Consider the following 56,387-nt stretch of genomic DNA (forward strand, 5'->3'; position numbering starts at 1 on the left):
GTCAGGGGCGGCCGCCCGTTCGCCGGCCTGTGCCGACTCTGGCTCGTCGTGGACGCGTCGGATCAGCGCTCTTCTTCCAGGGCGGACGCCGGAACGGTAGTCAGTCGCTCCGTCTCGTCCTGTATCTCAGCGGCGATCTTCTTGAGTTCCGGCTCGAACTTGCGGCCGTGGTGGGCGCAGAAGAGCAGTTCTCCGCCGCTGAGCAGCACGACGCGTACGTACGCCTGGGCGCCGCAGCGGTCGCAGCGGTCAGCGGCCGTCATCGGGCTCGCGGGGGTCAGAACAGTAGTCACGTCGCCTCTTCTCTAGCTCGACGAGCTGTCGTACCAGGGTCAACATCCAACCAGCCCCAAAACGTTCCCGCTCGTGGCTTGTCCTCGAAAAAATCTTTCCGAGGTGGCCGTCTGCTGCCGGTTTGGCGGCGAATGTGCCGTATTGCGTGGTCTGTAATGCTTACGGTTTCGCACTGTCGGTCGTGGTTCGATCCTCCCGGCTGGCTTGCCGGTTTGTTCATGAGGACGTGCCCGGAGCCTAAATGGTTCATGCCCCGAAGGGAACGTGATATGTACTTCACTCCAACGAGGGATCGAACACGCATGCGACGCTGGACTAGTCTGAGTTTCGGGCGAGGGTGGCGTTACAACGGCTCTACCAGGCCTCGGTACCCTCTTGGCGGCTACCCGAGCCGCGCCCTTACCCAGAAGGGCCCCAAGTGAAATTCAGCGAGGAGCGAACCGCGTGACCGCCGAAACGTCCGTGCCGTCCACAGCGCTGCTGGCAGGAGCAGACCGGGACGGTTCCAACTACACCGCGCGGCACCTGCTCGTCCTCGAGGGCCTCGAGGCCGTGCGGAAGCGCCCGGGCATGTACATCGGCTCGACCGACAGTCGCGGCCTGATGCACTGCCTGTGGGAGATCATCGACAACTCCGTCGATGAGGCCCTGGGCGGGTACTGCGACCACATCGAGGTGATCCTCCACGACGACGCCTCGGTGGAGGTCCGTGACAACGGCCGGGGCATCCCCGTCGACGTCGAGCCCAAGACCGGTCTGTCCGGCGTCGAGGTCGTCATGACCAAGCTGCACGCCGGCGGCAAGTTCGGCGGCGGTTCCTACGCCGCCTCCGGCGGTCTGCACGGCGTCGGCGCCTCCGTCGTCAACGCCCTGTCCGCCCGGCTCGACGTCGAGGTGGACCGAGGGGGCCACACGCACGCGATCGGCTTCCGGCGCGGAGTCCCCGGCGCCTTCGCCGCGGACGGCCCCGACGCCAAGTTCGAACCGGGAGGCCTGCGCAAGGTCAAGCGGGTCGCCAAGAACCGCACCGGCACGCGCGTGCGGTACTGGGCCGACCGGCAGATCTTCCTCAAGGACGCGAAGCTCTCCCTGGAGCACCTGCACGGCCGCGCCCGCCAGACCGCCTTCCTGGTCCCCGGCCTGACCATCGTCGTCCGCGACGAGTACGGTCTCGGCGACGGCGGCAGCAAGGGTGAGGAGTCCTTCCGCTTCGACGGCGGCATCAGCGAGTTCTGCGAGTACCTGGCCACCGACAAGCCGGTCTGCGACGTCCTCCGCTTCACCGGGCAGGGCACCTTCAAGGAGACGGTGCCGGTCCTGGACGAGCACGGGCAGATGACGCCGACCGAGGTCACCCGCGAGCTCGGGGTCGACGTGGCGCTGCGCTGGGGCACCGGCTATGACACGAACCTCAGGTCGTTCGTCAACATCATCGCCACGCCCAAGGGCGGCACGCATGTGGCCGGATTCGAGCAAGCCGTCGCCAAGACGATGAACGAGGTGCTGCGCGCCAAGAAACTGCTGCGCGTCGCCGAGGACGACATCGTCAAGGACGACGCCCTGGAGGGCCTGACCGCCGTCGTCACGGTACGTCTGGCCGAACCCCAGTTCGAGGGTCAGACGAAGGAGGTCCTCGGCACCTCGGCCGCGCGGCGCATCGTGAACACCGTGATCTCCCGCGAACTCAAGGCGTTCCTGACCTCGACCAAGCGCGACGCCGCGGCACAGGCCAGGGTCGTGATGGAGAAGGCGGTGGCCGCCGCGCGGACGCGCATCGCGGCCCGGCAGCACAAGGACGCGCAGCGTCGCAAGACGGCGCTGGAGTCCTCGTCGCTGCCCGCGAAGCTGGCCGACTGCCGCAGCGACGACGTCGAGCGCAGCGAACTGTTCATCGTCGAGGGGGACTCGGCGCTCGGCACCGCGAAGCTCGCCCGGAACTCCGAGTTCCAGGCGCTGCTGCCGATCCGGGGCAAGATCCTCAACGTCCAGAAGTCGTCCGTGACGGACATGCTCAAGAACGCCGAGTGCGGCGCGATCATCCAGGTCATAGGGGCCGGTTCCGGGCGGACGTTCGACATCGACGCGGCCCGTTACGGCAAGATCATCATGATGACGGACGCCGATGTGGACGGTTCCCACATCCGCACCCTGCTCCTGACGCTGTTCCACCGCTACATGCGGCCCATGGTCGAGGCCGGCCGGGTGTTCGCCGCGGTTCCGCCGCTGCACCGCATCGAGCTCGTCCAGCCCAGGAAGGGCCAGGACAAGTACGTGTACACGTACTCGGACCGTGAGCTGCGCGACAAGCTGATGGAGTTCCAGAGCAAGGGCGTCCGGTACAAGGACTCCATCCAGCGCTACAAGGGTCTCGGCGAGATGGACGCCGACCAGCTGGCCGAGACCACGATGGATCCGCGTCACCGCACCCTGCGGCGTATCAACCTCTCCGACCTCGACTCGGCCGAGCAGGTGTTCGATCTGCTCATGGGCAACGACGTGGCCCCGCGCAAGGAGTTCATCTCCAGCTCGGCCGCGACGCTGGACCGGTCGCGCATCGACGCGTGACCCCCGCGTCCGCGAGGACGCACCCGGTTCGAGCAGCGCCAACACGGGGCTGACCCGGGCTTCTCCACCCTCAGGTGGAGAAGCCCGGCCCGCAGGGTTCCACCCATGATCCACCCTGGCTCCGATCTGCGGGCCGGCGTGTTTCCGTAGCGTCGAAGGCGTCGGCAGCGCTGGCTGCCGGCCTCCCCTTTCCGCTCACGGAGGCTGTGATGTCCGGACTCCTCAACGCGATGGCGATCGCGGCAGTGATCGTTCTCGTGATCGTTCGGCAGTTCCGGGCCGGCCGTGTGGAAGCGGATCGGCGATGGTGGCTCCTGCCCGGCATCCTGGCGATCGCCGCGCTGCGCGAGCCCGACCTTCTCGACGCTCGCCACTCCACCACGTCCGTCCTGGTCCTCGGCGCCGAACTGATCGTCGGCCTGGCCATGGGGGCCGCCTGGGCCCGGACCACCCGCATGTGGGTCGAGGCGGACGGCTCGGTGTGGAGCAAGAGCACGAAGGCGAGCGCGGCCGTGTGGCTCGCCGGCATCGCCCTGCGGTTCGGCCTCTTCGGACTCGGCGCGCTGACGGGCGTCCACCAGCACGGTTCGGCCCTGATACTGGGGCTCGCGGCCACCCTGCTGGTGCGCTCCGGGCTCCTGGCCCGGCGGGCGCAGACCCTGTTCAGGCCCGCCCCGGCGCAGGTCACGGCTTACGGTGACCGCGTGCCCCGGTCCGCGAGGAAGGAGCGCGTGTGACGGAGAACGTCTGGACCCGCTGGCCGTCGCGAGAGGCGCTGAGCCCCCAGGCGATCACCCGGCCCAGGCGGCTGCTCGCCTGGGGAGTGCGGCTGCTGGTGCTCGTCGCGCTGGTGTGGGGCGCCCTCCACGACAGCCGCGTCCACGGGTGGGCCGGGGTCGCCGGGGCGGTCGGGCTGCTCGTGGCCGGGGGGCTCGCGTGGGCACTGTTCCGGACCACGCTGGAGCACCGGCTGTGGCCCTCCCTCGCCCTCCTCCTCGCGCTGCTGCTCCTGGCCGCCGGGGCCGAGGCCGCCGGACTGCGATCTCCGGCCGTGGTCCTGTGCTGTGGCGGCGCCGTCGTGGCTCTGGAGCGGCTGCCCCTGGCCGCCGCCGTGCCCGTCGCCTCGGTCGGTTTCGCCGCCTTCGCCGTGTTCGACGACGACCGGGGGACGGTCTCCGCCTCCGTCATCGCGGGCATGGCCCTCGCCGGCTACGCGCTGCGGCTCGACGCCGAGGCCAGAGGCGCAGCACAGCGCCTGCTCGCCCAGGAGCGGGCGGCCCGCGCGGCCGAGGCCGAGTCCGCCGCGCTCGCGGAGCGGGCCCGCATCGCCCGGGAGATCCACGACGTGCTCGCCCACAGTCTCTCGGCGCAGCTGGTGCACCTGGAGGCGGCCCGGCTGCTGATCGAGCGGGGCGCGGACCGCGAACAGATCCTCGAACGGGTGGTGGCGGCACGCGGCATGGCCCGCGACGGTCTCGAGGAGACCCGGCATTCGCTCTCCGCGCTGCGCGGTGAGACGACACCGCTGGAGGAGTTCCTCACCGGCCTCGTCGGCGCGTCCGACGGCGCCGAGGTCACGGTCGCCGGCGAACGCGTACCACTGCCGGTCGAGGCCTCCCAGGCCGTGCGCAGGGTCGCCCAGGAAGCGCTGACGAACGTGCGCAAGCACGCACCGGGCGCGAAGGTGAGCGTGCGGCTCGAATACCGTCCGCACGAAGTCACTCTGGACGTGCGGGACTCGGGCGGCTCGCCGGGCGAACTCGCCGAGGCCGGAGGCGGGTACGGTCTGCTGGGTATGCGTGAGCGCGCCGAGCTGCTGGGCGGCTCGCTCACCGCAGGGCCGCACGAGGAAGGGTTCGTGGTGACGCTGAGGGTGCCCGTATGACCGGGGAGCCGGAGAAGCCCGCCAGGGTGGTGGTCGCGGACGATCAGACCGTCGTCAGAGAAGGCATCGTGATGCTGCTCGGGCTGCTGCCGGGAGTCGAGGTCGTGGGCGCCGCGGGAGACGGCGACGAAGCGGTGCGGCTCGTCGCCGAACTCGCCCCCGACGTGGTGCTGATGGACCTGCGCATGCCCCGCTGTGACGGTGTGGAGGCGACTCGGCGCATCACGGAGAGGTATCCCGGCACCCAGGTCGTGGTACTCACCACGTACGCGGACGACGACTCCCTGTTCCCGGCGCTCAGGGCCGGAGCGCGGGGATACCTCACGAAGGACGCCGGCGGGGACGAGATCGTGCGGGCCGTGCGCAGTGTGCTGTCCGGGGACGCCGGCCTGTCGCCGAGTGTCCAGCGCAGGCTGCTGGAGCGGCTGTCGGCGCCCGAACCCGAGCCGACGGGGCCCGCCGTCGCGCCCGACGGGCTCACCAGCCGGGAGGCGGAGGTTCTGGTGCTGATCGCCGAAGGCCTCAGCAACCCGCAGATCGCCCGCAGGCTGAGCGTGTCCATCGCCACGGTGAAGACGCACATCAACAACATGTTCTCCAAGACGGGACTCAAGGACCGTGCTCAGGCGGTCAGTTATGCGTACCGGAAAGGGCTGGTGCGGCCGCCCGCAGCTGGATCGGCCTGATGGTCACCTGATGGAGTGAAGTGTGCGGGGAAGAAGAGTCACGGATCTTCCCGTTCTGTCCATCCTTGGGCATGCAGTCAAGCAACGGTTGCGTCCGCACCGGCGGGGACGATCCCGAGACCGGCGGCGCCACGCCCCATGCGCGCGAGCCCCATCGAAGCCAGGAGCAGGCGTACCCGGAAGCGACGGGAGAGGTGCGCTACGACGACCCGTGGTACGAGGCGCTCGCCTCGGGCTGGGGCGAGTCGGCCGCGGTGAGCGTGCCCCCGACCCAGATTCCGGCGGCGCGCGCGACCGGTGCCGCGGCGACAGCCGAGATCTACCTCCAGGTGCAGCGCAGTCCGGCATTCCAGGAGGTGCGCAGCCGGTATCGGAGGTTCGTCGCGCCCGCCGCCGTCGGGTTCTTCGTCTGGTACGTGGCGTACGTCGTGACGGCGACGACCGCGCCCGAACTCATGGCGCGACCGGTGGTGGGAGCGGTGAACGTGGCGCTGCTCGCCGGGCTGGGACAGTTCCTGAGCACGTTCCTGCTCACCTGGGCCTACGCGCGGCACGCACGGCTGCGCCGCGACCGTGCGGCGCTCGAACTGCGCTGGGACACCCAGGAACTGACCCGCGGAGCCCGCGGCGGTGCGTCGTGACCGGCAACCACCAGACGCTCGCGTTGATGCTGTTCAGCGTCTTCGTCGCGGTGACCTTGGGGATCACCACCTGGGTGAGCCGCAACCGGCATGGTTCTGCGGAGGAGTTCTACGCCGGCGGGCGGCTGTTCTCCCCCATGGAGAATGGTTTTGCCATCGCCGGCGACTACATGTCGGCCGCTTCTTTCCTCGGAATCTCCGGACTGATCGCGCTCTTCGGCTACGACGGCCTGCTGTACTCGGTGGGCTTCCTCGTGGCCTGGCTGGTGGTGCTGTTCCTGGTGGCCGAACTGGTGCGCAACTGCGGCCGGTTCACCCTGGCCGACGTGGTCGCGGCGCGGATGAGGGAGCGGCCGGTCCGGATCGCGGCGGGAACCTCCTCGGTCACCGTGTCCGTTCTCTATCTGGTGGCGCAGATGGTCGGCGCGGGCAGCCTGGTCGCGCTGCTCCTCGGAGACACGGGGGAGGCGGCCCGGTCCTGGGCCGTCATCGGAGTGGGTGCGCTCATGGTCGTCTACGTGTCGCTGGGAGGGATGCGGGCCACGACGTGGATCCAGATCGTCAAGGCGGTTCTGCTGCTGGGCGGCACCGTCACACTCACCGTGCTCGTCCTCGTGCGCTTCCACGGCGACTTCGACCAGCTGCTGCGCACGGCCGCCGAGCGCAGCGGGCACGGCGACGCCTTCCTGGCGCCCGGGCTGAAGTACGGCGGGGACTGGACGGCGCGCTTCGACTTCATGAGCCTCGGTCTCGCGCTGGTGCTGGGCACGGCGGGGCTGCCGCACATCCTGTCCCGCTTCTACACCGTGCCGACCGCGCAGGCCGCCCGGCGGTCGGTCGTCTGGTCGATCGGGCTCATCGGCGGCTTCTATCTGATGACGATCGTGCTGGGCTTCGGCGCGGCGGCGATCGTCGGCCCGGACGCGGTCCGCGGCTCGAATGCGTCCGGGAACACGGCGGTGCCCCTGCTGGCCCTCGATCTGGGCGGCGGCCCCGACTCAACCGGCGGCACCGTCCTGTTCGCCGTGGTGGCGGCCGTCGCCTTCGCCACGATCCTCGCGGTCGTCGCCGGGATCACGCTGGCCTCCTCGGCGTCGGTGGCGCACGACCTCTACGCCTCCCTGCGTCGCCGGCGCTCCCGGCCCCGCAGCGAGGTGGCCGTGGCGCGGGTCGCCGCCGTCGGAGTCGGAGCGGTCGCGATCGCCCTCGGCCTCTTGGCCCGTGACCTCAACGTCGCCTTCCTGGTCGGACTCGCGTTCGCCGTCGCGGCCTCCGCGAACCTGCCCGTCCTGCTGTACTCGCTGTTCTGGCGGGGCTTCACCACGCGGGGCGCCGTGTGGGCGGTGTACGGCGGGCTGATTCCGGCCCTGGCGCTCGTGGTGTTGTCGCCGGTGGTGTCGGGCAGCCCGGGGGCCCTCTTCCCGGCGGTGGACTTCCAGTACTTCCCGCTGGAGAACCCCGGCCTGGTCTCGATTCCGCTGGGCTTCCTGGCGGGCTGGCTGGGCACGGTCACGTCGGCCGAGGTCGCGGACGAGGCCAAGCACGCGGAGGCCGAGGTGCGGTCGCTGACCGGGGCGGGCGCGGCGTAACGACCGGGCGTGGGGAGCGAGGCGGCCGGAGCTGTGCCGTGCGCCGTCGTACCGCAGCACAAGGGCCCGGGCCGGTCTACGGAGCGACCCACGCGTACCGGTGCTCGGGGCGGCCGGTGTCGCCGTACTTGAGGGAGAGGTGCAGCCGGCCGGCCTGCTCGAGGTGGCGCAGGTAGCGCTGGGCGGTGGAGCGGCTCAGGCCGGTCTCGGCGGCGACCTCGTGGGCCGAGAGCGGATGGTCGGCGCGGTGCAGCACTGCGCAGATCAGGTCGGTGGTGGGTTCCGAGTGCCCGCTGGGCAGGCCGGGGGACGGGGGCGCGGGCGTGGTGCGCAGCGCACTGAAGATCCGGTCCACCTGGTCCTGACCGGCGACCCCCTGGCCACCGACCCGGTCCACCGTGCGGCGCAGGGCGGCGTACGAGTCGAGGCGGGTGCGCAGCGCCGCGAAGGTGAACGGTTTGACCAGGTAGTGCAGGGCGCCCAGCCGCATCGCGGTCTGCACCGTCGCGACGTCGCCGGCCGCTGTGATCATGATGACGTCCGTGCCGTGGCCCTGCTCCCTCATGCGGTGGACGAGTTCCAGCCCGGTTCCGTCGGGAAGGTAGTGGTCGAGCAGGACAAGGTCGATCCCTCCGCGCTGCACCGAGGCGAGCCCCTGGGCGGCGCTGTGCGCGCGGGCGGCGACCCGGAAGCCGGGAACCTTCCCCACGTATTTGGCGTTGATCTCGGCGACACGGAAGTCGTCGTCCACCACCAGGACGTCAATCATCGGGCCTCTCTCCGTCAAGGCCAGGCGGGCGATGTGCCCGTGTTTCGGCTTCGTTGTTCTAGCGTGCTCTAAACGAGCACAACAGGTCCTTGCAAGCAAAAGAAGCGCATGCGCCCAGAAGGCTGCTCCAGCTCCGCCGCTCGCCTCTACCGTCCCCGGCCATGAGCGCACACACCAGCCCCGCCATCGAGCTGCGGGGTGCGAGCAAGGTCTTCAGGACCCCGTCGGGGGTCCCGCACACCGCGGTGCGGGACCTCGACCTCACCGTCGCACGCGGTGAGTTCGTGGCCGTCGTCGGACCGACGGGCTGCGGTAAATCGACCACATTGACCCTGGTCAGCGGGCTGGAAGAGCCCACCCGGGGCGAGGTGCTGGTCACCGGTCGGTCCGTGAGCGGCGTCGGCGACAAGGTCGGCTTCGTCTTCCAGCAGGACGCGACCTTCCCGTGGCGTACGGTCCTGTCCAACGTCATGGCCGGGCCCCGTTTCCGCGGTGTGCCCAAGGCGGAGGCGAAACGCAGGGCCCGTGAGTGGCTGGACCGGGTGGGACTCGCCGCCTTCGAGGACCGCTATCCGCATCAGCTCTCCGGTGGCCAGCGCAAACGCGTCGCCCTTGCCGCGACCTTCGTCAACGACCCCGAGATCCTGCTCATGGACGAGCCGTTCTCGGCGCTCGACGTGCAGACCAGGGCCCTGATGTCGGACGAGCTCCTCGAACTGTGGGAGGGCACCGGCGCGTCCGTCGTGTTCGTCACCCACGACCTGGAGGAGTCCATCGCGCTGGCCGACAGGGTCGTCGTGATGACCGCCGGTCCCGCCACCGTGAAGCAGGTCTTCGACATCGACCTGCCGCGGCCGCGCAAGGTCGAGTCGGTGCGCCTGGAGCCGCGGTTCATCGAGATCTACCGCGAGATCTGGGAGTCCCTCGGCGAAGAGGTCCGCATCACCCGCGAAAGAGGTGCCGCACATGTCGCCTGACGTTCTCAGCACGCCGGTCGTCGACACGGCGAAGGTGCCGCCGGACCGCGCCCACTCTCGCGCGCGCGCCGCACGCAGGCGCAAGGTCGTCGTGATGGCCTCGAGAGCACTGCTCCTGGTGGCGGTGCTCGGTCTGTGGGAGGCGCTCTCCCGGGCCGAGGTCATCGATCCGTTCAACTTTTCGATGCCCACGAAGATCTGGGACCAGATCTACACCTGGGTAACGCACGGAACCGCTCTCGGTTCACTGGGCGAGCAGATCTGGTACACGCTCCACGAGGCACTGCTGGGCTGGGTCTTCGGTGTGGCCGCGGGCGTGGTGTGCGGGATCGCACTCGGGCGGATCGCCTTCCTCGCCGACGTCCTCGGTCCGTACATCAAGGTGCTCAACTCCATACCGAGGATCGTGCTGGCCCCGATCTTCGTGATCTGGTTCGGCCTCGGCCCGGCCTCCAAGGTCGCCTCGGCCGTCGTCCTGGTGTTCTTCCCGGTCTTCTTCAACGCCTTCCAGGGCGCTCGCGAGGTCGACCGCAACCTCGTCGCCAACGCCCGCATCCTCGGCGCGAGCGACCGCAGGGTGACCCTTCAGGTGGTCATCCCGTCCGCCACCTCCTGGATCTTCACCAGCCTGCATGTCAGCTTCGGCTTCGCCCTCATCGGCGCCATCGTCGGCGAGTACATCGGCGCGACCAAGGGCATCGGCCTCCTTGTCGCGCAGTCGCAGGGCACGTTCAACGCGGCCGGCGTGTACGCCGCCATGGTCATCCTCGCCGCCGTCGCCCTGGTCGCCGAAGGGTTGCTGACCTTCGCAGAGAGCCGCATCTTCCGCTGGAAGCCGGCCGGCTCCGACAGCTGACCCCTCGTTGAACGATCCCTCCGAGAGCTTGGTCCTGCAGCCGGCCTCTCGTTGAACGATCCTCCGAGACTTTCGTCCCATCGCCGCACCCTCGGCACCGCCTTCTCACAAGGACGTGAACCCGCCATGCGCACTACCGTCAGATACTCGGCCCTGGCCGCCGCCGGCCTGCTCGCCCTCACCTCACTCACCGCCTGTGCCAACGACGCGGCGAGCACCGCGTCGACCGGCTCCGGCAGCAAGGGGGACGGCAAGGGGACGAACGTCAAGATCATGGTCGGCGGCCTGGACAAGGTCATCTACCTGCCGGCCATGCTCACCCAGCGGCTGGGTTACTTCGACGCCGAAGGGCTCGATGTCGAGCTGCTGAGCGAGCCGGCCGGGGTGCAGGCCGAGACCGCGCTCGTCTCGGGCCAGGTCCAGGGCGCCGTCGGCTTCTACGACCACACCCTCGACCTCCAGGTGAAGGGGAAGGACGTGGAGTCCGTCGTGCAGTTCTCGCATGCACCGGGCGAGGTGGAGATCGTCTCCGCCAAGGCGCAGGGCGACATCGACTCGCCCAAGGACTTCAAGGGCAGGAAGCTCGGCGTCACGGGCCTCGGCTCCTCCACCGACTTCCTCACCAAGTACCTCGCCGTCAAGAACGGCGTGAAGGTCAGCGACTTCACCCCGGTCGCCGTCGGCGCGGGACCGACCTTCATCGCGGCGCTCCAGCAGGGCTCCATCGACGCCGGGATGACCACCGACCCGACCGTGGCGACCGTCCTCGACAAGAAGGCCGGCAAGATCCTCGTCGACATGCGCACTCCGAAGGGCTCCGAGGAGGCGCTCGGCGGACCGTACCCGTCGTCGAGCCTGTACATGCAGACGGACTGGGTCAACGACCACAAGGACACCGTCCAGAAGCTGGCCAATGCATTCGTCAAGACGCTCAAGTGGATGTCCACCCACAGTGCGTCCGAGATCGCCGAGAAGATGCCGGCCGACTACTCGCAGGGCAACAAGCTGCTCTACTCGGTGGCCATAAAGAACACGCTGCCCATGTTCACCGTGGACGGTGTGATGCCCCAGAACGGGCCCGAGACCGTCGAGAAGGTCCTCAAGGCGTTCAACCCGACCATCAAGAACGCCGAGGTCGACCTGGACAAGACCTACACGACCGAGTTCGTCGCCAAGGCGACGGGCTGACGGCACAGCAGCCGACGGGCCTCGTCCGGAGGACCCTGCCCGTCAGGCGCGGGTCGCCCACACGTAACGGTGTTCCGGGCGGCCCGCGTCGCCGTACTTCAGGGTCAGCCGGGCCCTCCCCGTGCGCTCCAGGAGCTTCAGATAGCGCTGGGCGGTCTGCCGGCTCACCCCCGTCCGGTCGGCGATCTCCTGGGCTGACAGCGGCCCTTCGGCGTTCATCAGGGACTGCCGCACGAGTTCGGCGGTGGTGGGGGAGTGCCCCTTGGGCAGACCGGGCTCCGAGGGGGCGGACAGCGCGCCGAAGATGCGGTCGACGTCGGCCTGCTCGGCCTCGCCGCCGCCGTCGAGCGTGCGGCGCAGGTCGGCGTACGCCTCCAGCTTGCCGCGCAGACCGGCGAAGGCGAACGGCTTCACCAGGTACTGCAGTGCGCCCTGGCGCATCGCGGCCTGCACGGTCGAGACGTCCCGCGCGGCGGTCACCATGATCACGTCTGTCTGGTGGCCGCGCCGGCGCATCTCCTGGACGACCTCCAGCCCCGTGTCGTCCGGCAGATAGTGATCCAGCAGGACGAGATCCAGGTGCGGCAGCAGCTCCATCTGGCGCAGCGCGTCTGCGGCGCTGTGTGCCTCGCCGGCGACGTGGAAGCCCGGGACCTTCTCGACGTAGGCGGCGTTGACCCGGGCCACCCTGGTGTCGTCGTCCACGACCAGTACCTCGATCATCGTGTCTCCTCCTCGACGGCGCCGAGCGCCTGTGCGGCGGGCACGGGTTCCGGATGCCGCAGAGGTTCGGGAGGCCGCACGGGTTCGGGATCCGGCTCGGTCAGCGCCTCCGGCAGGACGATGGTGAACTCGGCGCCCCCGCCGGCCGCCTCGCCGACCGTGGCGCTGCCGCCCTGTCGTTCGGCGAGCCTGCGCACCAGCGAGAGCCCGATGCCGCGCTTGCCGTGCGCAGGCGGTTTCTTCGTCGACCAGCCCTCGGTGAAGATCGACTCACGATGTGCGTCGGGGATGCCGGGCCCGGTGTCCCGCACCCGCAGGACCGCAGTACGGCCCTCCGTCCGCAGCTCGACCTCCACGCGCGCGTGCGGAGTGCCCGCCACGGCGTCGAGCGCGTTGTCGACGAGGTTGCCGACGACCGTGACCAGCCCGCGCGGATCGATCAGCCGGTCCGGCAGCCGGGTCCGGTCGGAGACCCACAGGGCGACGCCCCGCTCGGCCGCGACGGTCGCCTTGCCGACCAGCAGGGCGGCGAGCAGAGCGTCCCCGATCTTCTCCGTCACCTGTTCAGCGGTGGCCCGGTGGTCGCCGACCACCTCCCCCACGAAGTCGACGGCGTCTTCGAACATCTCGAGTTCGAGCAGCCCGAGCAGGGTGTGCATGCGGTTGGCGTGCTCGTGGTCCTGGGCGCGCAGCGCGTCGATGAGACCGCGGGTCGAGTCGAGCTCCCGGCCGAGTTGTTCCAGCTCGGTGCGGTCGCGCAGGGTCGCCACGGCGCCGCCGTCGTCGGTGGGCATCCGGTTCACGACCAGGACGCGCTGGCCGCGTACGGCGATCAGGTCCGTGCCGGTCACCCGGCCGGCCAGGACGTCGGCTGTACGTCCCTCGCCGAGCGCCTCGTCGGGCGGCATGCCCACCGTCTCGTCCCCGATGCCGAGGAGACGCTGGGCCTCGTCGTTGAGCAGCCGGACGCGGCCGGCGCGGTCCAGGGCCACCACACCCTCCCGGATGCCGTGCAGCATCGCCTCGCGCTCGGAGAGCAGCGCGGAGATGTCCGAGAAGGCCAGGTCGCGGGTCTGCCGGTGGAGCCGCCGGGAGATGAGCCAGGCGGCCAGCGCCCCGACGGCGAGAGCACCTCCGGCGTAGGCGAACAGACCGGGGATGGCGTGGATGAGCCGGGCGCGCACGCTGTCGTACTCGATGCCGACCGAGACCGCGCCGATGATGGCGCCGTCGGCGTCGCGCAGGGGGACCTTGCCGCGGGCCGAGCGCCCCAGGGTGCCGCTGTCGATCTCCATGACGTCCTTGCCCGCCAGGGCCTGGCTCGGGTCCGTCGAGACATGGCCGCCGATCTGATCGAGGTCGGTGTGCGACCAGCGCGTGCCGTGGCGGTCCATCACCACGACGTACTCGGCGCCGCTGGCCTTGCGGATCTGTTCGGCCTCCCGCTGTACGGGGCCGTCGACCGACGGCCGCGTGCTCTGCAGATCCTCGGCGATCTGGGGCATCGCAGCGGTCGTCTGCGCGATGGCGAGGGCGCGGCGCATCGCCTGGTCGTCCAGCTGATTGCTGAGCGGAGCGAGGAAGAGTCCGGTCGCGAGCACCACGACACCCGCGGCGATCGCCAGCTGCATGAGCAGGACCTGCGAGAACATGCGCCGCGGCATTCCGAGGCGCAGCCGCCGGGCGGGGGGAGTGGGGCTCATACCCAAGACGGTACGTGGGCGGACCCGTGCAGCCGAAGGGGCGGGTGAGGTGGATCTCTTGACCGGCTCAAGAGGAAACGGTTCGGCCGAGCGCCTGCGGGGCGGCCCATGCCGCCCCGCCCCGTGCCGGGCTGAGCCGCCCCGCCCCGCCCCGTCCCGTGCCGGGCCGTCCCGTAAGGCAGGTCAACGTGCCGAGGCCGTGCCCGCCAGTTCGTGTACCGCCACCACGTCCATCCGCGCGGGCGCACCGAGGACCGCCGTGCCGCAGCTCTCCGGCCTCGGCGGCAGGGAGGCGCCCTGGGCCACGACGACCAGCCAGTGCCGTCCGTCCGTGTGCGCGACCGTCACCTCCCAGCGGGGTGCGTCACCGGTCGTGTGCACGACGCTCAGCACCTCGGCGGCGTCCTCGCCGGTCTCCGCGCGCACCGCAAGCTCCGCCGCCTGGCCGGGCCGCTCCCAGGCCGAGCTGCCCCGGCAGCCCTCCATGACGATCCGGTCCTCCCGGACGCCTCGCAGGACCTCCTTGACCGTGTGCGCCGCGGCCCGGCCGTACGCGTAGCCGTGCGGCAGGACGAGCAGGGTGGGGGAGAAGCGATGACCGCCCAGATGAGTGACCTCCCAGGCTCCGCGCACCCCTGATCCGGCGAGCTCCGCGGCCAGCGGACGGCCGAGCAGCGCACAGCAGCGGTCCCGTTTGCCGTTGGTGCAGACGAGGGCGAGCGGGTCGCCCGTGTGGGATGCGCCGCCCAGCACACTGTCGAACGTGTCGTGGTCGCCCCGGCCGAGCGCGGCGAAGTCGAGGTCCAGCAACCGGCGCGGGTCGTGGGTCGTGGCGCCGTGCAGCCACACCCGTCCGGGAACGGTGTGGGCCGCGTACACCTGTCGCCGGGCCGGTGCGCCGAAGTCCGCGTGGCGACCGGGCCGCCGGATGAGCGCGACACGCACGCCCGTGTTCCGCGCGGCGGCTTCCAGGGCGCGCCCCAGAACGGGGTCCAGGTGGCTCGAGACCAGTGCTCGGGCGCCCCAGGGACCGGGCTGTTCCAGGAGCAGCCAGGTGGTTGCCGTGGCCGCGGTTCCGGCGATGGGCTCGTCGAGGTCCCGCGAGACGGTTGCACACGTACTCACAGAGGTGAGCCTAACCTGAGTTGGCGCGAGACGACTGCCGGACGGGCTGGACGGCCGGACGGGCGGGACGCGCGGACGGGCCGGCGCCCGGACCCGCGCCCGGGCGACCGCGGGTCCGGTGGGGGCTGTCGGAGTGCGCGGCGCGACACCGCGCGGGTTGCCGGGGCGCCGACCCCGGACCGACGGAGCGGCATGGCGGCACGACGCACGGGCCGTCGTCGCGGCCCGGGGCGGGCGCGCCCGGCCTACTCCGCCGGCAGTGGCTGAGGCGGTTCGGGTCCCACGTAGTGGCCGCTCGGGCGCATCCTCAGGGGGCGTTCGCCGTACTCCTCCAGGGCATGGGCGATCCAGCCCGCCGTACGGGCCACGGCGAAGACCGTCTCGCCGGCCGAGGGCTCCATGCCGCAGGACACGGTGAACACGGCGAGGGCCAGGTCCACATTGGCGTGCAGCGGCGCGTGCCGGGCGGCAGTGGTGACGATGTCCCGGGCCGCGTCGAGGGCGGGCGCCGCCTCGGGGATGTCCTCCAGGAGCGCGAACAGGGCACGCGCGCGCGGGTCCTCGCGGCTGTACAGCGGGTGGCCGAGGCCGGGGATGCGGCGGCCGGCCCGCAGTTCCTCCGCGATCACGGGTCCGGCGCTGCCGAGGTCGAGCACCTCCAGCAGCATGCGATGGGCGAGCCCGCCGGCGGCGCCGTGCAGCGGTCCTTCGAGCACCCCCAGCCCCGCGGAGACGGCCGCGTAGGGGTGCGCCCGGGCGGAGGCGGCGACCCGCACCGCGAGCGTCGAGGCGGCCAGGTCGTGGTCGGCCAGCAGGCCGAGCGCCGTGTCGAGGACGTGCAGCCGCGCCTCTTCGGCGGGGCGTCCGCTGAGCCGTCCCCACAGGCGGCGGGCGAGCGAACCCTCGACGCGGCGGTCGTGCCGCCGCGGAGGCAGGGCGGCGACGAACGTGGGGATCAGGGTCCGCGCGGTGCCGAGAACGGCCTCCTCGGACAGGTCGTACCGCAGCGGGTCCACGGCTGCCGCCGCCACCGCGGCGACCCGCAGACGGTCGGTCGTGCCGGTGTGCTCCGGCAGCGCGTCGACGGCGCGGACGGCGGCCTCGACGGACTCCGCCGGCGCCGTGAAGGCGGCTCCCGGGCGCAGCCGCCCGGTCCACAGCCATTCGGCGACCTCCTCGTAGGAGTGCCGGAGGGCGAGCTCGACCGCGTCGACGCCGCGGTAGTAGTAGCGGTCGGCGTCGATCGACGTGAGGCGGGTGCGTACGGACAGCTCCGTCCCGGGCCTCGGGGCGCCGTCGGCCTCGCGCCTGCTGCGCCGGGCGAGAGCCTCGACCTCCCCGGCGTCGAAGGTGCTGCCCCGGCCCCCGGGGGCGCGCCGGCTGCCCAGCCGGCCGCGGCTGACGTACGCGTACACCGTCTCGGGCTTCACCCCGAGCAGTTCGGCGGCCTCTTTGGTGCTCAGCCGTCGTTCGGGGCGGCCGGGCCCGGGTTCCTGATCACGCATGGGGGCACCGTATCCACATCTCCTCGGGTTGATTCGATCAACGTTGACGGTGGTGGGACGGCGCGGGGCGGGAGTCCAGCACTGCGGCCCGAAGACGCGGAAGGTCCGGCACCGAGAGGTGCCGGACCGCAGGGCGCTCCTCAACCGGACCCGCCGTTCCGACGAGGCGCGTCGAGGACGAGGATCAGCTCCAGGGCGTTGTCACGCGTCGGGGATGTCGGACTTGGCGCGCACCAGCGTCTCCCGGGTGATGACGACGATGCGCTCGTAGTCGGCGCGGGACGCGTCGGACGGCAGTTCTCCGTCGAGCTTGTCGGTCATGTCCCGGCCGATCACGGCGAAGCTCCCGTCGGCCAACTCGAAGATGTCGGGGCAGTTCCCGCCTCCCGTGCTCCCCCGCTCGCAGGGGGGCACACCGATCCGACGGATGATCTGACTCACTGTTGGTTCCTCTGGCTTTCACGGGTGAACTTCGCTGAAGAGTGCGCGCACGGCGACTGCGGGGCGCGAAGGCCGCCCTGTGGGGCGCGTTCGTCATCCGGCGGCGTGAACGACGGACTTATGGGGTCGCCCTACGCGATCACGTGTGAGTCAACCCCAGCCGCGCCTGGGACAACGCACTACTTCATCCGTTTGTTATCGCCCGTCGGCGTGAAGCTCCCGGCGCGCGCCCTCAGTCGAGGGGTGGCTCGCCCACCACCCACCACTCGTCGATGTCCGCTTCCTCGAGCCGACGCAGGAGTTCGTCGACCATGCGCCCCAGACCCGCCTCGTCCGAATCGTCCGGAAGGGTGGCCCGCTGGCCTTGCGTCGCGTACCAGTACCCGCGCACGACCGGGTTCTGGAGCAGTCCCCGCATACGGCCGTGGAACTCCTCACGGCTGAGGTTTCCGATGCGGTAGTAGAACAGCAGGTTCGTGTAGAGCGCGTTCGCGAAGAGGTACTGCCGTCGTTGTTGCGCAGACGCCGGGGCCTCGAAGATGTCCAGCACCTCCGCCAGTTCGGGACTGTCGATGGCCTTGCTCAGAAGCTCCCAGTGCAACCGCTGCTGATGGGCGAGGTTGGTGTGGCGCTGGTCCCGGGCCGCCGTCTCGAGATGCTCGAGCCGTACACGCAGCGCGTCGAGGGTGTGCCGCTGAGCGGCCAGTGCGGCGAGGGCGCCCGCGGCCAGGCCGAGGCCCGCCGCGGCGACGGGGACGAGTCCCCGCGCCCGTGACTTCTGTGTGGCCATGTCAACCCCCGGATCAGGCGGCCGTGCGCCGGTCGTCGGGGTGCAGGTGGCGTGACGGGGACCGGCGAGCGGTGGGCGGCGCTTGCCGTCTCCCAGAGTGCCGAGCGGCTCTGATCGGCGGGGGAGGCGGAGGGGAGGCGCACGGAGGGAAGCGAGGGTCGCACGCCAGAGCGCCTTGTCTGACGTCTGCCCCGCGCGTGCTGCCGACAATCGTTCACTTCGCGGGCATTCACCCGGCTCGTATCCTGGGCGCGCAGTCAGTCCGCGTGTGTGCGCCGGAGCCGTGAGCCGGTGCACGCGCAGGTGTCAGAAAGGTCGCACGGTGGCACACAGTCCCGGTCCGCAGCAGATCCCGGTCGTCGTCCTCGCCGGATTCCTGGGGTCGGGGAAGACGACGCTGCTCAACCATCTCCTGCACCACAGCGGAGGCAGCCGGATCGGTGCGATCGTCAACGACTTCGGCGCCATCGAGATCGACGCCATGGCCGTGGCCGGCGCACTCGGCGACTCCACCGTCTCGCTCGGCAACGGCTGCCTGTGCTGTGCCGTCGACGCCGGCGAACTGGACGCCTACCTCGAGCGGCTGGCCCGGCCCGGCACCGGGATCGACGTCGTCGTGATCGAGGCCAGCGGCCTCGCCGAACCGCAGGAACTCGTCCGCATGGTGCTCGCCAGCGATCACCCGGGCATCGTTTACGGCGGGCTCGTCGAGGTCGTCGACGCGGCCGAGTTCGACGACACCCGGGCCAAGCACCCCGAGATCGACCGGCATGTCGCCCTCGCCGACCTCGTCGTCGTGAACAAGCTCGACCGCGCACCCGACCCCGAGCGCGTCCTCGGGCTCGTCCGCGGCCTCACCGACCGGGCCGCCGTCGTCCCGGCCACCCACGGCCGAGTGGACCCGGAGCTCCTCTTCGACTGCCGGCCGAGCGAGGAGCGCATCGGGCAGCTGTCCTTCGACGACCTGCACCGGCACGCCCGGCCGTACAACGCCGAGCCGGACGACGCCGAGCCGGACGACGCCGACGCCCACGGCACCGAGCCGCACGAGACCGGCGCGGGCGCGCACGGCGGGCACCTGCACGCCGGCTACGACAGTGTGTCCTTCGCCTCCGAGGTCCCCCTCGACCCGCGCCGGCTGATGCGGTTCCTCGACAGCAGGCCGGAAGGTCTCTACCGGATCAAGGGGTACGTCGACTTCGGCCCCCACGACCCGGTCAACCGTTACGCCGTGCACGCGGTCGGGCCGTTCCTGCGCTTCTATCCGGAACCCTGGCCCACCGCCGGCGCCCGCCTCACCCAGCTCGTGCTCATCGGCGCCGGCATCGACACCGCAGTCCTCGGCAAGGAACTCGAGGGCTGCCGCAGCGACGCCCCCCACGCCGACGAACACGGGATGTGGGGCGTCCTGCGCTTCGTCCAGAACCCCGACGACGACCTCTCCGAGGCGCTCTAGATCGGTCCCGCCACCACGCTCACCGTCTTCGCCAGCGACACGCCGGAGCCGTCGCGGCGCGGGTCGATCTCCGGCAGCTCGGCCGGCAGACCGTTCTTCTGGGCCGCCTTGGCCGGGACGGGGCCCGCCCAGGCCAGCGACAGGCAGTCCTCGCCCTTCAGGAACCGCTGGCAGCGCACACCGCCGGTGGCGCGGCCCTTGCGCGGATACTGGTCGAAGGGGGTCAGCTTGGCGGTCGTCTGGACGGAGTCGTCCAGCGTTCCCCGGGAGCCGGCGATGGTGAACACCACGGCCTCCACCGCCGGGTCCACGGCCGTGAACGAGATCACCTTCGCGCCCTCGGTGAGCTTGACGCCCGCCATACCGCCCGCCGGACGGCCCTGCGGACGCACCTGGGAAGCCTGGAAACGCAGCAGCTGGGCGTCGTCCGTGATGAAGACCAGGTCCTCGTCGCCGGTGCGCAGTTCGACGGCGCCGACGATCCGGTCCCCGTCCCTGAGGGCGATGACCTCCAGCTCGTCCTTGTTCGTCGGGTAGTCGGGCACGACCCGCTTGACGACGCCCTGCGCCGTGCCGATGGCCAGCCCGGGGGACGACTCGTCGAGCGTGGTCAGGCAGACCACCGTCTCGTCGCCCTCGAGGGACACGAACTCCGTCAGCGGGGCCCCGCCGGACAGGTTCGGCGCGGACGCCGTGTCCGGAAGCTGGGGCAGGTCGACGACGTTGATCCGCAGCAGACGGCCCGAGGACGTCACCGCGCCGATCTCTCCGCGCGCGGTGGCCGGCGCCGCCGAGACGATCACGTCGTGCTTGGTGCGCTTGCCGTCCCCGTCGTCCCCGTCCTCGGCGTTCGCCGTGAAGGGATCGCCGTTCGCCGTGCGGGCCAACAGGCCCGTGGAAGAGAGCAGGACGCGGCACGGGTCGTCCGCCACCTGGAGGGGCACGGCGGTGGCCGTGGCGCCCGACGACTCCAGCAGGACCGTACGCCGTTCGGTGCCGAACTTCTTGGCCACATTGGCGAGTTCCGCGGAGACCAGCTTGCGCAGCTCCGCGTCCGAGTCCAGGATCCGGGTCAGCTCGGCGATCTCCCCGTTGAGCCGCTCCTTCTCCGACTCCAGCTCGATGCGGTCGTACTTGGTGAGGCGCCGCAGCGGAGTGTCCAGGATGTACTGGGTCTGGATCTCCGACAGGCCGAAGCGCTCCATCAGGCGCTCCTTCGCCTGCGCGCTGTTGTCGCTGGAGCGGATCAGCCGGATGACCTCGTCGATGTCGACGAGGGCTGTCAGCAGGCCCTCCACCAGGTGCAGCCGGTCACGGCGCTTGGTGCGGCGGAACTCGCTGCGGCGGCGCACGACGTTGAACCGGTGGTCGAGGTAGACCTCCAGCAGCTCCTTCAGGCCCAGCGTGAGCGGCTGGCCGTCCACCAGCGCCACGTTGTTGATGCCGAAGGACTCCTCCATCGGCGTCAGCTTGTAGAGCTGCTCCAGGACCGCCTCCGGCACGAAGCCGTTCTTGATCTCGATGACCAGGCGCAGACCGTGCGCCCGGTCGGTGAGGTCCTTGACGTCGGCGATGCCCTGGATCTTCTTCGAGCCGACCAGGTCCTTGATCTTGGCGATGACCTTCTCGGGGCCGACCGTGAAGGGCAGTTCGGTGACGACCAGGCCCTTGCGGCGGGCCGTGACCGTCTCCACCGCGACCGTGGCGCGGATCTTGAACGTGCCGCGGCCGCTCTCGTAGGCGTCCCGGATGCCGGAGAGGCCGACGATCCGGCCGCCGGTCGGCAGATCGGGACCCGGGACGAACTTCATCAGGGCGTCCAGATCCGCGCCGGGGTAGCGGATCAGATGGCGGGCGGCCGCGACGACCTCGCCCAGATTGTGCGGCGGCATGTTCGTGGCCATGCCGACCGCGATCCCGGATGCGCCGTTGACCAGCAGGTTCGGGAAGGCGGCGGGCAGCGCGACGGGTTCCTGCTCCTGCCCGTCGTAGTTCGGCGCGAAGTCGACCGTGTCCTCGTCGATCGACTCCGTCATCAGGCTCGTCGCCGCGGCCTGGCGGCACTCCGTGTACCGCATGGCGGCCGGCGGGTCGTCATTGCCGAGGGAGCCGAAGTTGCCGTGGCCGTCGATGAGCGGCACGCGCATGGAGAAGGGCTGGGCCATGCGCACCAGGGCGTCGTAGATCGAGGAGTCGCCGTGCGGGTGCAGCTTGCCCATGACCTCGCCGACGACACGGGCGCACTTCACATAGCCGCGCTCCGGGCGCAGGCCCATCTCGTTCATCTGGTAGACGATGCGGCGGTGCACCGGCTTCAGGCCGTCACGGGCGTCCGGCAGGGCGCGGGAGTAGATGACCGAGTACGCGTACTCGAGGAAGGAGCCCTGCATCTCGTCGACGACGTCGATGTCGAGGATCCGCTCCTCGTACGAGTCGTCGGGCGGCGGGGTCTTCGTGCTGCGGCGGGCCATCGCTGCCGGCTCCTTGCTGGGGCGTGGTACGGGATCTGACGCGGACCATTGTGGACCGTGGCACTGACAGGGCGGGCGAGGACCCGGCGTCGGCCCTTCGGCCCCGCCCGCGAAGTCGCCTCGTCCACGGCTGCCCGCAGGCTACGCGATCTCGCTCTCGGCGTATGTCGTCCGGGAACTTCGCCTCCTGTCCGCACGCTTGCATACAGTGACAGGACCGGCAGGAAAACCGCGGTTTCGACGACCGCGTCCGCGATCGGAAGGGACGTACATGCCCATGGGTCACACGGCCACAGCCCAGGCAGGCTCCGGGGGCCTGACAGCGACCGAGCACCGCCTGGCCAACGGCCTGCGCGTGGTGCTCTCGGAGGACCACCTGACCCCGGTGGCGGCGGTGTGCCTCTGGTACGACGTCGGCTCACGCCATGAAGTCAAGGGCCGTACCGGCCTTGCTCACCTTTTCGAGCACCTGATGTTCCAGGGGTCCGGCCAGGTCAAGGGCAACGGTCACTTCGAGCTCGTCCAGGGCGCGGGCGGTTCGCTGAACGGCACCACCAGTTTCGAGCGCACCAACTACTTCGAGACCATGCCCGCCCACCAGCTGGAGCTCGCCCTCTGGCTGGAGGCGGACCGCATGGGGTCCCTGCTCACGGCGCTCGACGACGAGTCGATGGAGAACCAGCGCGACGTCGTCAAGAACGAGCGCCGCCAGCGCTACGACAACGTCCCCTACGGCACCGCCTTCGAGAAGCTCACCGCTCTCGCCTACCCCGACGGCCACCCCTACCACCACACGCCGATCGGCTCGATGGCCGACCTCGACGCGGCGACGCTGGAGGACGCGCGTGCGTTCTTCCGCACGTACTACGCGCCCAACAACGCGGTCCTGTCCGTGGTCGGCGACATCGACCCGGAGCAGACGCTCGCCTGGATCGAGAAGTACTTCGGCTCCATCGCCGGGCACGACGGCAAGCCCGAGCCGCGCGACGGCTCCCTGCCCGACGTGATCGGCGGGCAGCTGCGGGAGGTCGTCGAGGAGGAGGTGCCGGCCCGCGCCCTGATGGCCGCCTACCGTCTGCCCGAGGACGGCACGCGCGCGTGCGACGCCGTCGACCTGGCGCTCACCGTCCTCGGCGGCGGCGAGTCCTCCCGCCTCTACAACCGGCTCGTGCGCCGCGACCGCACAGCGGTGGCGGCCGGCTTCGGCCTGCTGCGGCTCGCCGGGGCGCCGTCCCTGGGCTGGCTGGACGTGAAGACGTCCGGCGACGTCGAGGTGCCCGTCATCGAGGAGGCCATCGACGAGGAGCTCGCCCGGTTCGCCGAGGAGGGCCCCACGGCCGAGGAAATGGAGCGCGCCCAGGCCCAGTTGGAGCGCGAGTGGCTCGACCGGCTCGGCACGGTCGCCGGCCGCGCCGACGAACTGTGCCGGTTCGCCGTCCTGTTCGGCGACCCGCAGCTCGCCCTGACCGCGGTCCAGCGTGTGCTGGACGTGACGGCCGAGGAGGTGCGGGAGATCGCCGAGGCCCGCCTGCGTCCCGACAACCGCGCGGTGCTCGTCTACGAGCCCACCGCCCCCGAAGCCCCCGCCGACCAGGACGAGAACGAGGAGGCGGCCCGGTGACCGAGCTCGCCACGATGGACTTCCACCCCCAGCCCCTGGCGGGCGAGGCCAAGCCGTGGGCGTTCCCGGCGCCCGAGCGCACCGCCCTGGCCAACGGCCTGACGGTGCTGCACTGCCACCGCCCCGGCCAGCAGGTCGTCGCCGTCGAGATCCTGCTCGACGCCCCGCTGGACGCCGAACCGGCCGGTCTCGACGGCCTCGCCACGATCATGGCGCGCGCCTTCACCGAGGGCACCGACAAGCACTCCGCCGAGGAGTTCGCCGCCGAACTGGAGCGCTGCGGCGCCACCCTGGACGCGCACGCCGACCACCCCGGCCTGCGCATCAGCCTCGAGGTCCCGGCCTCGCGCCTGACCAAGGGCCTCGGTCTGCTCGCCGACGCCCTCAGGGCGCCCGCGTTCGCCGACAGCGAGATCGAGCGCCTCGTGCGCAACCGCCTGGACGAGATCCCGCACGAGCTGGCCAACCCCTCCCGGCGCGCCGCCAAGGAGCTCTCCAAGGAGCTGTTCCCGGCCGCCGCCCGCATGTCGCGTCCGCGGCAGGGCACCGCCGAGACGGTCGAGAAGATCGACTCCGCGGCCGTCCGCGCCTTCTACGAGAGGCACGTCCGCCCGGCGACGGCCACCGCCGTGGTCGTCGGCGACCTCACGGGCGTCGACCTGGACGCCCTCCTGGGCGACACCCTGGGCGCCTGGACGGGCTCTGCCGCCGAGCCCCGGCCCGTGCCGCCGGTGATCGCCGACGACACCGGCCGCGTCGTCATCGTGGACCGCCCGGGGGCCGTCCAGACGCAGTTGCTGATCGGCCGGATCGGCGCCGACCGGCACGACAGCGTGTGGCCCGCCCAGGTGCTCGGCACCTACTGCCTCGGCGGCACCCTCACCTCCCGCCTGGACCGCGTCCTGCGTGAGGAGAAGGGCTACACCTACGGCGTTCGCGCCTTCGGGCAGGTCCTCCGGTCCGCGCCGGACGGGTCGGGCGCTGCGATGCTCGCCATCAGCGGTTCCGTGGACACCCCGAACACCGGTCCCGCCCTGGACGACCTGTGGCAGGTGCTGCGCACCCTCGCCGCCGAGGGGCTGACCGACGCCGAGCGCGACGTCGCCGTGCAGAACCTGGTCGGGGTGGCGCCGCTCAAGTACGAGACCGCGGCAGCCGTCGCGGGCACGCTGGCCGACCAGGTGGAGCAGCACCTGCCCGACGACTACCAGGCGACGCTGTACCGCCGGCTCGCCGCCACCGGCACGGTGGAGGCCACCGCGGCGGCCGTGAACGCCTTCCCGGTGGACCGTCTCGTGACGGTCCTCGTGGGCGACGCGGCCCAGATCAAGGCGCCGGTCGAGGCCCTCGGCATCGGCGAGGTGAAGGTCGTGTCCGCCGAGTAGCCGTCGGCGCCGCGGGTAACGGCACGCACGCGCAGGGGCCCTGGTCGACCGAGCGTCACCAGGGCTTCTGTATGTCCGAATTGGGGCGGACGTTGCCTGTCTGCCCTGTGGGATGCGCTACAAAATCCGTGATCCGTTTGAGGATCGGTCCCCCTGCCGCTTAGCTTCATCCGGGCTGTCCGTCAGGCACTGCGCCGCAGCCGCGGCACCGGACAGTCATCGCCGAGTCCCCGTACGGCGCGAGCCAGGGGAGCCGGGGACCCACTTGTGAAGTCCCTGGGGTGAATCGGACGCCCGCGTGTACACGAGGGGGTCCGTAGGAGACCTTCCTGCTCCGAACCCGTCAGCTAACCCGGTAGGCGAGAGGGAAGGAAAGGACACCCCTGACTTCATGGCGTTCACCTGCGCCACCGGGAAGCACCGCCGGCCCAGCCGGATGCAGCGTTCCACCGCTCGCGCGGTCGGCGTGGCGGCGCTCACCACCACCGGTGTGATGGCCACCGTCGCCTCCACCCCGGCCTTCGCGGCCGAGCCCAGCCCCGAGCAGACCGGCCTGATCCCCGTCGTCACGGTGGGCGAGTCCGTCGCCGAGTCGGTCGCCGACCAGGTCGACGAGCAGGTCGCGGCGCAGAAGCAGGCCGCCTTCGAGGAGGCCGCCCGCCAGGCCGCCGCGAAGAAGGCCGTGGAGGAGCGCGAGGCACGCGTGCGTGCCGCCCGTGAGGCCGAGCGCAAGCGCCTCAACACCTTCGTGTCGCCGATCACCGGCTCCTACGTCTCCACCGGCTACCAGGCCAGCAGCTCGCTGTGGTCCTCCGGCAGCCACACCGGCATCGACTTCCACGCGGCCAGCGGCACCACCGTGCACGCGGTCGGCTCCGGCACCGTGGTCGAGGCCGGCTGGGGCGGCGCCTACGGCAACCAGATCGTCATCAAGATGCACGACGGGACCTACACGCAGTACGGCCACCTGTCGTCCATCGAGGTGTCGGTGGGCCAGACGGTCACCCCGGGCCAGCGCATCGCGCTGTCCGGCGCGACCGGCAACGTCACCGGTGCGCACCTGCACTTCGAGGCCCGCACGAGCCCCGAGTACGGCTCGGACATCGACCCGGTCGCCTATCTCCGCAACCACGGCGTCAACGTCTGACGACGATCGGCGACGAATCGTTCGGCCCCGGCCCCTCGGCCGGGGCTTTCGCCGTTTTCGGGGCCCCGCTGTCCAAAAAATATCCCTGGATTCCGGCTCCCCGTCGGAAATTCCCGCTCATTGCAATAGAGTCACGGAACACACGTCAACCGTCGACGTTTCACGGGGATTAAGGCGGAGGTCCGTCATGCGAATTCCGGCGCACTCGGTGTGCACGGCCATCCGGGACGACATCGTCGCGGGTGTCTACGAACGCGGCAGCCGCCTCACCGAGGAACTCCTCGCCCGCCGCTACGGCGTCTCGCGTGTCCCCGTCCGTGAGGCGCTGCGCACACTGGAGGCCGAGGGGTTCGTCGTCACCCGGCGGCACGCGGGCGCGTGCGTGGCGGAGCCCACCGAGCAGGAGGCCGCGGACCTGCTGGAGATGCGGCTGCTGCTGGAGCCGCTCGGCGCCGCCCGGGCCGCACAGCGGCGCACGGACGCCCATCTGAAGGTGCTGCGCGGGCTCGTCCGGCTGGGTCAGGAGCGGGCCAGGAGGGGCAACAGCGAGGACCTGCGCTCCCTGGGGAGCTGGTTCCACGAGACGCTCGCCCAGGCCGCCGGGAGCCCCGCCCTCACGTCGATGCTCACCCAGCTCCGGCATAAGATCGCCTGGATGTACGCGGTGGAGGCGCCGGCCGACCCCGTGGAGTCCTGGGCGGAGCACGGCGCCATCGTCGACGCGGTGACGCGCGGCGACGGGGAGCGCGCGCGGGCGGTCACGGCGCTGCACACCGAGCGCGCGACGCTCGCGCACCGGCTGCGCTTTTCGAGAGGTCCGGAGCGCGCCGAGCGTGTGAGGACTTCGCAACCTCCCGTAAACATGGGCGGTCTGCGGCATTAACACGGGAGCCGTATACAAAGAAGAAGTAATTCGCGGGGGATTACTTCTGCTGCCCGTGAACCGGAAATGCGAAGGGCTCGCCCGATAATTCGGACGAGCCCTTCACCGCGTAATGCGGGGGTGCTCAGACGGTCTCGGGGAGTTCCTCGAGACCTTCGGCGACCAGCTTCGCCAGCCGGTCGAGCGAGGCGTCCGCGCCCTCGGCGTCGGAGGCGAGGACGATCTCCTCGCCACCCTGGGCGCCCAGACCGAGAACGGCCAGCATGGAGGCCGCGTTGACGGGGTTGCCGTCGGCCTTGGCGATCGTCACGGGGATGCCTGCGGCCGTGGCGGCCCGGACGAAGATGGAAGCGGGGCGGGCGTGGAGGCCCTCGGCCCAGCCGACGTTGACGCGGCGCTCAGCCATGTGATGCTGCCCTTCGGTGTCTCAGGTTGTCTAGACCAGTGTTCCACACGTGAAGCGTGTGAGGGACGGTCCCGGGTGTCCCGTCACCGTGTGGCCGTCGGATCGCGGCCTCGACCCGACGTGCGTCCTCAAGACTGCCTGGCGCTGTCGTCGGAAGCGAGCCGTAGTGTGGGCCCCATGCAGAGCGCGTCGGACCGGCACGAGTACCCCGCCCACTGGGAGGCCGACGTGGTGCTGCGCGACGGCGGCACCGCGCGCGTCCGTCCCATCACCGTCGACGACGCGGAGCGCCTGGTCAGCTTCTACGAGCAGGTCTCGGACGAGTCGAAGTACTACCGCTTCTTCGCGCCCTACCCGCGCCTGTCCGCGAAGGACGTCCACCGCTTCACGCACCATGACTTCGTGGACCGCGTGGGACTCGCGGCCACGGTCGGCGGCGAGTTCATCGCCACCGTGCGGTACGACCGCATCGGCGCCGACGGCATGGCCGCCTCGGCGCCGGCCGACGAGGCCGAGGTGGCCTTCCTCGTGCAGGACGCCCACCAGGGGCGCGGCGTCGCCTCCGCCCTCCTCGAACACATCGCGGCCGTCGCACGCGAGCGCGGCATCCGCCGCTTCGCCGCCGAGGTGCTCCCCGCCAACAACAAGATGATCAAGGTGTTCACGGACGCCGGCTACACCCAGAAACGCAGCTTCGAGGACGGCGTCGTCCGCCTGGAGTTCGACCTCGAGCCCACCGAGCGCTCCCTCGCCGTGCAGCGCGCGCGGGAACAGCGTGCCGAGGCGCACTCCGTGCGGCGGCTCCTGACACCCGGCTCGGTCGCCGTCGTCGGCGTCGGGCGCGCCCCGGGCGGGGTCGGCCGGAGCGTCCTCGGCAATCTCCGCGAGGCCGGGTTCACCGGCCGCCTCTACGCCGTGAACCAGGCCTTTCCCGAGGACCTGAAGGAACTGGACGGCGTGCCCGCCCACCGTTCGATCCGGGACATCGCCGAGCCCGTGGACCTCGCGGTCGTCGCCGTCCGGGCCGAGCAGGTGCCCGCGGCCGTCGCCGAGTGCGGCGAACACGGTGTGCAGGGGCTCGTCGTCCTCTCCGCCGGCTATGCCGAGAGCGGTCCCGACGGGCGCGAGCGGCAGCGTGAACTCGTCCGCCACGCGCGCGCGTACGGCATGCGGATCATCGGCCCCAACGCCTTCGGGGTCATCAACACCTCGCCCGACGTGCGGCTCAACGCCTCCCTCGCCCCCGAGATGCCGAGGCCGGGCCGGATCGGCCTGTTCGCCCAGTCGGGCGCCATCGGCATCGCCCTGCTCTCCCGGCTGCACCGGCGCGGCGGCGGCGTCACCGGCGTCACCGGCGTGTCGACCTTCGTCTCCTCGGGCAACCGTGCGGACGTGTCCGGCAACGACGTCCTCCAGTACTGGTACGACGACCCCGACACCGACGTCGCCCTCATGTACCTGGAATCCATCGGCAACCCGCGCAAGTTCACCCGCCTCGCCCGGCGCACCGCGGCCGCGAAGCCCCTGGTCGTCGTCCAGGGCGCCGGTTCCGCCCCGCAGGGGCACGCCGTACGGGCCACACGCCTGCCGCACGCGACGGTGTCGGCGCTGCTGCGGCAGGCCGGCGTGATCCGCGTGGACACCATCACCGAGCTGGTCGACGCGGGCCTGCTCCTCGCCCGTCAGCCGCTGCCGACGGGGCCGCGCGTCGCGATCCTCGGCAACTCCGAGTCTCTCGGACTGCTCACGTACGACGCCTGCCTCTCCGAGGGGCTGCGGCCCCTGCCCCCGCTGGACCTGACCACCGAGGCCGCGGCGGAGGACTTCCACGCCGCGCTGGCGCGCGCGCTGGCCGACGAGACGTGCGACGCGGTGGTCGTGACTGCCATCCCGGCGATCGGGGAGACCTCGCCCGGCGACGCGGAACTCGCACAGGCCCTGCGCTCGGCGGCGGCCGCGGCTCCGGCAAAACCGGTGCTCGTGGTGCACGTGGAGCTCGGCGGCCTCGCGGCGGCGCTGTCCGCCGCCGCGAGCACCGCACCGCGCGCGGAGGCGACCCCACGCGTGCGTGCCGCGGCACAGGACGCAGGGCCGCAGCAGGCCCCCGTCGTCGAGGCGCCGGAGGGCGCACACCTCATCCCCGCCTACCCGGCCGCCGAACGCGCCGTCCGCGCCCTCGCCGAGGCCGTGAAGTACGCCCAGTGGCGGCGCGAGGCGGCGGACCCGGGCCGGGTGCCCGAGTACGAGGACATCGACGAGCGGGGTGCCGCCGCACTGATCGACGGGCTCCTCACGCGCGGACAGGGACTCACCCTGGGCGCCGAGGAGACCGGCGAGCTGCTCGGCCGTTACGGCGTCCGCATCCGCCGGGCGATCCCCGCGCCCTCCCCCGACGAGGCCGCGCGGGCCGCCGCCGCTCTCGGCTACCCCGTCGCCCTCAAGGCCACCGCCCCGCACCTGCGGCACCGAGCCGACCTGGGCGGCGTCCGTCTCGACCTGGCCGACGAAGAGCAACTGCGCAGGGCCTACGCCGAGTTGACCGAGCTCTTCGGGAAGCCGCAGGAGCTCCGGCCGGTCGTCCAGGCGATGGCGCCGCGCGGGGTCGACACCGTCGTCCGGGCGGTCATCGACCCGGCGGCGGGGGCCGTGCTGTCCTTCGGGCTCGCCGGAGCCGCCTCGCAGCTCCTCGGAGACACGGCGCACCGACTGGTTCCGGTCACCGACCGCGACGCGACGTCGCTGATCCGTTCGATCCGGACCGCCCCGCTCCTCTTCGGCTGGCGAGGCTCGACGCCCGTCGACACCCGCGCCCTGGAAGAGCTGCTGCTGCGCGTCTCGCGACTCGTGGACGACCACCCCGAGGTCGTGGCGGTCACCCTGGAACCGGTGGTCGTCGCCCCGCACGGTCTGAGCGTCCTCGGCGCCTCCGTGCGTCTCGCACCCCCGCCCGCGCGCGACGACCTCGGCCCCCGGACCCTGCCGGTGTACTGAGGCCGGCGCACGGCCGGTCCGGGAGCCGGGGAGGGCGGAGACAGGGCGCGGGCGCCGGAGGCGGGCGCCCGCCTCCGTCCGGCACCCCGCGATCGGCCTGCCCGGGGGGTCCTGGCGGGACCGGGACGTGCGGGTCTGGGCCCCGGCGAGTCCCGGACGGCGGCCGGGGCCGACCTCCCGTGTCACCACGAGCTGGAACTCGTCTTCACCGGTCCCGTCTTCCGTGGCCTCCCCGGGGGCCTTCCACGTCCGCGTGCTCCGGGACCCGACGCCCGGCGAACTCGCGAGCCCGGACCGTGGAGTGGGCGAACGCCCCCAGGCCGTGGCCGCGTTCGAGGTGGACGCGGGCGGTCCGGATCCCGCGGGGCCTGCCCCGATCCCGGGGCCCTGCACCCGGCACCGCGGCCTGCTCCGATCCCGCGGCCTGCTTCGGGGCCGCGGAACGGCTCGAGATCGTCCGCGAGCACGTGCTCGGGAACGCGCGCGAGGACGCGCACCCCGGGCGGCGGTTCGCCCCGTGGGTGCGCCGGCCCCACCGCTGAGGAAGCGTTTCCCGCGCCTGCCCCCGGCCGCCCCGGAGCGATCGCGAGAGGCACCTCGCAGTCAGTGGGTCCCCGTAGGATGGACCCCATGGCCAAGACCAGTACGACGACCCAGGGGCTGCGCGCGGCGATCGAGCGCAGCGGCTACTACCCGGCCCTCGTGGCCGAGGCGGTGGAGGCCGCCGTCGGCGGCGATCCGATCCGGTCGTACCTGGTTCACCAGGAGACCACGTTCGACCAGAACGAGGTGCGCCGGCATGTGACCGTGCTGGTGCTCACCGGCAACCGCTTCATCGTCAGCCACACCGACGAGCAGGCCGCCGACACCACCTCCCCGACGCCGTACGCCACGACGTCCACGGAGTCCGTGAAGCTCGGCCGGATCTCGTCGGTCGTCGTCAGCCGCGTGGTCGCCAACCCGGAGTCCTACTCGCCGGGCACCCTGCCGCGCGAGGTGGTGCTGACCATCGGCTGGGGCGCCGTCTCCCGCATCGACCTCGAGCCGGCCGCCTGCGGCGACCCCAACTGCGACGCCGACCACGGCTACACCGGCAACTCGACGGCGGACGACCTCAGCCTGCGCGTCAGCGAGGCGGGGGACGGCCCGGAGACGGTGCGCCAGGCGCTCGCCTTCGCGCAGGCGCTCTCCGAGGCGACAGCGGACGTCACCCGCTGATGACGCAGCAGGCCTCCTGGGACTTCCCCGAACCGCTCGCCGTCGCCTCCGCGCCCGTCCCCGCATACGGCTCCGGCTCCCTCGCCGACCTGCTGCCCACGCTGGCGGCGGGCCTGGGCGTGCCCGGCACGACCGCGGCGATCCCCGAGCTGACCGCGGCCGACCGCAACTGCGTCTTCCTGATCGACGGCCTCGGCTGGGAGCAGATCAAGGCCCACCCCGACGAAGCGCCCTACCTGCACGCGCTCCTCGGCAGCTCGCGCGGCGGCACCGGACGCCCGCTCACCGCCGGCTACCCGGCGACGACCGCGACCTCCCTCGCCTCCGTCGGCACCGGCCTCCCGCCGGGCGCGCACGGCCTGCCCGGCTACACCGTGCGCAACCCCGCCACCGGCGAGCTGATGAACCAGCTCCGCTGGCAGCCGTGGAGCACGCCGGGCGTCTGGCAGCCCTATCCCACCATCTTCCAGCTCGCCCACAAGGCGGGCGTGCACGCCGCCCAGGTGTCGTCCCCCGCGTTCCAGAACACCCCGCTGACCAAGGTCGCGCTCAGCGGCGGAACGTTTCATGGGCGGCTCACCGGCGAGGAGCGCATGGACTGCGCCGCCGAGCAGCTCGCCGCCGGCGACCGCTCCCTCGTCTACACCTACTACGCAGAACTGGACGGCGCCGGGCACCGCTACGGCGTCGCCTCCGACACCTGGCGCGGTCAGCTCATGTACGTCGACCGGCTGGTCCAGCGTCTGGCCGAGCAGCTCCCGCCGCGCAGCGCGCTCTACGTCACCGCCGACCACGGCATGATCGACGTGCCCTTCGACGAGGAGCACCGGATCGACTTCGACGCGGACTGGGAGCTGAGCGCCGGTGTCGCCCTGCTCGGCGGCGAGGGCCGAGCCCGCCATGTCTACGCCGTGCCGGGCGCCGCGGACGACGTCCTGACCTGCTGGCGCGAGGTGCTCGGCGAGCAGTTCTGGGTGGCCTCCCGGGAGGAGGCGATCGACGCGGGCTGGTTCGGTCCGCGCATCGACGAGCGGGTGCACGCCCGCCTCGGCGACGTGATCGCGGCCGCCCGGGACGACGTCCTGCTCATCGCCTCCGAGCGGGAGCCCAAGGAGTCGTCGATGGTCGGCAACCACGGTTCCATGACCCCTGCCGAGCAGCTGGTCCCCCTGCTCGAAGTACGCTCCTGAAGCCCAGAAGCAGCCCCAGAAGCAGCCCCCAGCACCATCCCTGCTCCCGCTCACTTCACCGAAAGGCGTTCAACTTCCCATGCCCGAGCTGGTGTTCTTCTCCGGAACCATGGACTGCGGGAAGTCGACGCTGGCTCTCCAGATAGAGCACAACCGCTCCGCGCGCGGCCTGCAGGGCATCATCTTCACCCGCGACGACCGTGCGGGCGAGGGCAAGCTGTCCTCCCGTCTCGGCCTGGTCACCGACGCGGTCGAGGTCGAGGACGGCCAGGACCTGTACGCCTATCTCGTCGACCACCTCTCGCAGGGCGGCCGTGCGGACTACGTGATCGCGGACGAGGCGCAGTTCCTCGCCGAGGAGCAGATCGACCAGCTCGCGCGCGTGGTCGACGACCTGGACATCGACGTCTACGCCTTCGGTATCACCACCGACTTCCGTTCCAAGCTGTTCCCCGGTTCGCAGCGGCTCGTCGAACTCGCCGACCGCGTGGAGGTGTTGCAGGTCGAGGCCCTGTGCTGGTGCGGCGCCCGCGCCACGCACAACGCGCGCACGGTGGGCGGCTTCATGGTCGTCGAGGGCGCGCAGGTCGTCGTCGGCGACGTGAACCAGGCGGACACGGTCGGCTACGAGGTCCTGTGCAGGCGCCACCACCGACGCCGGATGACCGCGGCGTCGGCACGCGCGGCCGCCCTGTCCCCGGACGTGCTGCCGGTACAGCAGATCTGAGCGACGCGCGCGCGTACGCGAACGGGTGGGCGCCGCTGCCTACCGCGGTTCCTGGATCAGCGCGAAGCGGGCGCCCTCGGGGTCGGCAACCACCGCCACGCGCCCGTGCGTGCTGTCCTGGGCCGGCGTGAGCACCCGTCCGCCGAGCTCGGCCACTCGGACCATCGCCGCGTCCGTGTCGGCCACCTCGAAGTACGTCGTCCAGTGCGGCCCCAGGTCCCGGGGCAGTGCGGAGCCCACGCCGTGCAGACCGGCGACCGGGTGACCGCCGACGTGCAGGGTCACGTAGTCGTGGTCGGGGGACTCCACGGCTTCCTCGGCGTAGCCGAAGACCGTCTCGTAGAACTTGCGGACGCCTGCCGTCTCATAGGTCGTCAGATCGTTCCAGACGGGGGTTCCGGGCACGCCGGAGACGGTGGCGCCCACGTGGCCCGCTGCCTGCCAGACGCCGAACACGGCGCCCGAGGGGTCGGAGCCGATCGCGAGCCGTCCGGCGTCCGAGGCGTCCAGGGGGCCCACCCCGATCGTCCCGCCGCACAGCCGTACCGTTTCCGCGGTGCTGTCCACGTCGTCGGAGGCGAAATAGGGCGTCCAGGCGACGGGCAGGTGGCGGTCCGGGGGGAGTTGGCCGATGCCGGCGACCTCCTGGCCGTCGAGCAGCGCGCGCACATAGGGCCCGAGCTGCTCCGGGCCGGGCCGGAAGTCCCAGCCGAAGAGCTGCCCGTAGAACTCCTGCGTCGCCGTCAACCCGTGCGCCATCAGACTCACCCAGCAGGGTGTCCCGGGTGCATACCGCGCGTGTGTCGCGCCGATCGTGCCGGCCGGCCCGCCTGCCTCGGTCATCGTCTCCCTTTCCTCGGCCACTGGGGGTGTCGTGTCGCTGCCGCCTCGGAGGATCCCTGGTGGGGGGTCTCCCCAGGGGTTACGCGCGGTTGTCGCCGCATGTGGATCGCCTGTACGGCACGTGCTCGATCCCGCACGCCTCGTGATCGAGGCTGTCCGGCCGAGCAGAGTAGCCGGACACGGGCGACGGGGCCACCCCGTACGCGAGGATGGTGACCATGAACGCCATCATCACCGCATCGGAACTGGCCGGCGACCTGGCGGGGGAGAACCCGCCCGTCGTCCTCGACGTCCGCTGGCAGCTCAGTACGGCGAAGGCGGCCGGTGAGCCGCCCTTCGACGGTCGCGCCGCCTATGTGTCCGGGCATGTGCCGGGCGCGGTCTACGTCGACCTGGACCGCGATCTCGCGGGCTCCACGGGGGCGGCCGGCCGTCATCCGCTGCCCGACCTCGGGGAGTTCGGCGCGGCGATGCGCCGGGCGGGCGTCTTCGCCGGCCGGCCTGTCGTGGTGTACGACGGCGGGCAGGGCTGGGCGGCGGCACGCGCGTGGTGGCTGCTGCGCTGGACGGGTCACCCGGACGTGCGCGTCCTGGACGGCGGGTTGCCGTCGTGGCAGGGGGAACTCTCGGAGGGCGTCCCCGCGCGCGTGGAGGGCGACTTCACGCCGGTCCCGGGCGCCACGGGCCTGCTCGACGCCGACGGGGCCGCGGCCCTCGCCCGCTCCGGCGTGCTGTTCGACGCCCGCGCGGGGGAGCGGTACCGGGGTGAGGTCGAGCCGATCGACCGCGTCGGCGGGCACATCCCTGGCGCCGTCTCCGCGCCGACGAACGACAACGTGGGCCCGGACGGCCGGTTCCTGGCCCCGGAGGACCTGAAGGACCGCTTCAAGGCTCTGGGGGCGTCCGACGGCGCCGAGGTCGGCGTCTACTGCGGCTCGGGCGTCTCCGGCGCGCACGAGGTGCTCGCCCTGGCCGTCGCCGGCATCCCCGCCGCCCTGTACGTCGGGTCCTGGTCGGAGTGGTCCTCGGACCCGTCCCGGCCGGTCGCCGTGGGCCCGGACCCCCAGTGATCCCACCGGGCGGACAGCACAGGAGGGCCGCACCGAACGGGTGCGGCCCTCCTGCTGCGTAGACAGCGCCGTGCGCGCCGGAGTCGGCGAACCGGCGGACGCCCCGGAGGGCTGGTCCGAGGCCCCGGTCACTCCTGCTTCTTGCGCCGGGTGCCGAACACGATCTCGTCCCAGCTCGGCACCGCGGCCCGGCGGCCCGGACGGACGCCGTCCGCCTCGGCCTGGCGGTCGGTGGCGCCGACAAGACGGTCGCGGTGGCTGCCGACGGAACGCGGCATGAGGACGTCCGCGTAGGCGGAACCGGCCGAAGCGGCGGGTGCCGGCGGTTCCTCCACCTCGGGCTCCTGCTCGTCCGGCTCCTCCGTGACGGGGTCTGCCGGGCGCTCCGGGACGACCATGTCGCCGCGGAAGCTCGGCACCGCCTCCAACAGGCTCGTCAGCGAGTCGCGTTCCCGCTCGGCGCTCTCCTCGGCCGACTCCGGCGGCGGCGCCGGCAGGCTGGGCCGCTCCCGGTCGAGGGCGCGGTCCAGCGGCCGGTCGCGCGGCAGCCGGGCGATGCGCGGGACGAACGGAAAGCTGGGCTCCGGCGCGGCCAGGTCGTCGGACTCGCCGATCAGCGAACGCGCCTCGTCGTCGACGGCCTGGACGAGCCGCCGGGGCGGGTCGTACGTCCAGCTCGCCGAATGCGGTTCGCCTGCGACCAGATAGACGAGCAGGACCTCCCAGGTGCCGTCGTCGCGACGCCACGAGTCCCACTGGACGGTGTCCTTGTCGGCGCCGCGCAGCAGCAGCCGTTCCTGGACGGCCTCGCCGAGTTGGGGCCCGGCGTTCTCGCCGGGCCGACGGACCGGAGTCTTCCGGGCCCGCTCGGCCATGAAGGCGCGTTCGGCCAGCACGGGGCCCTCGAAGCGGCGCACACGGTCGACGGGGATGCCGGCCATCTGGGCGACTTCTTCCGCGGTGGCGCCGGCTCGTATACGCGCCTGGATGTCGCGGGGGCGGAGATGGCTCTCCACCTCGATCTGGCCGAGGCGGGGACGGTCGCCGCGTACGGCGGCGCGCAGACGCTCGTCGATCGGAAGCGTGTACTCCGTGCTGTCCGCAGCCTTCAGCACCAGCCGTGTGCCGTCATTCGAGACGGCCACGACACGCAGTTCGGGCATGGGGACCTCCCGGGTGGTGCCTGCCGACGTCACGTGCGTCGCTGCTTCCGCTAGTCGAGTGTGGCCTGCCCGGGTGCAGCCTGCCACAACCTTGCCGAGTTGCCCGGCGTGTCGGGCACGGATCCCGCGCCGCCGTTATGGCACGGTTACCTATTCTCCACGCTGAGTCACCGAAGCCGTCACCCTGTGCGACCGGTCCCCTTCAGGCGGTCCGGCGAGGCCCCGGACGTCCTGGCGGGAGACCGGGTCCAGGGCTCGCAACAGTACTCCATTTGGGCCACGTGCGTGGATTGGCGCGCCACCCAACTTCTGGCGCGAGGTGCGAATTGGCCCTTCGTGGCGCGCATTTGACGATCTTGAAAGTGGCGTACCTCACGCAATCGCCCGAATCGGAACTACCGGTTTCGTCCCTACGTCCCTTTGCGGTGCAGTTGACCTACCTGGTTGGGAAAAGTCGGTCGAGTCGCCGGTGTGGGCCAAAGGCCGGAAAGCGTCGGGGAGCCCGGACGGGAGGACGTGAAACGGCGGCAGGGCTCCTCGACGACGCCCGCTACGTCCCAAGGACCCGGCGCAAGTAGTCGTTCTGGAACCGGCGGTCGGGGTCGAGTCGGTCCCGCAGTGCCGTGAACTCGCCGAAGCGCGGGTAGACGGAGGCGAAGTACTCGGCGTCCCGCGTGTGGATCTTGCCCCAGTGCGGTCGGCCCTCGTACGCGGTGAAGATGTCCTCTGCGGCGGTGAAGTACTGCGAGTAGGACGTGCCCTTGACCATGTGCACGGCGATGTACGCGCTGTCGCGTCCCGAGGCGGTGGACAGGGTGATGTCGTCCGCCGGCGCGGTGCGCACCTCCACGGGGAAGCTGACGCGCAGACCGGAGCGGTCGACCATCGCCTTCAGTTCGCGCAACGCCTCGGTCACGGCCTCCCGGGGGAGCGCGTACTCCATCTCCAGGAACCGCACCCGGCGCGGGGACGTGTAGACCTTGTAGGGGATGTCGGTGTAGGTCCGCGCGGACAGGGCCTTGCTGGAGATCCGGGCGATGGCCGGGATCGTGGCGGGCGCCGCGCGGCCGACCCACTGGGCGACCTGGAAGACGCCGTTGGAGAGGAGTTCGTCCTCGATGAAGCCGGCGACCTGGCTCACCGGCTTGCGGGGCCCGGCGCTGCGGTTGTTGCGCTTGGTGTTGGTGCTCCCCGTGTGCGGGAACCAGTAGAACTCGAAGTGCTCGTTCTCCGCCCACAGCGCGTCGAAGTCGGCCAGGACCCTGTCGAACGGCATCGGCTCCTCGCGCGCGGTGAGCAGGAAGATCGGCTCCACGGCGAAGGTGATCGCGGTGACGACGCCGAGGGCTCCCAGGCCGATCCGGGCCGCCGCGAAGACGTCCGGGTTCTCCTTCTCGGAGCAGGTGAGCACCGAGCCGTCGGCCGTCACCAGCTCGAGGCCCTTGATCTGGGCGGCGATGGAGGCCGACTCGCGGCCCGTGCCGTGGGTGCCGGTGCTGGTGGCCCCCGACACCGTCTGCTCCATGATGTCGCCCATGTTGGTCAGCGACAGGCCCTCGCGTGCGAGGGCCATGTTGAGTCTCTTGAGCGGCGTGCCGGCCTCGACCGTGACGGTCATGTTCTCCCGGTCGACGCCGCGGATGCCGGTCAACAGTTGAGGGCGGATCAACACGCCGTCGGTCGCGGCGATCGACGTGAAGGAGTGGCCGGAGCCGACCGCCTTCACCTTCAGCCCGTCCTCGGCGGCCCGGCGCACCGCGGCGGCCAGTTCGTCGACGGAGGCGGGCGTGACCTCCCGCGCGGGACGTGCGACGACGTTGCCGCCCCAGTTACGCCAGACGGCGTTCTTCCCGCTCGCTGTGCTGCTCAACGGTGCCTCCACGACCCGGCGCCGGCCTTCTCAGCCGGCGGTACCCCAGGAAACCGACCGCGGCCGCGACGGCTCCGGACGCCGCCGGAACCCCGTACCCGGCCCGCGCGCCGGCCGCGTCGATGACCCAGCCGGCGATGGAGGAGCCGAGCGCGACGCCGACCGCGAGCCCGGTGCTGATCCAGGTCATGCCCTCGGTCAATCGCGCGCGTGGTACGTGCTCTTCGATGAGGGACATGGTGGTGATCATCGTGGGAGCGATGGCCAGGCCCGCTACGAACAGCGCCACGGCCAGAAACGGCAAGTTTCCGACCAGTAGGAGGGGGATCATACTCACGGCCATCATGAACACGCCCAGCAGCCAGCGTCGTTCCGCCGGACCCTTCGGGCGCAGCAGTCCGAACACCAGCCCCGCAAGGCAGGAGCCGGTCGCGTAGAGCGCCAGGACGACGCTGGCGGCCGCCTGGTGGCCCTGCTCGTCGGCGAAGGCGACGGTGACCACGTCGACCGCACCGAAGATCGCGCCGGTCGCCACGAAGGTGGCCACCAGAACCTGCAGTCCCGGCGACCGCAGCGCCGAGCCCGTGCCGTGCTGTCCGTCGCGCGGGTGCGGCGCGGGCTCGGTGGCCCGCTGGGCGGTCAGCCAGAAGACCCCGACGGCCAGGAAGCAGGCCGCGAGCAGCGGTCCGGCCTCCGGGAACCAGGCCGTGGACAGGCCGATGGAGATGATCGGCCCGAAGATGAAGCACACCTCGTCGACCACGGACTCGAAGGAGTACGCGGTGTGCAGTTGGGGGGTGCCCCGGTACAGGGAGGCCCAGCGGGCCCGGATCATCGCGCCGAGACTGGGCACCGTGCCGACGCCGGCGGCGCACACGAACAGCACCCAGTCGGGCCACGCGAAGTGCGCGGCCAGCAGCAGCCCGGCCGCGGCGCCGAGGGCGACCAGCGTCGCGGGACGCAGCACCCTGCGCTGGCCGTGACGGTCCACCAGGCGCGAGATCTGCGGTCCGAAGACCGCGGCCGCCAGTGCGATGGTCGCCGACAGCGCGCCGGCGAGACCGTAGCGCCCCGTGAGCTGCGAGACCATCGTGACCACGCCGATGCCCATCATCGACAGCGGCATCCTGCCGACGAACCCCGCGGCGGAGAAGTTCCTGGAGCCGGGGGCGGTGAACAGGGCGCGGTACGGGCTGGGCACTGAGGGTCTCCGGGGGGCCGGTCACGCGCGTGTGCGCGGCCGGCGCGGCGTGAGGGAGGGGGTCGGCAGGGACCCGTCAGGCATGCGGATCCCGGCGGAACCGGTAAGGCGTGAAGCGGCTCATACAGCTGTCGAACTTAGGCAACCCTAACGCATGCCGGCGGGCGGCCGTGCTCCCGTCCGGCACCCCGCCCTGCCGCGACCGCCGGAGGCGGGTGGCAGGATCGACTCATGCGAGACGCGCACGATGCCACCCCCTACGACGCCCTGCTCCTGCTCTCCTTCGGCGGCCCGGAAGGGCCGGACGACGTGGTCCCGTTTCTGGAGAACGTGACGCGCGGGCGCGGCATCCCCAAGGAACGCCTCAAGGAAGTCGGGCAGCACTACTTCCTGTTCGGCGGGGTCAGCCCCATCAACGACCAGAACCGCGCCCTCCTGGACGCCCTGCGCAAGGACTTCGCCGGCCACGGCCTGGACCTGCCGGTCTACTGGGGAAACCGCAACTGGGCCCCCTACCTCACGGACACCCTGCGCGAGGCGGTCGCCGACGGCCGCCGACGCGTACTCGTCCTCACCACCAGCGCCTACGCCTCGTACTCGGGCTGCCGTCAGTACCGCGAGAACCTCGCCGACGCGCTGGCCACGCTGGAGGCCGAGGGCCTGCAGCCGCCCCGGGTCGACAAGCTGCGGCACTACTTCAACCACCCCGGTTTCGTGGAGCCCGTGATCGAGGGCGTGCTGCGGTCGCTGGCCGACCTCCCCGAGGACGTCCGGGACGGCGCGCACCTCGCCTTCTCGACCCACTCCATCCCGATCGCCGCCGCCGACGCCTCCGGCCCCGTCGAGGAGCACGGCGACGGCGGCGCGTACGTGAAGCAGCACCTGGACACCGCTCGGCTCGTCGCCGACGCCGTCCGCGACCGGACGGGCGTGGACCACCCCTGGCAGCTCGTCTACCAGTCCCGCTCCGGCGCCCCGCACATCCCCTGGCTGGAGCCGGACATCTGCGACCACCTCGAGGAACGGCACGCGGCCGGGGTCCCGGCGGTCGTGATGGTCCCCATCGGCTTCGTCTCCGATCACATGGAGGTCCTCTACGACCTCGACACGGAGGCCACGGCCAGGGCGCAGGAGCTCGGCCTGCCGGTGCGCCGCTCGGCCACCGTGGGCGCCGACCCGCGCTTCGCCGCCGGGATCCGCGAGCTGGTCCTGGAACGCGCCGCGGCGGAGAGCGGCCTGGACGTCACCCCCTGCGCCCTGGGCGCCCTGGGGGCGAGCCACGACCTGTGCCCGGTCGGCTGCTGCCCCGCCCGCGCCCCCAAGCCCGCCGCCGCGGGCGCCGACAGCCCCTACGCGTGAGGAACGGCGTGACCGACCCCCTGCACACGGAACTGCTCCGGATCGCCGAGGAGGCCGCCCGCCGCGCCGGTGAGCTGCTGCGCGACGGACGTCCGGCCGACCTCGCGGTCGCCGCCACCAAGTCGAGCCCGATCGACGTCGTCACCGAGATGGACATCGCGGCCGAGAAACTGATCACCGGTCTGATCGCCGAACACCGCCCCGACGACGGCGTCCTCGGCGAGGAGGGCGCCGCCAGCGCGGGCAGCAGCGGCGTCCGCTGGGTGATCGACCCTCTCGACGGCACCGTGAACTATCTGTACGGCCTTCCCACCTGGGCTGTCTCCATCGCCGCCGAGCAGGACGGCGAGACCGTCGTCGGGGTCGTCGCGATCCCCATGCGCGGCGAGACCTACCGCGCGGTGCGCGGAGGCGGGGCCCGGGTGACCGACGCCCGGGATGGCGAGCGGACCCTCACCTGCCGGCCGACGGCGCCTCTGGACCAGGCGCTGGTCTCCACCGGCTTCAACTACGTCACCGAGGTCCGCACCCATCAGGCCGACGTCGCCCAGCGGCTGATCCCCCTGCTGCGGGACATCCGTCGCGGAGGATCGGCAGCCGTGGACCTGTGCGACGTGGCCGCCGGCCGCCTCGACGGCTACTACGAACGCGGCCTGCACCCCTGGGACCTGGCGGCGGGCGACCTGATCGCCCGGGAGGCGGGCGCGCTGACCGGCGGACGGCCCGGAGAGCGCCCCGGACGTGATCTGGCGGTCGCGGCCACCCCCGGCGTCTTCGAGCCCCTGCAGCGCCTGCTGGAGGACTTCGGCGCCTGGCACGACTGAGTCGCCGCGCGAGCAGGCGGAAGGGGCCCCGGCGCTGGATTCGCCGGGGCCCCTCCGTCGTGCTGCGAACTGCTCAGACGCTCGTCGCGCCGACCTCCACACCGTGGTCGGCGGCGAGGCGGCGCAGGTCGTCGAGCTCGCCCTGCTCCACCTCGGCGAGGAACTCGTCGCCCTCGTCGCGAGCCCGCGTCAGGTCGGACTCGGTCGCCCTTATGCGCTGCAGAAGTCCTGCGGTGAATGCGTCCATGCTGCGCCCCCTCGTCCTGGGTCGTGGGTCGTTGGCACGGGGGTGTGCCGGGTTGGGAAGGGGCGATCACGTCTCACAGGTGCCCAGCGCAGTCCCGCCGGGCGGCGACGGTGCCGGACACCCACGCCCGCTCTGCGGAAGCGGAGCGCGGAGTGCCGCATGGTGCTACGGCACATGCAGAGCGTGATCGCGGGGTGTAAAGCCGTCCTCCCCCCGCGCTCTTCCACGGAAACCTCAACCCGACGAGAAAATCTCGCATTCCCGGGCCTCACACCCGCTCTTCATCTGGCGCTCACCGCCTTACCGCCGACTTATGGCCGAAAAGGGCAGGATGGAAGCCCACACTCACCGAAACCCCCGCCCGCGTGCGCTCGAGTGGCGCTACGCGGGTGGACACAGGAAGGACAAGCGACGTGCGCGTACTCGTCGTCGAGGACGAGCAGCTGCTCGCCGATGCTGTGGCCACCGGACTGCGCCGGGAGGCCATGGCCGTCGACGTCGTGTACGACGGTGCGGCCGCCCTCGAGCGCATCGGCGTCAACGACTACGACGTGGTCGTCCTCGACCGGGACCTGCCCCTCGTGCACGGCGACGACGTCTGCCGCAGGATCGTCGAACTCGGCATGCCCACGCGCGTGCTCATGCTCACGGCCTCCGGCGACGTCAGCGACCGTGTCGAGGGACTGGAGATCGGCGCCGACGACTACCTTCCCAAGCCCTTCGCCTTCAGTGAGCTGATCGCCCGCGTGCGCGCCCTCGGCCGCCGCACCAGCGTGCCGCTGCCGCCCGTCCTGGAGCGGGCCGGCATCAAGCTCGACCCCAACCGCCGCGAGGTCTTCCGCGACGGCAAGGAGGTCCAGCTCGCGCCCAAGGAGTTCGCCGTGCTCGAGGTGCTGATGCGCAGCGAGGGGGCCGTGGTGTCCGCGGAGCAGCTGCTCGAGAAGGCGTGGGACGAGAACACCGACCCGTTCACCAACGTCGTGCGGGTGACCGTCATGACGCTGCGCCGCAAGCTGGGCGAACCTCCGGTGATCGTCACCGTCCCCGGTTCCGGCTACCGGATCTGATCCGCCATGGCCACGACCCCCACGCCCGTGCAGGCGCCCCCCAAGCCCACCTGGGACCCCAGGAGCCCGCAGACCCCCTTCCCGTGGCTGCGGCCGACCATCCGCATACGTCTCACACTGCTGTACGGCGGCATGTTCCTGATCGCCGGCATCGTGCTGCTGTCGATCATCTACCTGCTGGCCGCGCAGGCCCTCCACGAGGGCGGCGGCGGCCAGTCCCTCCAGGTGCGCGGGGTCAGTCTGGACGTCACCAGCGCGTCGTGTCCCGCGGTGAACAGCGCGCCCGACGCCGAGATCAACGAGGTGCTCAAGCAGTGCGACGCCATCCAGCGGCAGCACGCTCTGGACGACCTCCTCAGCCGCTCCTTGCTGGCCCTCCTCGGCCTCGCCGTCATCGCCTTCGCCTTCGGCTACGCCATGGCCGGACGCGTCCTGTCCCCGCTGGGCCGGATCACGCGCACCGCGCGCGCGGTGGCGGGCTCCGACCTGTCCCGACGCATCGAGCTGGACGGACCTGACGACGAGCTGAAGGAGCTGGCCGACACCTTCGACGACATGCTGGAGCGACTGCAGCGCGCGTTCACCGCCCAGCAGCGCTTCGTGGGCAACGCCTCGCACGAGCTGCGCACGCCGCTCGCGATCAACCGCACCCTGCTGGAGGTGCACCTCTCGGACCCCGGGGCGCCGCCGGAACTGCAGCAGCTGGGCAAGACGCTGCTGGCCACCAACGAACGCAGCGAACAGCTGGTCGAGGGGCTGCTGCTGCTCGCCCGCAGCGACAACCAGATCATCGAGCGCAAACCCGTCGACCTGGCCGAGGTGGCCGAGCAGGCCGTCGACCAGGTGCACGGGGAGGCGGCGGCCAAGGGCGTGCTGATCCGCGGGGAGCAGAAGCCCGCGGTCGTCCAGGGCAACGGCGTCCTGCTGGAGCGGATCGCCCTGAACCTGGTCCAGAACGCGGTGCGGTACAACGTTCCCGAGGGCGGCTGGGTCGAGGTGACCACCGAGATCCAGCACGGTCGGGCGGTGCTCGTCGTGTCGAACACCGGGCCGGTCGTGCCGGCGTACGAGATCGACAATCTGTTCGAACCGTTTCGCCGGTTGCGCACCGAACGGACGGGTAGCGACAAGGGGGTCGGGCTCGGTCTGTCCATCGTGCGGTCCGTTGCCCGCGCGCACGGCGGTCACATCGCGGCTCAGCCTCGAGAGGGGGGAGGGCTTGTGATGCGGGTCACCTTTCCCGTCTGAGATCATGTCGCGACACACGCGGGCTTGTTCGCTTTGCGCGGAATTTTCCGGGGCGCTGTAGGGCTTGCCCGTGTGTGATCGATCACAAGGGCGAATTTCCGGCCATCTACTCTCCGTGATCATGAATGTAGTCATAACGCCCGGAAAAGCCGGGTTTTCGGGGGTGCTGATCACGGGAAGTACACGGTGAGACGCCTTTGAAGTGCGGCATTCGGACCGTGTACGGTCCCGATCGCCATCCCAGCCGATCACTCGTGAGGAGTTCGGTTGGGTGTCGATTGAGTAACAGACCTTGATGTGAGGCAAAATCTCCGCCTCGAGGCGGGCACAAGTCCGGCCTCTCACGCGTTACGTGCGCTGGAGACACCGCAAGACACCCAGAGGGGGAGAGGCGACATGGCCACCGATTACGACACCCCACGCAAGACAGATGACGACGTCGATTCAGACAGCCTTGAAGAGCTGAAGGCACGGCGGAACGACAAGTCCGCCTCGGCGGTCGACGTCGACGAGTTCGAGGCGGCGGAGGGCCTTGAGCTGCCCGGCGCGGACCTCTCGAACGAGGAGTTGGCCGTCCGGGTGCTGCCCAAGCAGCAGGACGAGTTCACCTGCATGAGCTGCTTCCTGGTGCACCACCGCAGCCAGCTGGCCCGCGAGAAGAACGGCCAGCCGATCTGTCGCGACTGCGACTGAGGGCGGGTCGGCCGTGACTGGCTCGACCCCTCCTCGGAAGCGCCGTTTCCCCTTCGGGGGATCGGACACGGGGCCCGCGGAGGGCCCCCACGGCGTGCGTGACGACGAGCGAGGCTCATCCGGCACGGGAGCCATCCCGGCAGGATCGGCCTCGCTCGAACGTGCGAGTGAACGGGCTGACCTCCCGGCGCCGACGCGGAACACCGCCCCCGTCGCCAAGCGACGGGCGGCGGTCATCCGGGACAAGGCCACCGGCCTGGCCCGGGAAGGCCTCCGCAAGGGCGGGAGCGGCGCCAGGGCGGCCCTGGCGCATCTTGCCGACCGGATCATCGACATCGCCCCGCGGGTCCCCGTACGGGACCTCCGAACGCTTCGCGCACAGTTCCCCGGTCTCGGGCCCGAGCAGCTCGCGGACAAGCTCGTGGCGGGCGCGGCGAACGCCACCTCCACCGTCGGGGCGGGCATCGGAGCAGCGGCGATGCTGCCGGTGCCGCCGGCCATGCCGACCGAACTGGCCGCGGAGATCACCGGGGTCGCCGCGATCGAGCTCAAGCTGATCGCCGAACTCCACGAGGTCTACGGCCTGCGGCCGCCGGGCGGTCTCAAGGACCGCAGTGCCGCCTATCTGCGCTCGTGGTCCGGTGAACGCGGGATCGACGTCATGAAACCGTCCTCGGTCAACGCGGCCCTCGGCGGCCAGATGAAGCGCGAGCTCCGTCAGCAGATCATGAAGCGCATGGTCCGCAACCTGCCGAACCTCATGCCCTTCATGGTGGGCGCCGCCGTCGGCGCGCTCATGAACCGGCGGGACACCAGAAGGCTGGCCGGGAAGATCCGGGCCGACCTGCGGAAGGCGCAGGTGCCGTGGGACGCGCTGCGGGAACTGCCGGCGCTCGAGGAGCCCGCGGAGCCGCTGGCCATCGGAGAGATCACGCACGACCCGCTGAACCCCGAGAACCCTGGCGGCCCCGGACGCTGAAGGCGCGCCTCACAGCCTGCCTGAAGGCCTGCCGAGGCCTGCTGGGGCTCCGGCGGCCGCCTCCCCGGGCTACGCCTGCGCCGCGGCCGCGCGCGCCGTCTCGAGGGCCTGCGCCAGCCGCTCCGGCTCCCGCGTCGACAGGTACAGGTACGGCGTCGGGTCCTGCGGGTCGGTGACCTCCACCTTCAGAGCGGTGGGGATGTACGAGCGCAGCAGCAGGAAGGCCCGGGTGTCGGCCTTGTACGTGCGCCAGGCGCGCGCCTCCTCCGCGTCCAGGACCTCGGCGTCGCCCAGCGCGGTGACCGGGATCTTCGCCTCGCCCGCGATCAGCGAGTCGCCCACCACGCGGATGCGCGGGGACCCGTAGGAGCTGGCCACGACGGCCGCGGCCGCGGTGCCGCCGACCAGACCGCCGAGCAACGGCAGGGTGCCGAAGGGCAGCAGGATCAGGGCCATGGAGACGCCCACGAGGAACGAGACGAACCACCACGAGCGGGGGGCGGTCAGGCGTTCTTCGTACGGGGCGGCGGAGAGCTGCATGGAGCCAAGCTTGGCACGGTCCCCGCTTCCGGCCGGGGCAGGGGGCGGTGCACAGCGCCGCGGGGCAGGGTGGCGGGGGGCTTCCGGCAGGCGGGTAAGGTCTGCGGCTGTGAGTGGTACTTCCGCAGCTCTCGAGCCTCCGGCCGGGGCCCAGAAACCCGTCCGGCACCCCGACGCTCCCGCGCCCGGCGAACTGCTCGGCGCCCACTACGAACACTGTTTCGGATGTGGCGACGGGCAGGCCCACGGTCTGCATCTGCAGGCGCGGGCCGGCGAGGGCGTGACCGTCACCGCCGAGTTCACCGTGCAGCCGGCCCACCAGGGCGCTCCGGGACTGGCGCACGGCGGGGTTCTCGCGTCCGCCCTGGACGAGACGCTCGGCTCGCTGAACTGGCTGCTGCGGACGATCGCCGTGACCGGACGGCTGGAGACCGACTTCGTCCGGCCCGTGCCCGTCGGCACCACGCTGCACCTGGAGGCCGAGGTGACCGCGGTGGCCAGGCGCAAGATCTACTCGACCGCGACCGGGCGGATCGGCGGCCCCGACGGCCCCGTCGCGGTCCGCGCCGACGCCCTCTTCATCGAGGTCGCCGTCGAGCACTTCGTGGACCACGGGCGCGCGGAGGAGATCCAGGCCGCCATGAGCGACCCGGACCAGGTGCGGCGCGCCCGCGCCTTCGAGGTGAACCCGTGAGCCGCGGTCCCCTGGACGTCCTGATCCGGCGCGTCGATCCGGACGTACCGCTTCCGGCGTATGAGCACCCCGGCGACGCGGGAGCCGACCTGCGCACCACGGAGAGCCGAGAACTGGCGCCGGGGGAGCGGGCCGTGCTGCCCACGGGGGTCTCCGTCGCCCTGCCGGAGGGGTACGCGGCCTTCGTGCACCCCCGGTCGGGGCTGGCCGCCCGGTGCGGCGTCGCCCTCGTGAATGCCCCGGGGACGGTTGATGCCGGGTACCGTGGGGAGATCAAGGTGATCGTGGTGAATCTCGACCCGCGCGAGTCCGTGCGGTTCGAGCGCTTCGACCGGATTGCCCAACTGGTCGTCCAGCAGGTCGAGAGGGTCCGCTTCCAGGAGGTAGCGGAGCTTCCCGGGTCGGCGCGGGCCGCAGGGGGCTTCGGGTCCACCGGCGGCCATGCCGCCGTGGGCGGCGCAAGCGGTACAAGCGGTCAGGCCGCCGACGGCGGCGCGACGGGTGGGAATCGATACGCTTCGGTCGTATCCGACCGGGAAGGACAGTGACGTGTTCGGACGTCGCAACAAGAAGGGTGCCGCCGAGGACGCGGCCGGCGAGGCCGAGCAGGTCGTCGACAGTGTCGACGCTGAGGCGGACGACGTGGAGGGCGCGCGCGAGCGCGTGCGGCTCGAGCCGGAGCCGCGGCCCGACGGGCCCTGGGACGACTCGGAGGTGCGCGACCCCGCCGAGGGGCGCGTGGACCTCGGCGGGCTCTTCGTGCCCGGGGTCGACGGCATGGAGTTGCGGGTCGAGGTCGCCGGGGACGCGATCGTCGCCGCGACGGTCGTGCTGCGTGACAGCGCCATCCAGCTGCAGGCCTTCGCCGCTCCCAAGCGTGAGGGCATCTGGGGCGAGGTGCGCGAGGAGATCGGCTCCGGCATCACCCAGCAGGGCGGCATCGTCGACGAGGTCGAAGGCCCGCTGGGCTGGGAGCTGCGGGCCCAGGTGCCGGTGCAGCTGCCGGACGGCACGGGCGGCTTCCATGTCGTCCGCTTCGTCGGCGTGGACGGTCCCCGCTGGTTCCTGCGCGGGGTGATCTCGGGCCAGGGCGCGGTGCAGCCGCAGGCGGCGGGTCTGCTCGAGCAGATCTTCCGGGACACGGTCGTGGTGCGCGGCGAGGGCCCGATGGCGCCGCGCGACCCGATCGTCCTGAAGCTGCCGAACGACGCGCAGATGGTGCCCGAGGGCGTGCAGCAGCAGGACGAGAGCTCCCGTTTCTCGGGCGGCATGGGCCAGCTGCAGCGCGGACCGGAGATCACCGAGGTCCGGTAGCCGGGCGCCGGGACCCACGGCTGAGAAGGGCCGCACCCTCACGGGGGTGCGGCCCTTCGTCGTGCCCTCCGGCGGGCGCCGGCCCCTGCCCTCGTCGTGCGGGCCCACGGGAGCGATTCCGCGTGAACCGATGCGGGGGGCTCGTCCGATGAAGGGGCGAGGGGCGCCGACGGCCGTCCGGTGGCGTCAGGGTTGCGTCAACGGCCCCCCTCGCCTGTCGGATCATCCCATTTGTCGGGACCGTTGGCCGTAAGGTCGACGCTGCACGCGCAGTTTCAGCGGGAGACAGTGAGGCCATGGCACGCGGCAAGCTTCGGATCTACCTCGGTGCGGCACCGGGCGTGGGAAAGACGTACGCCATGCTCTGCGAAGCGCACCGGCGGCTGGAGCGCGGCACGGACTGCGTGGCGGCGTACGTCGAGCACCACGGCCGGCAGCGCACCGAGGTGCTGCTGCACGGCCTGGAGCAGATCGAGCGCCGGGAACTGGAGTACCGCGGCGGTTCCTTCCCCGAGATGGACGTGGACGCGGTCCTCGCCCGCGCCCCGCAGGTCGCCCTGGTGGACGAACTCGCCCACACGAACATCCCGGGCTCGCGCAACGTCAAACGCTGGCAGGACGTGGAGGAACTGCTCGCCGCCGGCGTCGACGTGGTCTCCACGGTGAACATCCAGCACCTGGAATCCCTCGGTGACGTCGTGGAGTCGATCACGGGCGTCCGGCAGCAGGAGACGGTGCCCGACGAGTTCGTGCGGCGCGCCGACGAGATCGAGCTGGTGGACATGTCGCCGCAGGCGTTGCGCCGGCGGATGGCCCACGGCAACGTCTACCGGCCGGACAAGGTCGACGCCGCCCTGTCCAACTACTTCCGGCCCGGCAACCTCACCGCTCTGCGCGAGCTGGCCCTCCTGTGGGTCGCCGACCGAGCCGACGCGTACCTGAAGCAGTACCGCCGCGACCACCGGGTGTCGGCGATCTGGGGCTCGCGCGAGCGGATCGTGGTCGGGCTGACCGGCGGCCCGGAGGGACGCACCCTCATCCGGCGGGCGGCGCGACTGGCGGAGAAGGGCGCGGGCGGCGAGGTGCTGGCCGTGTACATCGCCCGCAGCGACGGACTGACCTCGGCCTCTCCGAAGGAACTGGCGCTCCAGCGCACCCTCGCGGAGGATCTCGGCGGCACCTTCCACCACGTGGTCGGCGACGATGTGCCGGCCGCGCTGCTGGACTTCGCCCGCGGGGTCAACGCCACGCAGATCGTGCTCGGCTCCTCGCGCCGCAAGACCTGGCAGTACGTCTTCGGGCCCGGGGTCGGCGCGACGGTCGCCCGGGACTCGGGGACCGACCTCGACGTGCACATCGTCACCCACGAGGAGGTCGCCAGGGGGCGCGGACTGCCGGTGGCCCGGGGCGCCCGGCTCGGGCGGACCCGGATCGCCTGGGGCTGGTTCGCCGGCGTGGCGGGACCGGCGCTGGCGGCGCTGCTGCTGAACACCGTCCACCTCGGCCTCGCCAACGACATGCTGCTGTTCCTGGCCGTGACGGTGGCGGCCGCGCTGCTCGGCGGTCTGCTGCCCGCGCTGGCCTCCGCGGCCGTGGGCTCGCTCCTGCTCAACTACTTCTACACACCGCCCCTGCACCGGTGGACGATCGCCGACCCGAAGAACATCGTGGCCATCGTGGTCTTCGTCGGGGTGGCGGTGTCGGTGGCCTCGGTGGTGGATCTGGCGGCCCGGCGTACGCACCAGGCGGCCCGGCTGCGGGCCGAGTCCGAGATCCTCTCGTACCTGGCGGGCAACGTGCTGCGGGGCGAGACCAGCCTGGAGGCACTGCTGGAGCGGGTGCGGGAGACGTTCGCCATGGAGTCCGCGGCACTGCTGGAACGGGCGGACGACCGGGCGCCGTGGACCCGTGCGGGCCACGTCGGCGTGGGTCGTCCGGTCGAGCGGCCCGAGGAGGCCGATGTGGACGTGCCCGTCGGCGACCACCTGGCGCTCGCGCTCACCGGGCGGGTGCTGCCCGCGGAGGACCGGCGGGTGCTGGCCGCGTTCGCGGCGCAGGCGGTCGTCGTGCTGGACCGGCGTCGTTTGCGGGAGGAGGCCGAACGCGCCCGCGCGCTGGCCGAGGGCAACCGCATCCGCACGGCCCTGCTGGCCGCCGTCAGCCATGACCTGCGCACTCCGCTGGCCGGGATCAAGGCGGCGGTCTCCAGCCTCCGCTCCCCGGACGTCGCCTGGTCGCCGGAGGACCGGGCGGAGCTGCTGGCGGGCATCGAGGAGGGCGCGGACCGCCTCGATCATCTGGTGGGCAACCTGCTGGACATGTCGCGCCTGCAGACCGGCACGGTCACGCCGATCATCCGGGAGACGGACCTCGACGAGGTGGTGCCGATGGCGCTCGGCGGGGTGCCGGAGCCGGAGCGGAGCGTGGAGCTGGACATCCCGGAGACGCTGCCCATGGTCGCCGTGGACCCCGGACTGCTGGAGCGGTCGGTCGCCAACCTGGTGGAGAACGCGGTCAAGTACAGCCCCGCCGGCGCGCGCGTGCTGGTCGCCGCGAGCGCGATGTCCGACCGCGTCGAGGTGCGGGTCGTGGACAGCGGGCCGGGCGTCCCCGACGAGGCCAAGGAGCGGATCTTCGCTCCCTTCCAGCGGTACGGCGACGCCCCGCGCGGCGCGGGGGTGGGGCTCGGGCTCGCGGTCGCGCGGGGCTTCGCGGAGGCCATGGGCGGCACCCTCGAAGCCGAGGACACCCCGGGCGGCGGTCTCACCATGGTCCTCACCGTCCGCGCGGCCGGCCCGCGCCCCGAGCAGCAACCCGTGCGATCCGAAAGGCGGACCTCATGCTGAGCCAGGCCGGGGGGTCACCCCAGCCGTCCACGAGGGTGCTCGTCGTCGACGACGAGCCGCAGATCGTGCGCGCCCTAGTCATCAACCTCAAGGCCCGCGGATACGAGGTCGACGCGGCCCACGACGGCACCACCGCCCTCCGGCTCGCCGCCGCCCGCCACCCCGACGTGGTCGTCCTCGACCTCGGGCTGCCGGACCTGGACGGCGTGGAGGTGATCAAGGGGCTGCGCGGCTGGACCAGGGCGCCGATCCTGGTGCTCTCCGCGCGGCACTCCTCGGACGAGAAGGTCGAGGCGCTCGACGCCGGCGCCGACGACTACGTCACCAAGCCCTTCGGCATGGACGAGCTGCTGGCGAGACTGCGGGCCGCCGTACGCCGGGCCGAACCCGCCGGGGGCGAGGACGAAGCCCTGGTGGAGACGGACGGGTTCACCGTCGACCTGGTCGCCAAGAAGGTCAACCGGGCCGGGAAGGACGTCCGGCTGACGCCCACGGAGTGGCATCTGCTGGAGGTGCTGGTGCGCAACACCGGTCGTCTGGTCAGCCAGAAGCAGCTGCTGCAGGAGGTGTGGGGGCCGTCCTACGGGACGGAGACCAACTATCTGCGGGTGTACATGGCCCAGCTCAGACGCAAGCTCGAGGCGGATCCCTCGCACCCCCGGCATTTCCACACGGAACCCGGGATGGGCTACCGGTTCGAGCGCTGAGTCCGGGCCGGGCGGCCCGATGCGGCCCCGGGCGGGACGGCTGTCGAGCCGTTGCCGGGCGGTTGTCGGGACGTCGTCGGGTGGTTGCCGGGCGGTGGTCGGACGGCGGCCGGGGTCGAGGGTTCGGCGGTGGCCGGGGCGCGGGTACGGCGGCGGCTACGGCTCGGAGGGGGACCCCGGTACGCTTCAGACATGAGCGCTGTCCCTCGTTCCGAAAAGCCGGTGGGCCGGTTCCGGCGCATGCTCGACCGGCTCTCCTCGTCGCAGGAGGACCTGGAGTCCGAGGAACTGCGCGAGGACGCCGAGACGGCCGGCTGCACGCGAATAGACGACTGCCAGGACCGGCAGATCGTCACGGTTACTGGTACCTTGCGCACGGTCACCCTGCGGCCGCGCGCCGGAGTCCCGGCCCTCGAGGCCGAGCTGTTCGACGGCAGCGCCGCGCTGGACGTCGTGTGGCTGGGCCGGCGCTCCATCGTGGGCATCGAGCCGGGGCGCAGGCTCATCGCATCGGGCCGGGTCTCCATGAGCCGGGGCCGCCGGGTGCTGTTCAACCCCAAGTACGAACTGAGACCCCTGGGTAGGGAGTAGCCGGTGACGTCGCTCGACAAGCCGACCGAAGACACGACCGTGGAGCATCCGACCGCGGAGGACACCGCCGCGGCCGACGCCCGGGCGGTGACGGAGGCCGCGCTGTTCGAGGCGTTCGGCGGGATCCGCGGCATGGTCGAGACGGTGGTGCCCGGCCTGGTCTTCGTCACGATCTTCACGATCAACAAGGACCTGCACATGTCGGCGATCGCCGCGCTCGCGGTGTCGCTGGTCCTGGTCGTGGTCCGCCTGGCGATGAAGGACACGGTCAAGCACGCGTTCAGCGGGGTGTTCGGCGTCGCCTTCGGCGTCGTCTTCGCGATGATGACCGGCAACGCCAAGGCCTTCTACCTGCCGGGCATGCTCTACACGCTGGGTCTCGCGCTGGCGTACATCATCACGACGCTGTGCGGGGTGCCGCTGATCGGTCTGATCCTCGGCCCGGTCTTCAAGGAGAACCTCTCCTGGCGGACCCGCAACCCCGGGCGCAAGAAGGCCTACGCGAAGGCCAGCTGGGCCTGGGGCCTGATCCTGCTCGCCAAGTGCGCGGTCCTCTTCCCGCTGTACTGGTGGGCCGACACCACCCAGCTCGGCTGGGTGCTGGTCGCCCTGAAGATCCCGCCGTTCCTGCTGGCCGTCTGGCTGACCTGGGTGTTCCTCGCGAAGGCGCCCGCGCCGATCGACGTGTTCGCGGAGATGGAGGCCGAGGAGAAGGCCGCGGCCGCCGCAAAGGCGTCGGAGTCGGAGTCGGCGGCGGAGGTCGGCGGGCGGCACCGTCGGGACGGGTAGTCCCCGTGTCGGGGTGACCGTCTTGGGGGCTGCGCCCCCGGACCCCGGCCTCGGCCCTGAACGGGCCTCGTCCTCGATCTCCCCCTGGGGGTGCCCCCCCGGACGGACTGAAGGATGCCGGCCGGCGCTGAACGGCGCGACGCGCAGTGCATGGGGGGCGCCCGGAGTCTTCCGGGCGCCCCCCGTCGTCGTGACCCGTCGTCGGCTCAGTCGCCGGTGTCGTCCTTGCGGACGGACAGCAGGTCCTCGAGCTGCTCCTCCCTCGCCTGGGCGGCGACGAAGAGCAGTTCGTCGCCCGGCTCCAGGGAGTCCTCGCGGGTCGGGGTGAGCACCCGGGTGCCGCGGATGATGGTGACCAGCGAGGTGTCCTCCGGCCACTCCACGTCGCCGACCTGGGTGCCGGCCAGGGCCGACTCCTCCGGGAGCGTCAGTTCTACGAGGTTGGCGTCGCCGTGGCTGAAGCGCAGCAGGCGCACCAGGTCGCCGACGCTCACCGCCTCCTCGACCAGGGCCGACATCAGGCGCGGGGTGGACACGGCCACATCCACGCCCCAGGACTCGTTGAAGAGCCACTCGTTCTTCGGGTTGTTGACCCGGGCCACGACGCGCGGGACGCCGTACTCCGTCTTGGCGAGCAGCGAGACGACCAGGTTGACCTTGTCGTCGCCGGTCGCGGCGATGACGACGTTGCAGCGCTGCAGGGCCGCCTCGTCCAGTGACGTGATCTCGCAGGCGTCGGCCAGCAACCACTCCGCCTGGGGGACGCGCTCGACCGAGATGGCGGTCGGCGCCTTGTCGACGAGGAGGACCTCGTGGCCGTTCTCCAGCAGCTCGCCGGCGATCGAGCGGCCGACGGCGCCGGCTCCGGCAATGGCGACCCTCATCGGTGACCGTCCTCCTTCGGGCCTTCGGCGAACGACGCCTCGACCTTCTCGACCTCGTCGGTGCGCAGCATCACGTGCACCAGGTCGCCCTCCTGGAGGACCGTCTGCGAGCTGGGCAGGATGGCCTCGCCGAGCCGGGTCAGGAACGCCACGCGGACGCCCGTCTCCTCCTGCATGGTGCTGATCTTGTGGCCGACCCAGGACGCGGCGGCGTGCACCTCGGCCAGCTGGACGCCCCCGGTGGGGTCACGCCACAGCGGCTCGGCGCCCGACGGCAGCAGTCGGCGCAGCATCTGGTCGGCCGTCCAGCGGACGGTGGCGACGGTGGGGATGCCGAGGCGCTGATAGACCTCCGCGCGGCGCGGGTCGTAGATGCGGGCCGCGACGTTCTCGATGCCGAACATCTCGCGGGCCACTCGGGCGGCGATGATGTTCGAGTTGTCGCCGCTGGATACCGCCGCGAACGCGCCGGCCTCCTCGATGCCCGCCTCGCGGAGGGTGTCCTGGTCGAATCCGACCCCGGTGACCCGACGGCCGCCGAAACCGGAGCCCAGTCGTCGGAAGGCGGTGGGGTCCTGATCGATCACAGCGACCGTGTGCCCCTGTTGCTCCAGGGTCTGCGCGAGAGCGGAACCCACTCTGCCGCAGCCCATGATGACGATGTGCACGACCGTCCTTCCGAGGGTCAAGAAGTAAAGAAGTCCATAAATTTCTGGCCTGGCTGGGAACAGGGTCTCAGACCGCCGCCCAAGCTACACAGGCGCGGTCGTCGCAGGGCACCCCCGTGCACGGTGCGCGCGGCGCGGGGGGAGGGCGGATCAGCGCCTGCTGATGCTCCACAGACTCAGGAAGGTAAGAACTCCCAGGCCTACCAAGGCTCCTACGGCGCCGATGAGCTCCGCGGTCGTGTGCATGGACCCTCCGAGGGGCGGCAGTGGGCGGGGAATTGTCATATAGACATGGCGACCGCCACGGCTGCGCAACCCGCAGCGGCCGACCGGCCGAATTCACCCGGGAGGCAGACGCGCCACGCCGTCACCCGGCTGAGCCCGGGGGAGGGTGGGCGGTCCCGTGTTCGAAGGCCTACGATCCTCTGTTGTGTCCAAACTGACCGACGTGCCCAAACGGATCCTGATCGGGCGCGCACTGCGCAGTGATCGGCTCGGAGAAACGCTCCTGCCGAAGCGCATCGCCCTGCCCGTCTTCGCTTCCGACCCGCTGTCCTCCGTGGCCTACGCGCCTGGGGAGGTACTGCTGGTCCTGTCCATCGCGGGCGTGTCGGCCTACCACTTCAGCCCCTGGATCGCCCTCGCGGTCGTCGTGCTGATGTTCACGGTGGTCGCCTCCTACCGGCAGAACGTCCACGCCTACCCGAGCGGCGGCGGCGACTACGAGGTGGCCACCACCAACCTCGGCCCCAGGGCGGGCCTGACCGTCGCGAGCGCGCTGCTCGTCGACTACGTCCTCACCGTGGCCGTCTCCATCGCCTCCGGCATCGAGAACCTCGGCTCCGCGATCCCGTTCGTCGTCGAACACAAGGTGGCCTGCGCGGTCGCCGTGATCGTCCTGCTGACGCTGATGAACCTGCGCGGCGTCAAGGAGTCCGGCAAGCTGTTCGCCATCCCGACGTACGTGTTCGTCGCCGGCGTCTTCATCATGATCGCCTGGGGCGCCTTCCGCGGGGTGGTGCTCGGCGACACCATGCGGGCGCCGACCGCCGAGTACACGATCAAGGCCGAGCACCAGGGACTGGCCGGTTTCGCCCTGGTCTTCCTGCTGCTGCGCGCCTTCTCCTCCGGCTGTGCGGCGCTCACCGGCGTGGAGGCGATCTCCAACGGCGTCCCCGCCTTCCGCAAGCCCAAGTCGAAGAACGCGGCGAGCACGCTCGCCGCGATGGGCCTGCTGGCCGTCACCATGTTCTGCGGGATCATCGTGCTGGCCCTGGTCACCGACGTCCGGATGGCCGAGAACCCGGCCGCCGACCTGCTGCACAACGGCGTCGCCGTCGGCTCCGAGTACGTCCAGAACCCGGTGATCACCCAGGTCGCCGAGGCCGTCTTCGGCAAGGGCAGCTTCCTGTTCATCGTGCTCGCCGCGGCCACCGCGCTGGTGCTGTTCCTGGCGGCGAACACCGCCTACAACGGCTTCCCGGTGCTCGGCTCGATCCTCGCCCAGGACCGGTACCTGCCGCGCCAGCTGCACACCCGCGGCGACCGCCTCGCCTTC

Annotated in this window: 51 protein-coding genes and 1 riboswitch (1 of these 52 running past the window's edge); of the genes, 33 read left to right on the forward strand and 18 right to left on the reverse strand. The window is 71.6% G+C overall.

Annotated features, from left to right (window positions below):
* Positions 1-62 precede the first annotated feature (62 nt).
* Positions 63-293: a DUF7455 domain-containing protein gene (locus tag ACN6LD_RS25075; RefSeq protein WP_057575406.1), complete on the reverse strand. Its 231-nt coding sequence runs from the start codon at positions 291-293 to the stop codon at positions 63-65.
* A 445-nt stretch (positions 294-738) separates the two neighbouring features.
* Between ACN6LD_RS25075 and ACN6LD_RS25080 the strand changes: the two genes are divergently transcribed.
* From ACN6LD_RS25080 to ACN6LD_RS25105, 6 genes are all read left to right on the forward strand, one after another.
* Complete coding sequence (locus tag ACN6LD_RS25080) at positions 739-2,859, forward strand: DNA gyrase/topoisomerase IV subunit B (RefSeq protein ID WP_319187296.1); 2,121 nt, start codon at positions 739-741, stop codon at positions 2,857-2,859.
* Between the two features lie 209 nt (positions 2,860-3,068).
* Positions 3,069-3,596: a DUF1453 domain-containing protein gene (locus tag ACN6LD_RS25085; RefSeq protein WP_445044332.1), complete on the forward strand. Its 528-nt coding sequence runs from the start codon at positions 3,069-3,071 to the stop codon at positions 3,594-3,596.
* On the forward strand, positions 3,593-4,744 hold the full coding sequence (locus ACN6LD_RS25090) for a sensor histidine kinase (protein WP_445044333.1): 1,152 nt from the start codon (positions 3,593-3,595) through the stop codon (positions 4,742-4,744). The genes ACN6LD_RS25085 and ACN6LD_RS25090 overlap by 4 nt, the downstream gene beginning before the upstream one ends.
* The gene (locus tag ACN6LD_RS25095) at positions 4,741-5,430 is read left to right on the forward strand and encodes a response regulator transcription factor (protein ID WP_319187301.1); all 690 of its coding nucleotides are present in this window, start codon (positions 4,741-4,743) and stop codon (positions 5,428-5,430) included. The genes ACN6LD_RS25090 and ACN6LD_RS25095 overlap by 4 nt, the downstream gene beginning before the upstream one ends.
* A 71-nt stretch (positions 5,431-5,501) precedes the next feature.
* The gene (locus ACN6LD_RS25100) at positions 5,502-6,071 is read left to right on the forward strand and encodes a DUF485 domain-containing protein (protein ID WP_319187302.1); all 570 of its coding nucleotides are present in this window, start codon (positions 5,502-5,504) and stop codon (positions 6,069-6,071) included.
* Positions 6,068-7,660, forward strand: coding sequence for a solute symporter family protein (locus ACN6LD_RS25105; protein ID WP_319187303.1), 1,593 nt, complete (start codon positions 6,068-6,070; stop codon positions 7,658-7,660). The genes ACN6LD_RS25100 and ACN6LD_RS25105 overlap by 4 nt, the downstream gene beginning before the upstream one ends.
* A 76-nt stretch (positions 7,661-7,736) precedes the next feature.
* On the opposite strand, the gene ACN6LD_RS25110 is transcribed toward ACN6LD_RS25105, so the two are convergent.
* The gene (locus ACN6LD_RS25110; RefSeq protein ID WP_319187305.1) at positions 7,737-8,429 is read right to left on the reverse strand and encodes a response regulator; all 693 of its coding nucleotides are present in this window, start codon (positions 8,427-8,429) and stop codon (positions 7,737-7,739) included.
* A 161-nt stretch (positions 8,430-8,590) separates the two neighbouring features.
* Here ACN6LD_RS25110 and ACN6LD_RS25115 point away from each other — a divergent pair, with 161 nt between their 5' ends.
* The 3 genes from ACN6LD_RS25115 (at position 8,591) to ACN6LD_RS25125 (ending at position 11,450) form a co-directional block, all read left to right on the forward strand.
* Complete coding sequence (locus ACN6LD_RS25115; RefSeq protein WP_319187307.1) at positions 8,591-9,406, forward strand: ABC transporter ATP-binding protein; 816 nt, start codon at positions 8,591-8,593, stop codon at positions 9,404-9,406.
* Entirely contained in the window at positions 9,396-10,262 is an 867-nt protein-coding gene (locus ACN6LD_RS25120) for an ABC transporter permease (RefSeq protein ID WP_445044334.1), read from the forward strand. Before ACN6LD_RS25115 ends, ACN6LD_RS25120 begins: the two co-directional genes overlap by 11 nt.
* 126 nt (positions 10,263-10,388) lie before the next feature.
* On the forward strand, positions 10,389-11,450 hold the full coding sequence (locus tag ACN6LD_RS25125; protein ID WP_445044335.1) for an ABC transporter substrate-binding protein: 1,062 nt from the start codon (positions 10,389-10,391) through the stop codon (positions 11,448-11,450).
* 42 nt (positions 11,451-11,492) lie between these two features.
* On the opposite strand, the gene ACN6LD_RS25130 is transcribed toward ACN6LD_RS25125, so the two are convergent.
* The 6 genes from ACN6LD_RS25130 to ACN6LD_RS25155 form a co-directional block, all read right to left on the reverse strand.
* A complete protein-coding gene (locus ACN6LD_RS25130; protein WP_319187312.1) occupies positions 11,493-12,173 on the reverse strand; it encodes a response regulator in 681 nt (226 codons plus the stop codon).
* Positions 12,170-13,876, reverse strand: coding sequence for a sensor histidine kinase (locus tag ACN6LD_RS25135; protein ID WP_445044337.1), 1,707 nt, complete (start codon positions 13,874-13,876; stop codon positions 12,170-12,172). Before ACN6LD_RS25135 ends, ACN6LD_RS25130 begins: the two co-directional genes overlap by 4 nt.
* A gap of 183 nt (positions 13,877-14,059) precedes the next feature.
* Positions 14,060-15,001 carry a sucrase ferredoxin gene (locus tag ACN6LD_RS25140; RefSeq protein ID WP_445044338.1) on the reverse strand — a complete coding sequence of 314 codons (942 nt, stop codon included), beginning with the start codon at positions 14,999-15,001 and terminating at the stop codon, positions 14,060-14,062.
* A 245-nt stretch (positions 15,002-15,246) separates the two neighbouring features.
* The gene (locus ACN6LD_RS25145) at positions 15,247-16,506 is read right to left on the reverse strand and encodes a citrate/2-methylcitrate synthase (protein ID WP_445044339.1); all 1,260 of its coding nucleotides are present in this window, start codon (positions 16,504-16,506) and stop codon (positions 15,247-15,249) included.
* A gap of 201 nt (positions 16,507-16,707) precedes the next feature.
* Positions 16,708-16,947, reverse strand: coding sequence for a hypothetical protein (locus tag ACN6LD_RS25150; RefSeq protein ID WP_319170094.1), 240 nt, complete (start codon positions 16,945-16,947; stop codon positions 16,708-16,710).
* Between the two features lie 232 nt (positions 16,948-17,179).
* Complete coding sequence (locus ACN6LD_RS25155) at positions 17,180-17,737, reverse strand: DUF6082 family protein (protein WP_319197714.1); 558 nt, start codon at positions 17,735-17,737, stop codon at positions 17,180-17,182.
* A 322-nt stretch (positions 17,738-18,059) separates the two neighbouring features.
* Between ACN6LD_RS25155 and ACN6LD_RS25160 the strand changes: the two genes are divergently transcribed.
* On the forward strand, positions 18,060-19,193 hold the full coding sequence (locus ACN6LD_RS25160; protein WP_445044340.1) for a CobW family GTP-binding protein: 1,134 nt from the start codon (positions 18,060-18,062) through the stop codon (positions 19,191-19,193).
* Here ACN6LD_RS25160 and ACN6LD_RS25165 read toward each other — a convergent pair.
* Entirely contained in the window at positions 19,190-21,664 is a 2,475-nt protein-coding gene (locus ACN6LD_RS25165) for a DNA gyrase/topoisomerase IV subunit A (protein ID WP_445044341.1), read from the reverse strand. The two genes, ACN6LD_RS25160 and ACN6LD_RS25165, sit on opposite strands and share 4 nt — an antisense overlap.
* 271 nt (positions 21,665-21,935) lie before the next feature.
* Between ACN6LD_RS25165 and ACN6LD_RS25170 the strand changes: the two genes are divergently transcribed.
* The 4 genes from ACN6LD_RS25170 to ACN6LD_RS25185 all read left to right on the forward strand — a co-directional run bounded on the left by ACN6LD_RS25170 (position 21,936) and on the right by ACN6LD_RS25185 (position 26,700).
* Complete coding sequence (locus ACN6LD_RS25170; RefSeq protein ID WP_445044342.1) at positions 21,936-23,285, forward strand: M16 family metallopeptidase; 1,350 nt, start codon at positions 21,936-21,938, stop codon at positions 23,283-23,285.
* The gene (locus tag ACN6LD_RS25175) at positions 23,282-24,670 is read left to right on the forward strand and encodes a M16 family metallopeptidase (RefSeq protein ID WP_319192971.1); all 1,389 of its coding nucleotides are present in this window, start codon (positions 23,282-23,284) and stop codon (positions 24,668-24,670) included. Before ACN6LD_RS25170 ends, ACN6LD_RS25175 begins: the two co-directional genes overlap by 4 nt.
* A gap of 210 nt (positions 24,671-24,880) precedes the next feature.
* Positions 24,881-25,047: riboswitch (cyclic di-AMP (ydaO/yuaA leader) on the forward strand.
* A gap of 14 nt (positions 25,048-25,061) precedes the next feature.
* Positions 25,062-25,817, forward strand: a complete 756-nt coding sequence (locus ACN6LD_RS25180) for a M23 family metallopeptidase (RefSeq protein WP_445044343.1) — start codon at positions 25,062-25,064, stop codon at positions 25,815-25,817.
* 187 nt (positions 25,818-26,004) lie between these two features.
* Positions 26,005-26,700 (forward strand): GntR family transcriptional regulator, encoded by a 696-nt coding sequence (locus ACN6LD_RS25185; protein WP_319192968.1) that lies wholly within the window; start codon positions 26,005-26,007, stop codon positions 26,698-26,700.
* A gap of 124 nt (positions 26,701-26,824) precedes the next feature.
* On the opposite strand, the gene ACN6LD_RS25190 is transcribed toward ACN6LD_RS25185, so the two are convergent.
* Positions 26,825-27,106 (reverse strand): HPr family phosphocarrier protein, encoded by a 282-nt coding sequence (locus ACN6LD_RS25190; protein ID WP_057575448.1) that lies wholly within the window; start codon positions 27,104-27,106, stop codon positions 26,825-26,827.
* Positions 27,107-27,283: 177 nt separating this feature from the next.
* Here ACN6LD_RS25190 and ACN6LD_RS25195 point away from each other — a divergent pair, with 177 nt between their 5' ends.
* From ACN6LD_RS25195 to ACN6LD_RS25210, 4 genes are all read left to right on the forward strand, one after another.
* On the forward strand, positions 27,284-30,097 hold the full coding sequence (locus tag ACN6LD_RS25195) for a bifunctional acetate--CoA ligase family protein/GNAT family N-acetyltransferase (protein WP_445044344.1): 2,814 nt from the start codon (positions 27,284-27,286) through the stop codon (positions 30,095-30,097).
* A 621-nt stretch (positions 30,098-30,718) separates the two neighbouring features.
* Positions 30,719-31,315, forward strand: coding sequence for a DUF5998 family protein (locus ACN6LD_RS25200; protein ID WP_319192964.1), 597 nt, complete (start codon positions 30,719-30,721; stop codon positions 31,313-31,315).
* Entirely contained in the window at positions 31,315-32,505 is a 1,191-nt protein-coding gene (locus tag ACN6LD_RS25205) for an alkaline phosphatase family protein (RefSeq protein WP_319192962.1), read from the forward strand. The genes ACN6LD_RS25200 and ACN6LD_RS25205 overlap by 1 nt, the downstream gene beginning before the upstream one ends.
* 79 nt (positions 32,506-32,584) lie before the next feature.
* A complete protein-coding gene (locus ACN6LD_RS25210; RefSeq protein ID WP_319192960.1) occupies positions 32,585-33,232 on the forward strand; it encodes a thymidine kinase in 648 nt (215 codons plus the stop codon).
* A gap of 39 nt (positions 33,233-33,271) precedes the next feature.
* On the opposite strand, the gene ACN6LD_RS25215 is transcribed toward ACN6LD_RS25210, so the two are convergent.
* On the reverse strand, positions 33,272-34,075 hold the full coding sequence (locus ACN6LD_RS25215; protein ID WP_319192958.1) for a VOC family protein: 804 nt from the start codon (positions 34,073-34,075) through the stop codon (positions 33,272-33,274).
* A gap of 218 nt (positions 34,076-34,293) precedes the next feature.
* Here ACN6LD_RS25215 and ACN6LD_RS25220 point away from each other — a divergent pair, with 218 nt between their 5' ends.
* Entirely contained in the window at positions 34,294-35,145 is an 852-nt protein-coding gene (locus tag ACN6LD_RS25220; RefSeq protein ID WP_445044345.1) for a sulfurtransferase, read from the forward strand.
* Between the two features lie 128 nt (positions 35,146-35,273).
* Here ACN6LD_RS25220 and sepH read toward each other — a convergent pair whose 3' ends face one another.
* The 3 genes from sepH to ACN6LD_RS25235 form a co-directional block, all read right to left on the reverse strand.
* Positions 35,274-36,308, reverse strand: a complete 1,035-nt coding sequence (gene sepH / locus ACN6LD_RS25225) for a septation protein SepH (protein WP_445044346.1) — start codon at positions 36,306-36,308, stop codon at positions 35,274-35,276.
* A 550-nt stretch (positions 36,309-36,858) separates the two neighbouring features.
* Positions 36,859-38,178: a D-arabinono-1,4-lactone oxidase gene (locus ACN6LD_RS25230; protein WP_445044347.1), complete on the reverse strand. Its 1,320-nt coding sequence runs from the start codon at positions 38,176-38,178 to the stop codon at positions 36,859-36,861.
* The gene (locus tag ACN6LD_RS25235) at positions 38,138-39,379 is read right to left on the reverse strand and encodes an MFS transporter (protein WP_319192952.1); all 1,242 of its coding nucleotides are present in this window, start codon (positions 39,377-39,379) and stop codon (positions 38,138-38,140) included. Before ACN6LD_RS25235 ends, ACN6LD_RS25230 begins: the two co-directional genes overlap by 41 nt.
* Positions 39,380-39,610: 231 nt before the next feature.
* Between ACN6LD_RS25235 and ACN6LD_RS25240 the strand changes: the two genes are divergently transcribed.
* Together ACN6LD_RS25240 and ACN6LD_RS25245 are read left to right on the forward strand one after the other, a co-directional pair.
* The gene (locus tag ACN6LD_RS25240) at positions 39,611-40,738 is read left to right on the forward strand and encodes a ferrochelatase (protein WP_445044348.1); all 1,128 of its coding nucleotides are present in this window, start codon (positions 39,611-39,613) and stop codon (positions 40,736-40,738) included.
* Between the two features lie 8 nt (positions 40,739-40,746).
* Positions 40,747-41,562, forward strand: coding sequence for an inositol monophosphatase family protein (locus ACN6LD_RS25245; protein ID WP_445044349.1), 816 nt, complete (start codon positions 40,747-40,749; stop codon positions 41,560-41,562).
* Positions 41,563-41,635: 73 nt separating this feature from the next.
* Here the strand turns inward: ACN6LD_RS25245 and ACN6LD_RS25250 are convergent, their stop codons facing one another.
* Entirely contained in the window at positions 41,636-41,809 is a 174-nt protein-coding gene (locus tag ACN6LD_RS25250; protein WP_173985551.1) for a hypothetical protein, read from the reverse strand.
* A gap of 413 nt (positions 41,810-42,222) precedes the next feature.
* On the opposite strand from ACN6LD_RS25250, the gene ACN6LD_RS25255 reads away from it, so the two are divergent.
* The 4 genes from ACN6LD_RS25255 to ACN6LD_RS25270 all read left to right on the forward strand — a co-directional run bounded on the left by ACN6LD_RS25255 (position 42,223) and on the right by ACN6LD_RS25270 (position 45,796).
* The gene (locus tag ACN6LD_RS25255) at positions 42,223-42,876 is read left to right on the forward strand and encodes a response regulator transcription factor (RefSeq protein WP_007387794.1); all 654 of its coding nucleotides are present in this window, start codon (positions 42,223-42,225) and stop codon (positions 42,874-42,876) included.
* A gap of 6 nt (positions 42,877-42,882) precedes the next feature.
* Positions 42,883-44,124, forward strand: a complete 1,242-nt coding sequence (locus ACN6LD_RS25260) for a sensor histidine kinase (RefSeq protein ID WP_319192947.1) — start codon at positions 42,883-42,885, stop codon at positions 44,122-44,124.
* 396 nt (positions 44,125-44,520) lie between these two features.
* On the forward strand, positions 44,521-44,817 hold the full coding sequence (locus ACN6LD_RS25265) for a DUF4193 domain-containing protein (RefSeq protein ID WP_003993510.1): 297 nt from the start codon (positions 44,521-44,523) through the stop codon (positions 44,815-44,817).
* Positions 44,818-44,830: 13 nt separating this feature from the next.
* Positions 44,831-45,796, forward strand: coding sequence for a hypothetical protein (locus tag ACN6LD_RS25270; RefSeq protein ID WP_319192946.1), 966 nt, complete (start codon positions 44,831-44,833; stop codon positions 45,794-45,796).
* Positions 45,797-45,865: 69 nt separating this feature from the next.
* On the opposite strand, the gene ACN6LD_RS25275 is transcribed toward ACN6LD_RS25270, so the two are convergent.
* Positions 45,866-46,336: a DUF3093 domain-containing protein gene (locus ACN6LD_RS25275; RefSeq protein ID WP_319192945.1), complete on the reverse strand. Its 471-nt coding sequence runs from the start codon at positions 46,334-46,336 to the stop codon at positions 45,866-45,868.
* A gap of 109 nt (positions 46,337-46,445) precedes the next feature.
* Between ACN6LD_RS25275 and ACN6LD_RS25280 the strand changes: the two genes are divergently transcribed.
* From ACN6LD_RS25280 to ACN6LD_RS25310, 7 genes are all read left to right on the forward strand, one after another.
* Positions 46,446-47,030 (forward strand): PaaI family thioesterase, encoded by a 585-nt coding sequence (locus ACN6LD_RS25280; RefSeq protein WP_057575474.1) that lies wholly within the window; start codon positions 46,446-46,448, stop codon positions 47,028-47,030.
* Positions 47,027-47,578 carry a dUTP diphosphatase gene (gene dut / locus ACN6LD_RS25285; RefSeq protein ID WP_057575476.1) on the forward strand — a complete coding sequence of 184 codons (552 nt, stop codon included), beginning with the start codon at positions 47,027-47,029 and terminating at the stop codon, positions 47,576-47,578. The genes ACN6LD_RS25280 and dut overlap by 4 nt, the downstream gene beginning before the upstream one ends.
* 1 nt (position 47,579) lies before the next feature.
* Positions 47,580-48,344 (forward strand): DUF3710 domain-containing protein, encoded by a 765-nt coding sequence (locus ACN6LD_RS25290; RefSeq protein WP_057575478.1) that lies wholly within the window; start codon positions 47,580-47,582, stop codon positions 48,342-48,344.
* Between the two features lie 296 nt (positions 48,345-48,640).
* On the forward strand, positions 48,641-51,190 hold the full coding sequence (locus ACN6LD_RS25295) for an ATP-binding protein (RefSeq protein WP_445044350.1): 2,550 nt from the start codon (positions 48,641-48,643) through the stop codon (positions 51,188-51,190).
* Positions 51,184-51,897, forward strand: coding sequence for a response regulator (locus tag ACN6LD_RS25300; protein ID WP_319194509.1), 714 nt, complete (start codon positions 51,184-51,186; stop codon positions 51,895-51,897). Before ACN6LD_RS25295 ends, ACN6LD_RS25300 begins: the two co-directional genes overlap by 7 nt.
* Before the next feature lie 192 nt (positions 51,898-52,089).
* A complete protein-coding gene (locus ACN6LD_RS25305; protein ID WP_319194507.1) occupies positions 52,090-52,488 on the forward strand; it encodes an OB-fold nucleic acid binding domain-containing protein in 399 nt (132 codons plus the stop codon).
* A gap of 3 nt (positions 52,489-52,491) precedes the next feature.
* Complete coding sequence (locus ACN6LD_RS25310; RefSeq protein ID WP_445044351.1) at positions 52,492-53,277, forward strand: DUF3159 domain-containing protein; 786 nt, start codon at positions 52,492-52,494, stop codon at positions 53,275-53,277.
* Positions 53,278-53,483: 206 nt separating this feature from the next.
* On the opposite strand, the gene ACN6LD_RS25315 is transcribed toward ACN6LD_RS25310, so the two are convergent.
* On the reverse strand, positions 53,484-54,161 hold the full coding sequence (locus tag ACN6LD_RS25315; protein WP_057575489.1) for a potassium channel family protein: 678 nt from the start codon (positions 54,159-54,161) through the stop codon (positions 53,484-53,486).
* Positions 54,158-54,829, reverse strand: a complete 672-nt coding sequence (locus ACN6LD_RS25320; protein ID WP_057575491.1) for a potassium channel family protein — start codon at positions 54,827-54,829, stop codon at positions 54,158-54,160. Before ACN6LD_RS25320 ends, ACN6LD_RS25315 begins: the two co-directional genes overlap by 4 nt.
* Before the next feature lie 430 nt (positions 54,830-55,259).
* On the opposite strand from ACN6LD_RS25320, the gene ACN6LD_RS25325 reads away from it, so the two are divergent.
* On the forward strand, positions 55,260-56,387 hold the 5' portion of the coding sequence (locus ACN6LD_RS25325) for an APC family permease (RefSeq protein ID WP_445044352.1). The gene runs 978 nt beyond the window's last position; the window shows 1,128 of its 2,106 coding nt (coding positions 1-1,128); the start codon lies at positions 55,260-55,262; the stop codon falls past the right edge of the window.

This window comes from Streptomyces sp. SAS_272, assembly GCF_052543235.1.

What these genes read in the sequence shown, in the direction of transcription:
- ACN6LD_RS25085 (WP_445044332.1), top strand. Translation starts at nt 3,069, where the DNA reads ATGTCCGGACTCCTCAACGCGATGGCGATCGCGGCAGTGATCGTTCTC.
- ACN6LD_RS25095 (WP_319187301.1), top strand. Translation starts at nt 4,741, where the DNA reads ATGACCGGGGAGCCGGAGAAGCCCGCCAGGGTGGTGGTCGCGGACGAT.
- ACN6LD_RS25100 (WP_319187302.1), top strand. Translation starts at nt 5,502, where the DNA reads ATGCAGTCAAGCAACGGTTGCGTCCGCACCGGCGGGGACGATCCCGAG.
- ACN6LD_RS25110 (WP_319187305.1), bottom strand. Translation starts at nt 8,429, where the DNA reads ATGATTGACGTCCTGGTGGTGGACGACGACTTCCGTGTCGCCGAGATC.
- ACN6LD_RS25115 (WP_319187307.1), top strand. Translation starts at nt 8,591, where the DNA reads ATGAGCGCACACACCAGCCCCGCCATCGAGCTGCGGGGTGCGAGCAAG.
- ACN6LD_RS25120 (WP_445044334.1), top strand. Translation starts at nt 9,396, where the DNA reads ATGTCGCCTGACGTTCTCAGCACGCCGGTCGTCGACACGGCGAAGGTG.
- ACN6LD_RS25125 (WP_445044335.1), top strand. Translation starts at nt 10,389, where the DNA reads ATGCGCACTACCGTCAGATACTCGGCCCTGGCCGCCGCCGGCCTGCTC.
- ACN6LD_RS25130 (WP_319187312.1), bottom strand. Translation starts at nt 12,173, where the DNA reads ATGATCGAGGTACTGGTCGTGGACGACGACACCAGGGTGGCCCGGGTC.
- ACN6LD_RS25135 (WP_445044337.1), bottom strand. Translation starts at nt 13,876, where the DNA reads ATGAGCCCCACTCCCCCCGCCCGGCGGCTGCGCCTCGGAATGCCGCGG.
- ACN6LD_RS25145 (WP_445044339.1), bottom strand. Translation starts at nt 16,506, where the DNA reads ATGCGTGATCAGGAACCCGGGCCCGGCCGCCCCGAACGACGGCTGAGC.
- ACN6LD_RS25155 (WP_319197714.1), bottom strand. Translation starts at nt 17,737, where the DNA reads ATGGCCACACAGAAGTCACGGGCGCGGGGACTCGTCCCCGTCGCCGCG.
- ACN6LD_RS25165 (WP_445044341.1), bottom strand. Translation starts at nt 21,664, where the DNA reads ATGGCCCGCCGCAGCACGAAGACCCCGCCGCCCGACGACTCGTACGAG.
- ACN6LD_RS25170 (WP_445044342.1), top strand. Translation starts at nt 21,936, where the DNA reads ATGCCCATGGGTCACACGGCCACAGCCCAGGCAGGCTCCGGGGGCCTG.
- ACN6LD_RS25180 (WP_445044343.1), top strand. Translation starts at nt 25,062, where the DNA reads ATGGCGTTCACCTGCGCCACCGGGAAGCACCGCCGGCCCAGCCGGATG.
- ACN6LD_RS25185 (WP_319192968.1), top strand. Translation starts at nt 26,005, where the DNA reads ATGCGAATTCCGGCGCACTCGGTGTGCACGGCCATCCGGGACGACATC.
- ACN6LD_RS25190 (WP_057575448.1), bottom strand. Translation starts at nt 27,106, where the DNA reads ATGGCTGAGCGCCGCGTCAACGTCGGCTGGGCCGAGGGCCTCCACGCC.
- ACN6LD_RS25195 (WP_445044344.1), top strand. Translation starts at nt 27,284, where the DNA reads ATGCAGAGCGCGTCGGACCGGCACGAGTACCCCGCCCACTGGGAGGCC.
- ACN6LD_RS25200 (WP_319192964.1), top strand. Translation starts at nt 30,719, where the DNA reads ATGGACCCCATGGCCAAGACCAGTACGACGACCCAGGGGCTGCGCGCG.
- ACN6LD_RS25205 (WP_319192962.1), top strand. Translation starts at nt 31,315, where the DNA reads ATGACGCAGCAGGCCTCCTGGGACTTCCCCGAACCGCTCGCCGTCGCC.
- ACN6LD_RS25210 (WP_319192960.1), top strand. Translation starts at nt 32,585, where the DNA reads ATGCCCGAGCTGGTGTTCTTCTCCGGAACCATGGACTGCGGGAAGTCG.
- ACN6LD_RS25215 (WP_319192958.1), bottom strand. Translation starts at nt 34,075, where the DNA reads ATGACCGAGGCAGGCGGGCCGGCCGGCACGATCGGCGCGACACACGCG.
- ACN6LD_RS25220 (WP_445044345.1), top strand. Translation starts at nt 34,294, where the DNA reads ATGAACGCCATCATCACCGCATCGGAACTGGCCGGCGACCTGGCGGGG.
- sepH (WP_445044346.1), bottom strand. Translation starts at nt 36,308, where the DNA reads ATGCCCGAACTGCGTGTCGTGGCCGTCTCGAATGACGGCACACGGCTG.
- ACN6LD_RS25240 (WP_445044348.1), top strand. Translation starts at nt 39,611, where the DNA reads ATGCGAGACGCGCACGATGCCACCCCCTACGACGCCCTGCTCCTGCTC.
- ACN6LD_RS25250 (WP_173985551.1), bottom strand. Translation starts at nt 41,809, where the DNA reads ATGGACGCATTCACCGCAGGACTTCTGCAGCGCATAAGGGCGACCGAG.
- ACN6LD_RS25260 (WP_319192947.1), top strand. Translation starts at nt 42,883, where the DNA reads ATGGCCACGACCCCCACGCCCGTGCAGGCGCCCCCCAAGCCCACCTGG.
- ACN6LD_RS25265 (WP_003993510.1), top strand. Translation starts at nt 44,521, where the DNA reads ATGGCCACCGATTACGACACCCCACGCAAGACAGATGACGACGTCGAT.
- ACN6LD_RS25275 (WP_319192945.1), bottom strand. Translation starts at nt 46,336, where the DNA reads ATGCAGCTCTCCGCCGCCCCGTACGAAGAACGCCTGACCGCCCCCCGC.
- ACN6LD_RS25295 (WP_445044350.1), top strand. Translation starts at nt 48,641, where the DNA reads ATGGCACGCGGCAAGCTTCGGATCTACCTCGGTGCGGCACCGGGCGTG.
- ACN6LD_RS25300 (WP_319194509.1), top strand. Translation starts at nt 51,184, where the DNA reads ATGCTGAGCCAGGCCGGGGGGTCACCCCAGCCGTCCACGAGGGTGCTC.
- ACN6LD_RS25305 (WP_319194507.1), top strand. Translation starts at nt 52,090, where the DNA reads ATGAGCGCTGTCCCTCGTTCCGAAAAGCCGGTGGGCCGGTTCCGGCGC.
- ACN6LD_RS25315 (WP_057575489.1), bottom strand. Translation starts at nt 54,161, where the DNA reads ATGAGGGTCGCCATTGCCGGAGCCGGCGCCGTCGGCCGCTCGATCGCC.